Annotated in this window: 38 protein-coding genes, 1 pseudogene and 1 other annotated feature (1 of these 40 cut by a window edge); of the genes and pseudogenes, 5 read left to right on the plus strand and 34 right to left on the minus strand. The window is 40.6% G+C overall.

The window, feature by feature from the left end; all coding sequences use genetic code 11:
- Positions 1–375, minus strand: the 5' portion of a protein-coding gene (locus tag HMPREF2802_RS07560; RefSeq protein ID WP_002471470.1) for a GNAT family N-acetyltransferase. Its footprint begins 132 nt before the window's first position; only the first 375 of its 507 coding nucleotides appear in the window; it begins with the start codon at positions 373–375; its stop codon lies beyond the left edge, outside the window.
- Positions 376–737: 362 nt separating this feature from the next.
- Between HMPREF2802_RS07560 and HMPREF2802_RS07565 the strand changes: the two genes are divergently transcribed.
- On the plus strand, positions 738–1,178 hold the full coding sequence (locus tag HMPREF2802_RS07565; RefSeq protein ID WP_070503387.1) for a hypothetical protein: 441 nt from the start codon (positions 738–740) through the stop codon (positions 1,176–1,178).
- Between the two features lie 74 nt (positions 1,179–1,252).
- Here the strand turns inward: HMPREF2802_RS07565 and HMPREF2802_RS07570 are convergent, their stop codons facing one another.
- Positions 1,253–2,443 carry a glycine C-acetyltransferase gene (locus HMPREF2802_RS07570; protein ID WP_070503388.1) on the minus strand — a complete coding sequence of 397 codons (1,191 nt, stop codon included), beginning with the start codon at positions 2,441–2,443 and terminating at the stop codon, positions 1,253–1,255.
- Between the two features lie 294 nt (positions 2,444–2,737).
- Between HMPREF2802_RS07570 and HMPREF2802_RS07575 the strand changes: the two genes are divergently transcribed.
- Positions 2,738–3,919, plus strand: coding sequence for an amidohydrolase (locus tag HMPREF2802_RS07575; RefSeq protein ID WP_070503390.1), 1,182 nt, complete (start codon positions 2,738–2,740; stop codon positions 3,917–3,919).
- Positions 3,920–4,036: 117 nt separating this feature from the next.
- Here HMPREF2802_RS07575 and HMPREF2802_RS12350 read toward each other — a convergent pair.
- The 7 genes and pseudogenes from HMPREF2802_RS12350 to HMPREF2802_RS07605 all read right to left on the minus strand — a co-directional run.
- Positions 4,037–4,275: pseudogene (locus tag HMPREF2802_RS12350) on the minus strand (MBL fold metallo-hydrolase); the annotation flags it as partial.
- A 159-nt stretch (positions 4,276–4,434) separates the two neighbouring features.
- Positions 4,435–4,539 carry a putative holin-like toxin gene (locus HMPREF2802_RS07580; protein ID WP_070503391.1) on the minus strand — a complete coding sequence of 35 codons (105 nt, stop codon included), beginning with the start codon at positions 4,537–4,539 and terminating at the stop codon, positions 4,435–4,437.
- A 162-nt stretch (positions 4,540–4,701) separates the two neighbouring features.
- Positions 4,702–5,889, minus strand: a complete 1,188-nt coding sequence (gene tuf / locus HMPREF2802_RS07585) for an elongation factor Tu (RefSeq protein WP_002471493.1) — start codon at positions 5,887–5,889, stop codon at positions 4,702–4,704.
- A 264-nt stretch (positions 5,890–6,153) separates the two neighbouring features.
- Complete coding sequence (gene fusA, locus HMPREF2802_RS07590) at positions 6,154–8,241, minus strand: elongation factor G (protein WP_049409036.1); 2,088 nt, start codon at positions 8,239–8,241, stop codon at positions 6,154–6,156.
- Between the two features lie 119 nt (positions 8,242–8,360).
- Entirely contained in the window at positions 8,361–8,831 is a 471-nt protein-coding gene (gene rpsG / locus HMPREF2802_RS07595) for a 30S ribosomal protein S7 (RefSeq protein WP_002471487.1), read from the minus strand.
- Positions 8,832–8,901: 70 nt separating this feature from the next.
- Positions 8,902–9,327 carry a 30S ribosomal protein S12 gene (gene rpsL, locus HMPREF2802_RS07600; RefSeq protein ID WP_002471511.1) on the minus strand — a complete coding sequence of 142 codons (426 nt, stop codon included), beginning with the start codon at positions 9,325–9,327 and terminating at the stop codon, positions 8,902–8,904.
- A gap of 93 nt (positions 9,328–9,420) precedes the next feature.
- Positions 9,421–9,675, minus strand: a complete 255-nt coding sequence (locus HMPREF2802_RS07605; RefSeq protein WP_002471473.1) for a ribosomal L7Ae/L30e/S12e/Gadd45 family protein — start codon at positions 9,673–9,675, stop codon at positions 9,421–9,423.
- 266 nt (positions 9,676–9,941) lie between these two features.
- Here HMPREF2802_RS07605 and HMPREF2802_RS07610 point away from each other — a divergent pair, with 266 nt between their 5' ends.
- Positions 9,942–10,589 (plus strand): HAD family hydrolase, encoded by a 648-nt coding sequence (locus tag HMPREF2802_RS07610; protein WP_070503392.1) that lies wholly within the window; start codon positions 9,942–9,944, stop codon positions 10,587–10,589.
- Between the two features lie 125 nt (positions 10,590–10,714).
- Here HMPREF2802_RS07610 and rpoC read toward each other — a convergent pair whose 3' ends face one another.
- The 23 genes from rpoC to HMPREF2802_RS07720 form a co-directional block, all read right to left on the minus strand.
- Entirely contained in the window at positions 10,715–14,311 is a 3,597-nt protein-coding gene (gene rpoC / locus HMPREF2802_RS07615) for a DNA-directed RNA polymerase subunit beta' (protein ID WP_167693684.1), read from the minus strand.
- A gap of 207 nt (positions 14,312–14,518) precedes the next feature.
- Positions 14,519–18,064 (minus strand): DNA-directed RNA polymerase subunit beta, encoded by a 3,546-nt coding sequence (gene rpoB, locus HMPREF2802_RS07620; RefSeq protein ID WP_070503394.1) that lies wholly within the window; start codon positions 18,062–18,064, stop codon positions 14,519–14,521.
- A 205-nt stretch (positions 18,065–18,269) separates the two neighbouring features.
- Positions 18,270–18,878 (minus strand): class I SAM-dependent methyltransferase, encoded by a 609-nt coding sequence (locus HMPREF2802_RS07625; protein WP_070503396.1) that lies wholly within the window; start codon positions 18,876–18,878, stop codon positions 18,270–18,272.
- 225 nt (positions 18,879–19,103) lie between these two features.
- The gene (gene rplL, locus HMPREF2802_RS07630; RefSeq protein ID WP_002471479.1) at positions 19,104–19,472 is read right to left on the minus strand and encodes a 50S ribosomal protein L7/L12; all 369 of its coding nucleotides are present in this window, start codon (positions 19,470–19,472) and stop codon (positions 19,104–19,106) included.
- Positions 19,473–19,564: 92 nt separating this feature from the next.
- Positions 19,565–20,074, minus strand: a complete 510-nt coding sequence (rplJ, locus tag HMPREF2802_RS07635; RefSeq protein ID WP_002471508.1) for a 50S ribosomal protein L10 — start codon at positions 20,072–20,074, stop codon at positions 19,565–19,567.
- 56 nt (positions 20,075–20,130) lie between these two features.
- Positions 20,131–20,275, minus strand: a sequence feature (ribosomal protein L10 leader region).
- Positions 20,276–20,385: 110 nt separating this feature from the next.
- Complete coding sequence (gene rplA, locus HMPREF2802_RS07640) at positions 20,386–21,081, minus strand: 50S ribosomal protein L1 (RefSeq protein WP_002471498.1); 696 nt, start codon at positions 21,079–21,081, stop codon at positions 20,386–20,388.
- Positions 21,082–21,418: 337 nt separating this feature from the next.
- The gene (gene rplK, locus HMPREF2802_RS07645; RefSeq protein ID WP_002471514.1) at positions 21,419–21,841 is read right to left on the minus strand and encodes a 50S ribosomal protein L11; all 423 of its coding nucleotides are present in this window, start codon (positions 21,839–21,841) and stop codon (positions 21,419–21,421) included.
- 170 nt (positions 21,842–22,011) lie between these two features.
- Positions 22,012–22,560 (minus strand): transcription termination/antitermination protein NusG, encoded by a 549-nt coding sequence (gene nusG, locus HMPREF2802_RS07650; RefSeq protein ID WP_049408642.1) that lies wholly within the window; start codon positions 22,558–22,560, stop codon positions 22,012–22,014.
- A gap of 14 nt (positions 22,561–22,574) precedes the next feature.
- Positions 22,575–22,754, minus strand: a complete 180-nt coding sequence (secE, locus tag HMPREF2802_RS07655) for a preprotein translocase subunit SecE (RefSeq protein ID WP_002471485.1) — start codon at positions 22,752–22,754, stop codon at positions 22,575–22,577.
- A gap of 138 nt (positions 22,755–22,892) precedes the next feature.
- Positions 22,893–23,036: a 50S ribosomal protein L33 gene (rpmG, locus tag HMPREF2802_RS11860; RefSeq protein ID WP_002471506.1), complete on the minus strand. Its 144-nt coding sequence runs from the start codon at positions 23,034–23,036 to the stop codon at positions 22,893–22,895.
- 190 nt (positions 23,037–23,226) lie between these two features.
- Entirely contained in the window at positions 23,227–23,814 is a 588-nt protein-coding gene (locus HMPREF2802_RS07660) for an RNA polymerase sigma factor (RefSeq protein ID WP_070503398.1), read from the minus strand.
- Positions 23,815–23,883: 69 nt separating this feature from the next.
- A complete protein-coding gene (locus HMPREF2802_RS07665) occupies positions 23,884–24,411 on the minus strand; it encodes an NYN domain-containing protein (RefSeq protein ID WP_002471491.1) in 528 nt (175 codons plus the stop codon).
- A complete protein-coding gene (gene rlmB / locus HMPREF2802_RS07670; protein ID WP_049408648.1) occupies positions 24,408–25,157 on the minus strand; it encodes a 23S rRNA (guanosine(2251)-2'-O)-methyltransferase RlmB in 750 nt (249 codons plus the stop codon). The genes HMPREF2802_RS07665 and rlmB overlap by 4 nt, the downstream gene beginning before the upstream one ends.
- A 4-nt stretch (positions 25,158–25,161) precedes the next feature.
- Positions 25,162–25,551 (minus strand): Mini-ribonuclease 3, encoded by a 390-nt coding sequence (locus HMPREF2802_RS07675; protein ID WP_002471515.1) that lies wholly within the window; start codon positions 25,549–25,551, stop codon positions 25,162–25,164.
- Positions 25,551–26,954 carry a cysteine--tRNA ligase gene (gene cysS, locus HMPREF2802_RS07680; RefSeq protein WP_070503400.1) on the minus strand — a complete coding sequence of 468 codons (1,404 nt, stop codon included), beginning with the start codon at positions 26,952–26,954 and terminating at the stop codon, positions 25,551–25,553. The genes HMPREF2802_RS07675 and cysS overlap by 1 nt, the downstream gene beginning before the upstream one ends.
- A complete protein-coding gene (gene cysE / locus HMPREF2802_RS07685; RefSeq protein ID WP_049408674.1) occupies positions 26,938–27,567 on the minus strand; it encodes a serine O-acetyltransferase in 630 nt (209 codons plus the stop codon). The genes cysS and cysE overlap by 17 nt, the downstream gene beginning before the upstream one ends.
- A 541-nt stretch (positions 27,568–28,108) precedes the next feature.
- Complete coding sequence (gltX, locus tag HMPREF2802_RS07690; protein WP_070503402.1) at positions 28,109–29,563, minus strand: glutamate--tRNA ligase; 1,455 nt, start codon at positions 29,561–29,563, stop codon at positions 28,109–28,111.
- A 436-nt stretch (positions 29,564–29,999) separates the two neighbouring features.
- Positions 30,000–31,058: a PIN/TRAM domain-containing protein gene (locus tag HMPREF2802_RS07695; protein ID WP_049409019.1), complete on the minus strand. Its 1,059-nt coding sequence runs from the start codon at positions 31,056–31,058 to the stop codon at positions 30,000–30,002.
- Positions 31,059–31,187: 129 nt separating this feature from the next.
- Positions 31,188–32,558 carry a DNA repair protein RadA gene (gene radA / locus HMPREF2802_RS07700; RefSeq protein ID WP_049408658.1) on the minus strand — a complete coding sequence of 457 codons (1,371 nt, stop codon included), beginning with the start codon at positions 32,556–32,558 and terminating at the stop codon, positions 31,188–31,190.
- A gap of 340 nt (positions 32,559–32,898) precedes the next feature.
- Positions 32,899–35,382 carry an ATP-dependent Clp protease ATP-binding subunit gene (locus HMPREF2802_RS07705; protein ID WP_070503404.1) on the minus strand — a complete coding sequence of 828 codons (2,484 nt, stop codon included), beginning with the start codon at positions 35,380–35,382 and terminating at the stop codon, positions 32,899–32,901.
- Positions 35,383–35,393: 11 nt separating this feature from the next.
- Complete coding sequence (locus HMPREF2802_RS07710; RefSeq protein WP_002471489.1) at positions 35,394–36,404, minus strand: protein arginine kinase; 1,011 nt, start codon at positions 36,402–36,404, stop codon at positions 35,394–35,396.
- Complete coding sequence (locus tag HMPREF2802_RS07715; RefSeq protein ID WP_070503406.1) at positions 36,397–36,945, minus strand: UvrB/UvrC motif-containing protein; 549 nt, start codon at positions 36,943–36,945, stop codon at positions 36,397–36,399. The genes HMPREF2802_RS07710 and HMPREF2802_RS07715 overlap by 8 nt, the downstream gene beginning before the upstream one ends.
- A 16-nt stretch (positions 36,946–36,961) precedes the next feature.
- On the minus strand, positions 36,962–37,423 hold the full coding sequence (locus tag HMPREF2802_RS07720) for a CtsR family transcriptional regulator (protein ID WP_002471510.1): 462 nt from the start codon (positions 37,421–37,423) through the stop codon (positions 36,962–36,964).
- A gap of 160 nt (positions 37,424–37,583) precedes the next feature.
- On the opposite strand from HMPREF2802_RS07720, the gene HMPREF2802_RS07725 reads away from it, so the two are divergent.
- A complete protein-coding gene (locus tag HMPREF2802_RS07725; RefSeq protein WP_070503408.1) occupies positions 37,584–38,798 on the plus strand; it encodes a NupC/NupG family nucleoside CNT transporter in 1,215 nt (404 codons plus the stop codon).
- A 201-nt stretch (positions 38,799–38,999) separates the two neighbouring features.
- Here the strand turns inward: HMPREF2802_RS07725 and pdxT are convergent, their stop codons facing one another.
- Both pdxT and pdxS read right to left on the minus strand, forming a co-directional pair.
- On the minus strand, positions 39,000–39,575 hold the full coding sequence (gene pdxT / locus HMPREF2802_RS07730) for a pyridoxal 5'-phosphate synthase glutaminase subunit PdxT (protein WP_002471516.1): 576 nt from the start codon (positions 39,573–39,575) through the stop codon (positions 39,000–39,002).
- A 1-nt stretch (position 39,576) separates the two neighbouring features.
- Positions 39,577–40,464 (minus strand): pyridoxal 5'-phosphate synthase lyase subunit PdxS, encoded by an 888-nt coding sequence (pdxS, locus tag HMPREF2802_RS07735; RefSeq protein WP_002471502.1) that lies wholly within the window; start codon positions 40,462–40,464, stop codon positions 39,577–39,579.
- A 199-nt stretch (positions 40,465–40,663) separates the two neighbouring features.
- On the opposite strand from pdxS, the gene HMPREF2802_RS07740 reads away from it, so the two are divergent.
- The gene (locus HMPREF2802_RS07740) at positions 40,664–42,046 is read left to right on the plus strand and encodes a MocR-like pyridoxine biosynthesis transcription factor PdxR (RefSeq protein WP_070503410.1); all 1,383 of its coding nucleotides are present in this window, start codon (positions 40,664–40,666) and stop codon (positions 42,044–42,046) included.
- Positions 42,047–42,121: the final 75 nt, after the last annotated feature.

Genomic DNA, 42,121 nt, shown 5'->3' on the forward strand with positions numbered 1-42,121 from the left:
CTCTTTCACATCGATACGTGATAGATAATCTAGCGCTTTCTTCAGGATCTTGCTTCCATAGCCTTGACCACGATAACTGCGACGTACGCCATAGCCAACATGACCGCCCACTTTCTTCAATTTGTGGTTTAAGTCATGACGAATATTTGCCGCACCGATGATCGTTCCTTCAACGATGAGGAAGTATGTTGTATTATCGATACTTTCGTCATGCGACTTATTCGCTTCGAGTGACTTCACAAGGTCTTCGAAGTCATCGTATTTCACGATGTCCGTCACACGTGGGACAACGAGTTCGTCATTATCGATCCACTCTTTAATATATTCACAATAACGTTCTTCATCCGCCATGGTTAATTCTCTAAATTCAGCCATGTTGACACCCCTCTTTCTGCTAAGTCGTTATGAAATTTTTATTTTCATACAGCTCATTAATTCTAACGAACTCATCTTAAGACTTTCTAAGGTAAAATGCAACCCCTTTAAGTTAGTTGATGAGCAAAAAGTATCTCATGGTGATATAAGCAATACTGCGCATCCAAGTATTTTCCATAACCATCGCAAAAAATGACCAAATAAAAATATCGTTATAGGCAAACTATATAATGAATTAATATTGTGAAAAAGGGTATATTTACTAATGAGAACAAATTAATTTGCTATGTAATATACAAGAAAGATAGTCCACCTTACGATTCAACTCCAGAAAAGACAGAAATGAATGGAGGTCGTTTACGATGAATAGCAATAATTCAAAAATCATGTTTGTATTCTTTGGTATATTAGCATGGCTATCAACAATGTTTTTATTTATTCTACCTACTTTAACGCCTTATCAAAAACATATTGAGAGTCAAAATGGTATTTCAGAAGGATGGCTGGTAGTACTTCTAATTATTATCACCTTAGCCTACCTAGCAATTATAGGATTAGACTTAATTAATTCTTTCGCAACACAAGTATTTCAATTCGTCTTACTGGTACTCGTTGTCGTTTGTGCCTTACCGTTTATCACGGCATTTATCATTATTTCATTTATTATCGATATCAGTATTATGGAAATCTTTATTCCTATCCTTCTCGTTATCTTAACGATATTATTACACATTATTTGGGTCGTTATTCCATTTATGCAAAGTAAAGCGTTAAGAGAAGCAAGAGAGAAGATGAAACACTAAATCAAAGTACAACAAATCCCCCGCTCGCTACAGATGGCGAACGGGGGATGATTCATGTCTTTGACATTTGATAATTATTTAATAATACCGATGTCTTTTCCGATTTTTTCATAAGCAGCTAATGCTTTGTCTAACATTTCTTTCGTATGCGCTGCAGTAGGCATGTTACGTACACGTCCTGTACCGTGTGGCACTGTTGGGAAGACGATGGATTTCACGTAGATACCTTCATCTTTAAGACGTTTACTGAATTCTTGTGTATCTTTTTCATCACCAATAATAACTGGTGTAATTGGTGTTTCTGATTCACCAGTGTCGAAACCAAGTTTTTGTAAGCCTTCTTTAAGGTATTTAGCGTTATCCCAAAGTTTATCGTGTAGCTCTGTTGATGCCATAAGTTTTTTAACTGCAGCAGTAACTGCTTTCGTATCTCCAGGTGCAAGTGAAGTTGAGAATAAGAATGGACGAGATTGTGCTTTCAACCAATCGATGAGTTGTTGGCTACCTGCAACATAACCGCCGACAACACCGATCGCTTTAGATAATGTACCGATTTGGAAGTCGATCTTATCTTGTAAGCCGAAATGTTTCACTGTACCAGCGCCGTTGCCCATAACACCTGAACCGTGCGCATCGTCAACGTAAGTGAGTAGACCGTATTCTTCAGCGATTTCAACGATTTCTGGTAACTTCGCAACGTCACCGTCCATGCTGAATACGCCATCAGTGATGTACATCACTTTGTTGTACTCGCCTGATTCAACCGCTTCTTTCGCTTTCTTTCTTAAATCGTCCATATCAGAGTGGTTCACGCGGATAATCTTCGCTTTAGATAAGCGGCAACCATCGATGATTGAAGCGTGGTTTAACTCATCTGATAGAATAGCATCGTTTTTATTCATTACTGCAGAAATTGCAGCCATATTACAGTTGAAACCTGATTGGTATGCGATTGCTGCTTCTGTACCTTTGAATTCAGCAAGTGTTTCTTCAAGTTCGTCGTGGATGTCGAGTGTACCGTTGATTGAACGTACCGCCCCAGCACCAACACCGCGGTTATCAATCGCTTCTTTAGCTGCAGCTTTCAAGTCTTCGTCTGTAGCTAAGCCTAAGTAGTTATTTGAAGATAGGTTGATATATTTCTTACCGTCGATTTGAATTTCAGGACCGTTTGCCCCTTCAATCGTATCAACCTCGTTGTATAAGCCGTTCTCCTTCAAGTAATTGAGATTTTCATCTAAGAAATCGTGTAGTGATTGTACCACTCATAGTCCTCCTTTGTTATGTGTAACAAACCATGAAAGTCAAGGCGCGAGATGATTCAACTCGCTGACCTTTCGTATGTTATACATGATATTAAATCTAACCTCATCTTTATCATACCCTATTTTATATTGAGTGAAAAGCGAATACGGTCATTTCAGAAAGCGCTTTTATCATGATAGCCTCGGTCTATTTTACAGGTAATACTATCACGTTTAAAAGGCGGAGTCAGACCTTACTGCAGAGGCGCAAATCGTGTTATAATGAGGTGAAATTAAGTAAGGAGAAGGATAAACATGACAGATTGGTTCAAACTTGCACGCGACTACGAAGCGACGATGATACAAACGCGACGCTACTTGCATCAATATCCAGAGTTATCATTTGAAGAATATCACACACACGATTATATCTTGAGTAAGCTGCATGATTTGTCATGTGAAGTACAACAGCCTGTGGGTCGCAATGGTATCGTAGCGACGTTCAGAGGGCATGGTGATGGTCCGACGATTGCTTTGCGCGCTGATTTCGATGCGTTACCTATTGAAGAAGCGAGAGAGTCACATTACCAGTCTCGCAACAGCGGTGTGAGTCACGCGTGTGGTCACGATGGTCATACGGCTATTCTGCTCTCGCTAGCTGAGATTCTAGAGGCCCATAGAGACCAACTTAATGGTAATGTCGTGCTTATCTTCCAACATGGCGAAGAACTCATGCCAGGTGGTGCTCAAGAAATGACTGAAGCTGGTTGTCTTGAGGGCATTGACCGTATTTATGGTAATCATTTGTGGTCTGGCTATCCTACAGGTACTATCTATTCTCGCTCTGGTGCGATGATGGCTTCTCCTGATGAGTTTAACATCGCAATTCATGGTCGCGGTGGTCATGGCGCTAAGCCTCACGAAACGATTGACCCTGTCGTTGTGATGGCTGAATTTATTCTCAGTGCACAGAAGATTGTGACCCGTACGATTGACCCTGTAAAACATGCGGTGATTAGTTTCGGCATGGTTCAAGCTGGTTCAGCAGATAATGTGATTCCAGACTCTGCATATTGTCGCGGAACGGTTCGTGTCTTTGATACAGACATTCAAGCGCATATTAAATATAAGATGGAGAAACTATTGCAAGGACTAGCAGTGGCCAATGACATTACGTATGACTTTGAATACATTAGAGGTTATCTTCCCGTTGATAACGACCACGAGTGCTATGAAACGATTAAACACGCAGCACAAGATCTCAACTTGATTTATCATGATAGTGATTTGATGATGATTGGTGAGGACTTCTCTTACTATCAAACGGTGAAACCAGGCGGGTTCTTCTTGACTGGTTGTGGCAACGAGCAGAAAGATACGATGCATCCGCATCACAGTCCTTACTTTGATATTGATGAGGCTGCTTTGAAATATACTTTAAGTACTTTCTTAAAGATTCTTGATCTGGAAAATGTGTTCGAGAATGAGGAAGCGTAGATTTATACATTTATATTAGTGAAGAAGTGAGATATCAAAATCTTAGCGATTTGCGTTATCTCACTCCTTTTTTATTCACTCTATATCTCACTTGAACAGAAAGATTTTTATTCAAACTCAACTATTTGCGCCATCACGTACACGATCTATAATATTTTGAATGTTTTTCTGTTTCTCCTCTTCATCCTTTACAAAATAAACCGGACACTCGCCTTTAATAGAAACCCACGGTACGAGCACATCAAAGTCTAAGTCGCGAATGAGTTGAAGACTGCTCTATTGCTTGAAGGTAGTATGACTGTGCGCAATTTGTCTCCTTCAAAGCAGAGGAAATCACCGGTAAATAGGAAACGATTTGTCATTTTAAAGATAGACTTTATCGAGAAACTGTGCTATCTTTAAATTAAAGAAGGTGCAAGTGCTGTCACACTTACACCCTATAAGCCCGTTTTTAGACGGTGGCATTAAATGATGATAAAACCATTCTAGCCAAAGCTGGAATGGTTTTTTTAATATTATTTCTCTTTAATATTAACTATCGATACTACTAATCCTATGAAGACTAAGATAAACATACCGAAGTCAATCATAAGATGTAATACTTCTTCGATAGGAACCATGGAGGTTCTCCTTTCTAAAGAATAAAGTTAATGCTTTCATAAGCATCACTCTTCTCATAGTTGGAGAGTAAGGCTCGGAACATCATGTTCCGAGCCTTTTTAATTATTTTTAGCCAAAAAAAGAGCCCCCATAAAGGGAGCTCTAAAAAGATATACTCGTTATTATTCTTTGATTTCAGTTACAACGCCTGAACCTACAGTACGTCCACCTTCACGGATAGAGAAACGAGTACCGTCTTCGATAGCGATTGGTGAAATTAATTCAACGTCCATTTCAACGTTGTCACCAGGCATAACCATTTCTGTACCTTCTGGTAAGTTAACTACACCAGTTACGTCAGTAGTACGGAAATAGAATTGCGGACGGTAGTTAGAGAAGAATGGAGTGTGACGTCCACCTTCGTCTTTAGATAATACGTAAACTTCAGCTTTGAATTTAGTGTGTGGTGTGATTGAACCAGGAGCAGCTAATACTTGACCACGTTGAACGTCTTCACGTGCAATACCACGTAATAACGCACCGATGTTGTCACCAGCTTCAGCGTAGTCTAATAACTTACGGAACATTTCTACACCAGTAACAGTTGTTTTTTGTGATTCATCAGCCATACCGATGATTTCAACTTCTTCACCAACTTTGATTTGACCACGTTCAACACGGCCTGTAGCAACAGTACCACGACCAGTGATTGAGAATACGTCCTCAACTGGCATCATGAATGGTTTGTCAGAGTCACGGTCTGGAGTTGGGATGAAGTCGTCAACTGCTTGCATTAATTCTAAGATTTTGTTTTCTTGTTCTTCGTCGCCTTCTAATGCTTTTAATGCAGATCCAGCGATTACTGGTACATCGTCACCAGGGAAGTCGTATTCGCTTAATAAGTCACGAACTTCCATTTCAACTAATTCTAATAATTCTTCGTCGTCTACTTGGTCAACTTTGTTTAAGAATACAACAAGAGCTGGTACACCAACGTTACGTGATAAAAGAATGTGTTCACGAGTTTGTGGCATTGGACCGTCAGCAGCAGATACAACTAAGATACCGCCGTCCATTTGAGCTGCACCAGTGATCATGTTTTTAACATAGTCAGCGTGTCCTGGGCAGTCAACGTGAGCGTAGTGACGTTTGTCAGTTTGGTACTCGATGTGAGCAGTGTTGATTGTGATACCACGTTCTTTTTCTTCTGGAGCGTTGTCAATCATGTCGTAAGATTGAGCTACAGTATCACCATTTTTTGCTAATACAGTTGCGATTGCAGCTGTTAAAGTTGTTTTACCATGGTCAACGTGACCGATAGTTCCGATATTGGCATGTTCTTTTGAGCGATCGAATTTTTCTTTAGCCATTATAGAATCTCTCCTCTTCGATAGAAAATTGTTTGTATTATTTATCTCTCATGACAGTTTCTCACCATCATGAGAATCAGATCCCTAGGAAGAAACTACCATACGATAGTCCTCCTAGTTCACTGTTGTTTCTAACATAGTTTAAACAAACCTATACAGTTCATTTATAATGCATTTTAACCAAAAAATCAATGCATAAAACTTTGCTCTGCCTAACGAATACAATTCGGAATAAATGTGACTTTATTCAGTTGTATTCAGTTATTATTCTGCAGAACCACTGTTTTTCTTGATGATTTCATCAGCGATTGATTTAGGTACTTCTGCATAGTGATCGAAGTACATAGTGTAAGTACCGCGACCTTGAGTGTTAGAACGTAATGAAGTTGCATAACCGAACATTTCAGAAAGTGGTACGAATGCGTTAACAACTTGTGCGTTACCGCGTGGTTCCATACCATCTACACGGCCACGACGAGCTGTAACGTCACCCATGATGTCGCCCATGTATTCTTCTGGCATTTCGATTGTAACTTTCATCATTGGTTCTAAGATTACTGGATCACATTTTTTAGCAGCTTCTTTAAGCGCTAATGACGCAGCGATCTTGAAGGCCATTTCAGATGAGTCGACATCGTGGTATGAACCATCAAATAATTTCGCTTTAACGTCGATTAATGGGTATCCAGCTAAGACACCATTTTCCATAGCATCTTGAAGACCTTGTTCAACTGATGGAATGTATTCACGTGGAACTACACCACCAACGATAGCGTTTTCGAATTCGAAACCTGCACCAGTTTCGTTTGGTGTGAATTCGATTTGAACGTCACCGTATTGACCACGACCACCAGATTGACGCGCGAATTTACCTTGAACTGACGCTTGTGTCTTGAATGTTTCACGGTATGAAACCATTGGTGCACCTACGTTACATTCAACGTTAAATTCTTTCTTCATACGGTCAACTAAGATGTCTAAGTGTAACTCACCCATACCGCCGATGATAACTTGTCCAGTTTCGTCGTCAGTATGCGCACGGAATGTTGGGTCTTCTTCTTGTAATTTAACTAAAGCTTGAGTCATCTTGTCTTGGTCAGCTTTAGATTTAGGTTCAACTGATAAGTGAATAACTGGCTCTGGGAATTCCATTGATTCTAAGATAATGTCATTCTTCTCGCCACATAAAGTGTCACCTGTACCAGTTTCTTTAAGACCTACAGCTGCAGCGATGTCACCTGAGTAAACTGTGTTTAACTCTTCACGGTGGTTCGCATGCATTTGAAGTAAACGACCAACACGTTCACGTTTGTTCTTACTAGAGTTCTTCACGTAAGAACCAGCGTCGAGTGTACCTGAGTACACACGGAAGAATGTTAATTTACCAACGTAAGGGTCACTCATAACTTTGAATGCTAATGCAGCGAATTCTGCATCGTCATCTGCTTTACAAACCACTTCTTCGTCTGGTTCTTCAGCACGGTGACCAACGATTGGTTTAACATCTAATGGTGATGGTAGGTAATCGATAACAGCGTCAAGCATAAGTTGAACACCTTTGTTCTTGAACGCTGAACCACAAAGAACTGGGTAGAATTCTACTTCGTTCGTTGCGTAACGAATTGCTTCTTTCAATTCGTCGATTGAGATTTCTTCGTCACCAAGATATTTCTCCATTAAGTCGTCGCTGACTTCTGCAACAGCTTCGATTAATGTAGTACGAGCTTCTTCAGCTCTTTCTTTATGATCTTCAGGGATGTCGATTTCTTCAACATCTGTACCTAAGTCATTGTTGTATTTGTAGCATTTCATCTTAACTAAGTCGATGATTGCTTCGAAATCGTCTTCTGAACCAATTGGTAATTGAATTGGCGCAGCGTTAGCTTGTAAACGATCATGGATAGTGCTTACTGAGTATTCAAAGTTTGCACCTAATTTGTCCATTTTGTTTACGAACACAATACGAGGAACGCTATAAGTTGTAGCCTGACGCCAAACTGTTTCTGTTTGAGGTTCTACACCTGATTGAGCGTCTAGTACTGTAACCGCACCGTCTAACACACGTAATGAACGTTCAACTTCAACTGTGAAGTCTACGTGTCCTGGTGTGTCGATGATGTTTACACGGTGGTCATTCCATTGAGCAGTAGTGGCAGCTGATGTGATTGTAATACCACGGTCTTGCTCTTGTTCCATCCAGTCCATTTGTGAAGCACCTTCGTGTGTTTCACCAATTTTGTGGATACGGCCAGTATAGTAAAGAATACGTTCAGTCGCAGTTGTCTTACCAGCATCGATGTGGGCCATGATACCGATATTACGAGTCTTTTTTAAACTAAAATCTCTAGCCATGTATTTTTCTCCTTCCAGTATTACTGTGAATAAATACTATCCATATGGCGATGCCCTAAGCACAAGAAGGAATATACTCGTGGTATTCGCAACTGTCGCTCAGGGTCAATTTAACTATCTTACCAACGATAATGAGCAAATGCTTTGTTGGCTTCAGCCATCTTATGAACGTCTTCACGTTTCTTAACAGCGCCACCTGTGTTGTTAGCAGCATCTAAGATTTCGTTAGCTAAACGCTCTTCCATCGTTTTCTCACCACGAAGACGAGCGTAGTTGACTAACCAACGTAAACCTAATGTAGTACGACGCTCAGGGCGAACTTCTACTGGTACTTGGTAGTTAGAGCCACCTACACGGCGAGCTTTAACTTCTAATACAGGCATGATATTGTCGATAGCTTCTTCGAATACTTCCATTGCATCGCGACCAGTACGTTCTTGTACTGTTTCGAATGCAGAGTATAAGATTTTTTGTGCTGTACCGCGTTTACCATCTAACATAATTTTGTTAATTAATTTAGTAACTAATTTAGAATTATGAATTGGATCTGGTAACACGTCTCTTTTTGGTACTGAACCTTTACGAGGCATATTGAGAATCCTCCCTTCCTAGTATAGTCGTAATTTCATTGTTATAATCACGATTTACGCAATCTTAAACTTATTTTTTCTTTTCGTCTTTAGGTTTCTTAGTTCCGTATAATGAACGTCCTTGTCTACGTCCATCAACACCTGAAGTATCAAGTGCACCACGTACGATATGGTAACGCACACCAGGTAAGTCTTTTACACGTCCACCACGTACAAGTACAACACTGTGTTCTTGTAAGTTGTGGCCGATACCAGGGATGTATGCGTTAACTTCGATATTGTTAGATAAACGCACACGTGCATATTTACGTAACGCGGAGTTTGGTTTTTTAGGTGTCATAGTACCAACACGAGTACAAACGCCACGTTTTTGTGGTGAGTTTAAGTCAGTAAATCTTTTCTTTTTACTGTTGAAACCTTTATTCAATGCTGGTGAATCTGATACTTTAGATTTGCTTTTTCTTGGTTTGCGCACCAATTGGTTAATAGTTGGCATTGAATGTGTCCTCCTCTCTTGTTTTATAATCCCACACATCCAGGTGGTTCATTTTTGAGTTAAAGAAAATTTAGTAAGACTCAGCTTACTAATTCACTTCAGTAGCGCCACGACTGTAGCATCTACGTTGATACCTACCTCTGATCCTAAAGCGCGCTTGCTTTCGAAATAGTCAATAGGTATCGCTTTATGATTGATTCTGTTCAACACGTCCGTCAACAAATAAACTTCGACGTCTTTCGCAATAATCAATGATGTAACTTGGTCTTTGTCCAAAGCTTTAAGCGTTTGTTTCAGACCAACAACATAGCGTTGTTTGTTAAAGCGTGCAACTTTTTCATTAGACATTTACATATCCTCCAAAGTTCTGCTTGCATCAACCTTAACAATAATAACATGAGTTAGATGTCCCGTCAATACAATTAGTGAATTATATTGGCATCATTGCTACGTTGTGTCATACTCCATTTATGTTATCAAATACGTTTATGAAATTAAACCACTTATAGCGATTTTTTATAATCAAATTCCTTTCTTTTATCATAAAATGACTGGTCCCAAATACAGGCGTTTGTGTTACACTAATTCAAACAGAAAAAGGAGATTTAATCATCATGTACAAAAACTACATTTTCGACTTCGACGGAACGATCGCTGACTCAAGTCAATGCGGTGTTATCGCTACGCAACATGCTTTTAAAAAACATAACCTCAACATTCCTAGTAAGACGACGATCCAACACTACATGGGTATCCCGATTGAAAAAAGCTTTCCAGAAATGAGCGAACAACAATTAAGTGAAGAAGCACTCTCTCAACTCATCGAAGATTTCAGAGCTGAATATAAAAAGGTTGAAAATAAATATTTGACGCTATTCCCTGGAATTGAAGAAATATTAATCAAGTTGCGCAACCTAGGTGTTCATATGTTTATGGTTTCTAGTAAACACAGTGAAGTGATTGATCGAAACTTAACGATATTAGGTATTAAAGACTATTTCACAGAGGTAGTTGGTTCAGATAAAGTGGATAACTATAAACCTGCTCCCGATGGCGTAAATTATATTGCGCGCGCACATCAGTTGAATAAGATGGAAACAATTTATATCGGCGATGCTATCTTTGATATTCAAATGGCTAAAGCTGCAGATATTGCTTCTTGTGCCGTGACTTGGGGCTCTCACTCCTCTCGTGAATTGATGAGTCAAAATCCAACGTTTATTGTTCATAACGTGAACGATTTACTGACAGAAATTAAATAGCCTTAAAAGTGGTGAAAGCGAAAGGTATGAAGTGCAGGCCTTTCGCTTTACATATGTGTTCGCAAATCGCTCTACAATACAAAAAAGCAGCAACCCATCTACGGGCTGCTGCTTTGTCTTATATCTTATTCAGTGAATTGAACGTCTTCACTTGTCATGTCTGCTTCAGATAAAGTCTTATCGTAATGAACGTCGCTGTAACGTCTCATACCTGTACCAGCTGGAATCAATTTACCGATGATAACGTTCTCTTTCAAGCCGAGTAAGTTATCACGTTTACCTTTGATTGCCGCATCTGTAAGTACACGAGTTGTTTCTTGGAATGAAGCTGCTGATAAGAAGCTTTCAGTTTCAAGAGACGCTTTCGTAATACCGAGAAGTACTGGTTTAGCAGTTGCTGGACGTTTGCGTTCTTGGAATGCTGCACGGTTTGCATCAGTAAAGTTGTGAATGTCGACAAGTGAACCTGGTAGTAAGCCTGTGTCACCTGCTTCGATAATACGAACTTTACGTAACATTTGACGTACCATGACCTCAACGTGTTTGTCGTCGATTTCAACACCTTGCATACGATAAACTTTTTGAACTTCTTTAAGTAAGTAGCTTTCAGTAGCGTTAAGACCTGCTACAGAGAGGTAGTGTTTAGGCTCGATAGAACCTTCTGTTAATACTTCACCACGTGCTACTTCTTGACCTTCTTCAACTTTCAATCTTGAAGTACCTGAAGCGAGGTAGCTTCTTGTTTCGTTTGCACCTTTAATCACGATTTCTTGTTGACGGTCTTTCGCAAGTTTAATTTCTTCAACGACACCTTCGATTTCTGTAATCACAGCTTGACCTTTAGGATTACGTGCTTCGAAGATCTCTTGGATACGAGGTAAACCTTGAGTGATGTCACTACCTGCTACCCCACCAGTGTGGAATGTACGCATTGTAAGCTGTGTACCTGGTTCACCGATGGATTGTGCAGCGATAGTACCGACTGCTTCTCCGACTTCAACTTTTTCACCTGTTGCAAGGTTTTTACCATAACAACGTTCACACACGCCGTGACGTGTATTACAAGTGAATGCTGAGCGGATGTACATTTCAGTAATACCTGCATCAACAATCTTCTTAGCTAAATCAGAAGTGATGAGTTCGTCAGGATGAACTAAGATTTCGTCCGTTTCTGGGTGACGAACTGTTTCTTTAGAGTAACGTCCTTCGATACGTTCTACGAATGGTTCAATCATTTCAGTACCTTCTTTGATATCTGAAACAAGGAGACCACGGTCAGTACCACAATCTTCTTCGCGCACGATAACGTCTTGAGCAACGTCAACGAGACGACGAGTGAGGTAACCTGAGTCGGCAGTCTTAAGCGCTGTATCGGCAAGACCTTTACGCGCCCCGTGTGTAGAAATGAAGTATTCTAATACGGTTAAACCTTCACGGAATGATGATGTGATAGGTAATTCGATGATCTTACCAGATGGTGCTGCCATCAGACCACGCATACCTGCAAGCTGAGTGAAGTTAGATGCGTTACCACGGGCACCAGAGTCACTCATCATGAAGATAGGGTTAGTCTTTTCAAGTGATTGCATTAATTCGCCTTGGATCTTATCTTTGGCATTTGTCCAAATTTCAACTACGGCGTTGTAACGTTCATCTTCTGTGATTAAACCACGGTTATATTGTTTAGTCACACGTTCAACTAACGCTTCACTTTCGTCTAAGATCTCTTGTTTGTCAGGAAGAACCACGATGTCAGATACACCGACAGTAATACCTGCTTTAGAAGAGAATTTGAAACCGAGGTCTTTCATTCGGTCAAGCATCATAGATGTATCAGTGATGCTGAAACGATTGAAGACTTCAGCGATGATATTACCTAAGAAGCTCTTGTTGAATGGTTCAACGAGTTCTTTGTCATCGAAGTATTCTTTCAATCCGCCTTCGCCAAGTTGAGCTGGATCTACGAAGTATTTATCTGGTGTACGTACTTCGAGGTTCTCTTGACTTGGTTCGTTAATGTAAGCGAATGAATCTGGAATGATTTCGTTAAAGATAATCTTACCTACTGTTGTAGTTAAGATCTTTCTATTCTGTTCTTCAGTGAATGTTGGGTTGTTAAATGAGCTAGCGTGTACACCGATACGTGAATGGAGATGTACATAACCGTTAGCATATGCTTTAAGCACTTCGTTAGCGTCATTAAAGATTTGACCTGTATTCACTGCTTCTTTACGTTCTAACGTAATGTAATAGTTACCTAATACCATGTCTTGAGATGGTGTAACAACTGGTTTACCATCTTTAGGGTTTAGGATGTTCTGAGCAGCAAGCATGAGCATACGTGCTTCGGCTTGTGCTTCTTTAGATAATGGAACGTGAACCGCCATTTGGTCACCGTCGAAGTCAGCGTTATAAGCTGTAGTTGCGAGTGGGTGAAGACGGATCGCACGACCTTCAACTAATGTAGGTTCGAAAGCTTGGATACCTAATCTGTGTAATGTTGGCGCACGGTTTAAGAGTACTGGGTGTTCTTTGATAACATCTTCAAGTACATCCCATACTTCATCATCCATGCGTTCAATTTTACTTTTAGCATTTTTAATATTTGTTGCGATTTCGCGTTGAACAAGCTCTTTCATCACGAATGGTTTGAAGAGTTCAAGCGCCATTTCTTTCGGTAGACCACATTGATACATCTTAAGGCTTGGTCCTACTGCGATAACAGAACGACCTGAGTAGTCTACACGTTTACCGAGTAAGTTCTGACGGAAACGTCCTTGCTTACCTTTAAGCATATGAGAAAGTGATTTCAACGGACGGTTACCTGGACCAGTTACTGGACGGCCACGACGACCATTATCGATGAGCGCGTCGACAGCTTCTTGTAACATACGTTTCTCGTTCTGAACGATGATGCCAGGTGCGCCTAAATCTAATAGACGTTTCAAACGGTTGTTACGGTTGATGACACGACGATATAAATCGTTCAAGTCACTTGTCGCGAAACGACCACCATCTAATTGAACCATTGGACGAATTTCAGGTGGAATAATTGGAAGCACATCTAAAATCATCCATGCAGGATTATTACCTGAGTTTCTAAATGATTCAACGACTTCGAGACGTTTAATCGCACGAGTTAAACGTTGACCTGTAGCTGATTCTAACTCGTCACGTAACGCTTTAAGTTCACCGTCTAAATCAATTTCGTCAAGTAAATCTTGGATACCTTCAGCACCCATTTTCGCTACGAATTGACCTGGATATTTATCGTAGTATTCTCTGTACTCTGCCTCAGAGAGTAATGATTTCTTCTCTAAACCAGTTGGACCTGGATCTACTACAACGTATGAAGCAAAGTAGATTACTTCTTCAAGTGCGCGTGGAGACATATCTAATAATAGACCCATGCGACTTGGAATACCTTTGAAGTACCAAATATGTGATACAGGCGCTGCAAGTTCGATGTGACCCATTCTTTCACGACGAACTTTAGATTTCGTTACTTCTACACCACAGCGGTCACATACCATACCTTTGTAGCGTACACGTTTGTACTTACCACAACTACATTCCCAGTCTTTCGTAGGTCCAAAGATTCGCTCACAGAATAGACCGTCTTTCTCTGGTTTTAAAGTACGATAGTTAATTGTTTCTGGCTTTTTAACTTCACCGAAAGACCAAGAACGAATCTTTTCAGGTGAAGCAAGTCCTATTTTCATGTAATGGAAATTATTTACATCAATCAAGGAGCCTACCTCCTTCAATATAGATTAGCTGTGCAAATTGATTGATTCCTCATTTATCTCGGAGCATTCATTTCTAACCTAAGGCGTTAGAGCAGCAAGTGATGGCGTTACATCAGGCTTGCCACCTCTAACGTAAATGGGTTAGTTAATGAAGCTTGCTTTAACTTATTAAAGTGACAATTAATCAGGCTTTTGAGATTCTGGAGCAGATTTTTGTTGTAAATCGACTTTGCGTTCAGCAACTTCTTCATCTTCGTTGTCATGCATGTCGATTTCGTTATTCTGTTCATCCATAATCTTAACATCAAGACCTAAACTTTGTAATTCTTTCATCAATACGCGGAATGATTCAGGAACGCTTGGTTTAGTGATGTTCTCACCTTTTACAATAGACTCGTACGTCTTAACACGGCCTACTGTGTCATCTGATTTGTAAGTTAAGATTTCTTGAAGTGTATAAGCAGCACCGTATGCTTCAAGTGCCCATACCTCCATCTCACCAAAGCGTTGACCACCGAATTGAGCTTTACCACCGAGTGGTTGTTGCGTAACGAGTGAGTAAGGTCCAGTAGAACGAGCATGGAGTTTGTCGTCTACCATGTGAGCAAGTTTAAGCATGTACATAACACCGACAGAGATACGGTTGTCGAACGGTTCACCTGTACGACCGTCGTAAAGCACTGTCTTACCGTCACGTGCCATACCTGCTTCTTCGATTGTTGACCATACGTCATCGTCGTTCGCACCATCAAATACTGGTGAAGCAACGTGAATACCTAAGTTCTTAGCAGCCATACCTAAGTGTAGCTCTAATACTTGTCCGATATTCATACGTGATGGTACACCGAGTGGGTTTAACATGATGTCAATAGGACGACCATCAGGTAAGTAAGGCATATCTTCTTCAGGAACAATCTTAGAAATAACACCTTTGTTACCGTGACGACCACACATCTTGTCACCTACGTGAATCTTACGTTTCTGAACGATATAAACACGTACGAGTTGGTTAACACCTGGAGATAATGTGTCATCTCCTTCTTCACGGTTAAAGACTTTAACATCTAACACGATACCGCCTGCACCGTGTGGTACACGTAATGAAGTATCACGAACTTCACGTGCTTTCTCACCAAAGATAGCGTGTAATAAGCGCTCTTCGGCAGTAAGTTCAGTCACACCTTTAGGCGTTACTTTACCTACTAAGATATCTCCGTCTTTAACTTCAGCACCAACATAAACGATACCGCGTTCGTCGAGATTCTTAAGTGCATTCTCTGAAACGTTCGGAATGTCACGAGTGATCTCTTCAGGTCCGAGTTTCGTATCGCGTGCTTCAGATTCATATTCTTCAATGTGGATAGAAGTGTAAACGTCATCTTTAACTAAACGTTCACTCATGATTACGGCATCCTCATAGTTATAACCATCCCAAGTCATGAAACCTACAACAACGTTACGTCCAAGTGCCATCTCACCGAGTTCCATAGATGGACCATCAGCTAAGATTTCACCTTTGTCTACGATATCTCCAGTAGAGATAATTGGACGTTGGTTATAGCAAGTACCTGAGTTTGAACGTTTGAATTTCGCTAATGGATAACGGTCTACTTCGCCTTCGTACTCTTGACCGTCTTCTTCGATTAAACGACGAACGAGTACTTGATTAGATTCAACATGTTCTACGCGACCTCTATGTCTTGCGATAATCGCAGCACCAGAGTCACGTGCAGCAACGTGTTCCATACCTGTACCAACAAATGGTGATTCAGGATTCATCAATGGTACCGCTTGACGTTGCATGTTCGCACCCATTAACGCACGGTTAGAGTCGTCGTTCTCTAAGAATGGGATACATGCTGTAGCTGCTGAAACAACTTGTTTAGGAGATACGTCCATGTAGTCCATTTTTTCTTTCGCCATAACAGTGTTGTTACCGCGGAAACGACAAACAACTTCATCGTCTAAGAAGCGACCTTCTTCGTCAGTACGAGAGTTCGCTTGAGCCACTACATAGCTATCTTCTTCATCAGCAGTAAGATAGTCGATTTGATCAGTAATCGCATTCTTTTCAATATCTACTTTACGGTATGGTGTTTCAATGAAACCAAACTCATTCACACGCGCATAGCTAGATAATGAGTTGATTAAACCGATGTTTGGTCCCTCTGGTGTCTCGATTGGACACATACGACCATAGTGAGAATAGTGCACGTCACGTACTTCCATTTGAGCACGTTCACGAGTTAAACCACCAGGTCCTAAAGCAGAAAGACGACGTTTATGTGTCAACTCAGCTAATGGGTTAGCTTGGTCCATGAATTGTGATAATTGAGAGCTACCAAAGAATTCTTTGATAGATGCAATCACTGGACGGATGTTGATGAGTTGTTGTGGAGTGATTGAATCTGTATCTTGAATTGACATTCTTTCACGTACAACACGTTCCATTCTTGATAAACCGATACGGAATTGGTTCTGTAGTAATTCACCTACTGAACGTAGACGACGGTTACCTAAGTGGTCGATATCGTCAGTGAAACCAATACCATTTAATAAGTTGAAGAAGTATGACATAGAAGAAATGAGGTCAGCTGGCGTAATGCATTTCACTTCTGAGTCAGGGAACGCATTACCGATTAATGTCGTTGTACGACCTTCTTCATCATTAGGTACGTAGACTTTAATAGATTGAATTTCTACTGGTTCATCTACGATACTATCTTCTAAATCGTAAACCTCACTGTTCGCATTAGATTCTAATACGTCCATAATTTCTTCTAATTTACGACGATCTACGACAGTGCCTTCTTCTGCTACGATTTCGCCAGATTCAGTGTCTACGATAGGTTCTGCTAATTTTTGATTAAATAAGCGATGTTTTAAGTGTAATTTCTTGTTAGCTTTATAACGTCCTACGCTTGCTAAGTCATAACGTTTCGGATCGAAGAAACGTGAGTAAAGAAGACTCTTAGCATTTTCAACTGTAGGTGGTTCACCTGGGCGTAAACGTTCATAAATTTCGAGTAGCGCTTGGTCTGTGTTCTCAGTACCATCTTTCTCTAAAGTGTTACGTAAGTATTCACTATCGCCAAGTAAATCGATAATTTCTTGGTCTGATGAGAATCCAATAGCACGTAATAGTACTGTCAATGGAAGCTTTCTCGTTCTGTCGATACGCACGTATACGACATCTTTCGCGTCTGTTTCGTACTCTAACCAAGCACCACGGTTAGGAATGATCGTCGCATCGTAGTTTGTGCGTCCGTTCTTATCAATCTTCTCATTAAAGTAAACGGATGGTGAACGAACAAGTTGAGATACGATAACACGTTCAGCACCATTGATAATAAACGTACCTGTATCTGTCATTAATGGGAAATCACCCATGAAGACTTCTTGTTCTTTCACTTCGCCTGTTTCTTTGATAATCAAGCGCACTTTAACACGAAGAGGTGCGGCATATGTTGCATCACGGTTCTTAGATTCTTCTAAATTGTATTTAGGTTCTCCAAGACGATAACCTACGAATTCGAGAGATAGATTACCTGTAAAGTCTTCGATTGGTGAAATGTCGCGGAACATTTCAAGTAACCCTTCTTGTAAGAACCAATCATAAGATTTCGTTTGGATTTCGATTAAGTTAGGTAGTTCGAGTACCTCTGATATTCTTGCGTAGTTTCTACGTTTACGATGTCTTCCATATTGGACAAATTGACCTGCCAAACAGATTCACCCCTCAAAAATTGTGTGTCCACGTTCAATATCTTTGCTAACATGATTAGACAAAAAGAAAACGGTAGCATTTCTGATGACACCATTTTCTGTTGAACCTATTAGCAATTTACTTTGTTATTTTATACGTAAAAGTACACACTTATTGAACATAAATTTTAACATTCTATAACTATATCAGAATAAGGCGTCTAAATCAACCTTTTGAGCTCTTTAATATATAATAACCCTTGCTTTTGTCAAGTACTTCGACGTTTCCAAATACAGCTTCCATCTTCTTCTTAGCGGATGCCATTCCTTGTTTCTTCTGAATCACGACAAATAACGCTCCATCAGTCACTAGCGTACGAAACGCATCTTCGATAATGCCATGTACAACCGTCTTACCTGCACGGATAGGCGGATTCGTAACGACATAGTCTTGGCTCTCATCAGCAATATCAGCAAGCCCATCACTATAATGCACCGTTACGTTGTCAAGTTGGTTAGCCTGTGCATTCTTCTTCGTGAGTTCAAGCGCACGCTGATTAACATCGACGAGCGTAACTGAATCGTGTGGCGCGACTAGCGCAAACATCAACCCGATAGGTCCATAGCCACAACCCACATCCACAATACGCTTCGTCGGACCAGGTGTATGATCTTTCAGAAACGTACGAACGAGCAAATCAGATCCGAAATCAACCTTCCCTTTCGAGAAGACACCGGAATCCGTCGCTAGTTTCAGATTGTAGTGTTTGTAAGTATAGGTAAAATGGGTAATGTCGCTCTTCACATCAGGACGTTCATCATAATAATGGCTCATGGTTGCACCTCTTTTAGTACTTTCTCAAGTGTTTACTAATAATACAAAACCCCGTTATCTCAATAACGGGGTTTTCATTTCTCAAAGTGTCAGACTAGAAATATTCTTGTTTCAGATTGAGTAGAACTACTCAGCTTGCAAGCATTTCTTGCCTGCACTCTGCGAATTCTGTTAAGTCGTATTTAAAATCTCTTAGGAGATTTCGAAGACGTATGGGCAGCAGAATTATTTTAATTCTACTGAAGCACCTACTTCTTCTAATTGTTCTTTAAGTTTTTCAGCTTCTTCTTTAGGTAAAGCTTCTTTGATTACTTTAGGAGCGCCGTCTACTAATTCTTTAGCGTCTTTTAATCCTAAGCCAGTTGCTTCTTTAACAGCTTTAACAACTTTGATCTTAGAAGAACCAGCAGAAGTTAATTCAACATCAAATTCTGTTTTTTCTTCTGCAGCGTCGCCGCCACCTGCTGCACCGCCAGCTGCTACTGGAGCTGCTGCAGTTACACCAAATTCTTCTTCAATTGCTTTAACTAAATCGTTTAATTCTAATACTGACATTTCTTTAATTGCTTCAATGATTTGTTCTTGATTAGCCATTATTTTATTCCTCCATTTTTAAAAGTTTTTCACGAAAAGATATATGTCTCTTCGTCTTAGATTAAATTGTAACGTTTATGCTTGAAACGCTATTATTCAGCGCTTTCTCCTTCTTCTTCGCGAGATTCACCCACAGCTTTAACTGCATAAGCGAAGTTGCGTACTGGTGCTTGTAATACTGAAAGAAGCATAGATACAAGACCGTCGTGAGATGGTAAAGAACCAACAGTTTTAACTTCATCTGCTGAGATTAAGCTTCCATCCATGATACCTGTCTTAATTTCGATAGCGTCGTGTTCTTTAGCGAAACCTGCGATAACTTTCGCTGGTGCAACAACATCTTCAGTTGATGTAGCTACAGCAGTTGGTCCTACTAAGAACTCGTCTAAACCATCGATACCAGCTTGTTCTGCTGCACGGCGTAACATAGTGTTTTTGTAAACTTTGTACTCAACACCTGCTTCACGTAATTGTTTACGTAATTCAGTTACTTCCGCAACAGTTAATCCACGGTAGTTAATGAAGACAGTTGAAACTGAGTTTTCCAATTGTTCAGCAATCTCAGTTACATGTTGTTTTTTAGCTTCAATAATTGCAGACATTCAGACACCTCCATTTTTAAAAGTTTTGGTGCTTTTTTATCTTGAGTTATGTAGTGAACTCAATAAAAAAAGCACTTTCTACCCACGGCAAAAAGTGCTTGAAACTTTCATTAATCACGTTCAAGTCAATTTTAGCCTCGGTAGGATAAATTTTAAGTTATTTCTAACTCCTACTGTCTTAGGTAAAATAATCACACTAACCAATATAACGGTTAGCACATAGTTTGTCAATAACTATTTTCATAAAAAGTATTTAGCGTAAAAACAACAGGCTAAGCACGGAAGCACTCGCCTGTTGTGAGAATTTATAATTATAGTTTGAAGCTTGAAGTATCAACTTTGATACCAGGACCCATAGTTGTTGTAACGTTTACTGATTTGAAGTAAGTACCTTTAGAAGAAGATGGTTTCGCTTTAGTTAACACATCTTGTAAAGTTCTAAAGTTCTCTACTAATTTATCAGTATCGAATGATGCTTTACCGATTGAAGCATGTACGATACCAGCTTTTTCAGCACGGTATTCAACTTTACCTGCTTTGATTTCTTCTACAGCTTTTTTAACATCCATAGTTACTGTGCCTGTTTTAGGGTTTGGCATTAAGCCTTTAGGTCCTAATACACGACCTAGTTTACCAACTTCGCCCATCATGTCAGGTGTAGCAACAACTACGTCAAAGTCGAACCAACCTTGTTGGATCTTGCTTACGTATTCAGATTCACCTACGAAATCTGCACCTGCTTCTTCAGCTTCTGTTGCTTTGTCACCTTTCGCGAATACTAATACACGTTGAGATTTACCAGTTCCGTTTGGAAGCACAACAGCGCCACGGATTTGTTGGTCGTTCTTACGTGTATCAATACCTAAACGGAACGCTACTTCTACTGACGCATCGAAGTTAGCAATGTTCGTTTCTTTAGCTAATTCAATCGCTTCTTCAACACTGTAGTGCTTTTGGCGATCTACTTTTTCAGCTACTTCTTGATACTTTTTACTTTTTTTAGCCATTTCGTTTTCCTCCTTTAGTGGTTTTAGCGGAATTTCCTCCCACATTTGAGAATGAACAATCAATCTATCATACGTTGATTGTCACATTCTAGTTAGGATGACGTGTTTCTCCTTGTTGTTCACTCGAAGAACAACTTTCGCATATAGGTCATGCCTAACGGATGATGTTCAGTGTTTCTTCCTAAACATCTGAGAGCAGACGACAAGCTATATTCTTATACGCTAACCTACATGATTGTAGTAAGTTAGTGTCTGTCGCTATACCTTTGAACTCAGGATAGTGTTCTTCTGATAGCTGCCATCTGCTTCTATCTTCATATCAATTTCATTTCAATAATTATTCTACTACGATACCCATACTACGGGCAGTACCTTCAACGATACGCATAGCTGCTTCTTCACTAGCTGCGTTTAAGTCTTGCATTTTAGTGTTAGCAATTTCGCGTACTTGATCTTTAGTTACTGTAGCAACTTTGTTTTTGTTAGGTTCGCCTGAACCTTTTTCAATTCCAGCTGCTTTTTTAAGTAGTACTGGCGCAGGTGGTGTCTTAGTTACGAATGTGAATGAACGGTCTTCATACACTGTAATTTCTACCGGAATAATTAATCCTGCGTCCTCTTGCGTACGTGCGTTGAATTCCTTACAGAATCCCATGATGTTCACACCTGCTTGACCTAATGCTGGACCAACTGGTGGTGCTGGGTTTGCTTTACCTGCAGGAATTTGTAATTTAACTACTTTTTCTACTTTTTTAGCCACGATGTGCACCTCCTTGATATCGTGATGTGGTCATAGGACTGAGTTTTGCCCTCCCACTCTATACATTTCGTGACGAAATGTAGCGCTCTAAAAGCGCGACCACAGTATTATAACATCAACACTAAATAAAAATCAATAGTCATTTAGTGTTGATGTGTTCTCTTTAAATATTATAACTTTTCAATTTGATCAAATTCGACTTCAACTGGCGTCTCTCTTCCGAACATGTCTACAAGCACAGTCAGTTTAAACTTGTCCGCTTCAACTTCTTCAACTTCACCTAATTGGTTCGCAAATGGACCTGAAGTGATGCGAACTTGTTCGCCGACTTCAACTTCAACATCGATAGTCTTCTCGTTCATGCCCATTTGTTTCAAGATGAAACGCGCTTCTTCTGGTAACAACGGGTTAGGCTTAGAACCTGCACCAGCAGAACCGACGAAGCCAGTTACACCAGGCGTGTTTCTCACAACATACCATGAACGATCTGTCATGATAAGTTCAACGAGCACATAACCCGGGAATGTCTTCTTCGTTTGTGTCTTCGCTTTACCGTCTTTGATTTGTGTTTCCTCTTCTTCAGGTATGACAACTCTAAATATTTGTTCTGTCATATTCATCGATTCAACACGTTTTTCTAAATTTTTCTTTACTTTATTCTCATAACCAGAATAAGTATGTACTGCATACCAACGCTTTGCGCCAACTTCTTCAGACATGTCGTCACTCCTAACTATTTAATTAACTCTATTACTTGTTTAATTCCAATATCTAATACAAAGAAGAACACTAAGAAGAATACTACTGTTGAAACAACGATGACAGTGTATTTAAACAATTCTTCTTTCGTTGGCCAACTCGTTTTTTCCATTTCAGACTTAACGCCTTGGAAGAAATTCTCTTTTTTAGCCATAACGAAACCTCCATATCCACTATATTATCGCGTAGTTACATTGACTCACATCTCGGAGATTACTTCCGCATCTTTAGAATCTCCATCACTCATGTTCTATAACGTCTCTTTATCTTTCGTATACAACACGCTTTAACATCACTTTGATTCTTTGTGAAGTGTATGTGCATTGCATCGAGGACAGAATTTCTTTAACTCCAAACGCGTCTGTCGATCGCTTGTCTTGTGCACATTGTAGTTTCTTGAACCACATACTTCACAACTGAGTGGAACTTTATTCAATAATCTCACCTTGCTCATTATAATACCAGTATACTATACCTAAGAAATATTGAAATTGTCAAACTTCATCCATCTTGTAGAGAAGGTTTGTAAAACTTCCTAAATCCTATTATAAAAGCTTAATATCACTACTTTTACCAGCCTTAAACATCTGCCCTAAGCAGCACAAGCTTTCCGCAAAACTAGACTTTCAAACTTTATCTCTCGTGGTTATAAGCGCCTCTCTCAACTTGACCTTAGCGCGATGAATCGCGTTGTAAATCGCTTTAGGATCTTTATTGAGTAACGTCGCTATTTCTTTAATCTCAAAACCTTGAATTATGAAATAAATCACAGCGCGTTCAATGCGACTCAAAGTTTCGATGTGTTGGGCAAGCACTACTCGCTCTGATTCGGCCGTAATCAATGTCACAACCGGATCTTGAGTCGTCACTTCTTGATATTCCGTGCGGCGATCGTTAATTAAACTCTCTTGTCTAATTTCACATTTAAGGGCGTAGCGTAGATAATCGTTCTTTACCGACTTGACGACTTTCCTCACATAGTGATCGAGAGGCTGCCGATCTTTAAATTCAAAGTGCGGAATCACTCTCAATAACTTGAGCATCGTTTCTTGGTACAAATCCTCTTTGTCCACTTGAGGCATGCGATAACATCGCAGTTGCGCATGGACGATTTCATGAAGACGTGGGTAATAGAATTCAAATTGTTGTCGTTCTTTCAATGTTAATGGTGTATCAATTGTGGAAGTCTTAAGGGGAATCTTTCTTGGGGTCATAGCCTCTGTCCTTTCGTTGAAGTAAAGCTATGATAGTCGATTCCCTTTTAAAAAATCAATCCCACAAAATCAGTCATTTCCACGGTGTCCACGTCTGATTTTCTCAAATTCTTCAAGAATTTCATTCGAGAGGTGAATTCGCGTACGTGGCTTCTCTTCACTATAGCCTTTGAGCGATTTAGACACCTCTATCTCGTTCTCTTTCAGATTGCGCCACATCTCTCTCGAGGATATACGGTAGGCACCTGCGCCAAATATCGCATGTTGCTCACTCATATCACTCGTCACTACTGTAATATGGCGCGTATGTTTATCGTACAAGTCATACACATAACGTTCAATGAAGCTATCAGCCGTTTCTTTCTCTTTAGTAAACACGGTCTTCACGCCATGATAGATGTGCTCATTCTCCACACCTGCTTGCTCGTAAGCATCGAACACACAGACAATCTCATCCGCCACGACTGCATTGTAATTCGCAATGGCAATCAACAATTGTTCACGCGCTTCCTCAAGATTCTCCTTTGCTAAGCGACTCAACTCTTTCGAATAACCGATCATGTTGTAGCCGTCGATGATGAGGTAGCGGTCTTTCATGAGTCTGCTCCGATATCGTGACGTTTACGATAGACCTCGTACATCATTAAGCTTGCTGCTACTGACGCATTCAAGCTGTTCACATGGCCTACCATCGGAATCTTGATATAGAAGTCGCACTTGTCCTTCACTAATCGGCTCATCCCTTGTCCTTCACTGCCAATCACTATCGCAAGCGACATGTTGGCGTCCATTTGTCGATAATCTGTAGCATTATCCGCTTCAGTACCAACCACCCAATAGCCTTGATCTTTCAACACTTCAATCGTTTGGGCCAAGTTTGTCACACGTATAACGGGCACGTGTTGAATGGCTCCTGTAGAGGCTTTAGCTACGGTTTGAGTCAACGAGACAGAGCGACGTTTCGGGATGATGATTCCATCGACTCCACTCGCATCCGCTGTTCTCAATATGGATCCTAAGTTATGTGGATCTTCCAAGCCATCGAGTATCAGCACAGTGGACAAATCGTCCTGCGAGGCTTGTTGCGCTAAGAAATCATCAAGCGCTGTATACTCGTACGGTGCCATAATGGCAGCGACGCCTTGATGAGGTGCATCTGCAAGTTGGTCTAATTTAGATTTAGGAACTTGCTGTACTACTAATTTATGAGATTTTGCTTTTTTTAAAATGTCATTTAATTGTTGTTTCTTTGCACTATCTTGTACCAATATTTTATTTATCGCATGGCCTGAAGTGATTGCTTCTTTAACGGCATGACGACCTACAATGACTATCTCTTCCACCTCGTCACTTCCTTTCATTAACGATGTCTATAATGTGGTCAAGTAATGATGAGAGTCGTGTTTCTTCTTGCTCTAAATAGAGGTAGCCGAGCACTGCTTCCAACCCGGAGCTCTTACGGTAGGTTTGAATATCTGTATTCTTAGCTTTCGTATGACTTTTAGCATTACGGCCTCTACGCATAATATCTTGCTCTTCTTCAGTTAGATAGTCCTCTTCCATTAAGTAATCTAACGTTTGCGCTTGGCTCTTAGCTGAAACATAGCGCTTCGCTACTTGGTGTAAACGATGTGGCTTACTTTGTAATTTCAGTACGATATACGTTCGCACATGCTGGTCGAGTACAGCATCCCCGAGATACGCAAGTGTCAGTGGATTGAGTAGCTTAGTCTTCATTATTTACCTCGTTTGTAGCGTACGCCTTGAGGTGTGTCTTCAAGAATAATATTCTGTGCTTTCAATTCATCGCGAATCTCGTCTGCGCGTGCAAAGTTCTTAGCTTTACGTGCTTCTTCACGTTCTTCAATCAACGCTTCGATATCTGCATCAAGCAATGCTTCTGACTCTTTACCTTTTAACGGTACGCCTAACACATCACTAAATATTTCGTTAACCTCCATGAGACGTGCAATCACACGTGTAGACGTCGTTTGTTCAAGTAGATATTTATTCGCTAATTTCGCCAAGTCATACCAAGCTGTGATCGCGTTGGCAGTGTTAAAGTCGTCGTCCATTACTGTTTCGAAATTGTTTAAAATGGCATCGATTTCAGTTAAGTAATGTTCTTGATCTTCCACATTCGTCGTCAATTCTGCACGTTCTTCAAGTGCTTGGTAACTGTTGCGAATACGCTCTAAACCTTTACGCGCCGCATCTACAAGCTCTAAATCATAGTTGATAGGACTACGGTAATGCACGCTAATCATGAAGAAACGAAGCACATCTGGATCAATCTCTTTGATGATGTCATGTACGAGTACGAAGTTGCCTAAAGACTTACTCATCTTCTCGTTGTTGATATTGATGAAACCATTATGCATCCAATAATTAGCGAATGGTGCATGGTTATGCGCTTCAGATTGAGCGATTTCGTTCTCATGGTGAGGGAATTGTAAATCTGTTCCACCTGCGTGAATGTCGATTGTAGCGCCTAGTTCATGATACGCCATTACAGAACATTCAATATGCCAGCCTGGGCGACCTTTGCCGAATGGACTATCCCAACTGATTTCACCTGGTTTCGCTTCTTTCCATAAAGTGAAGTCTAAGGCGTCTTCTTTCGCTTCGCCTGACTCGATACGCGCACCGACCTTCAAGTCATCGATAGATTGATGGCTTAACTTACCATAATCTTTAAATTGACGTGTTCTAAAGTACACATCTCCATCGCTTTCGTAAGCATAGCCTTCATCGACGAGTTGTTGGATAAATTTAATGATATCGTCCATGTGATTCATGACACGTGGGTTAGAAGTTGCTTTTTTAACATTTAAAGCACCGATATCTTCGTAAAACGCATCGATGAAACGATCTGCAATTACCGGAACAGGTTCGTTGAGTTCGTGTGAACGTTTAATCAATTTATCGTCTACGTCTGTAAAGTTTGAAACGTACTCCACTTCGTAGCCACGATATTCAAAATAACGGCGCACCACGTCATAGTTAATTGCCGGACGTGCATTGCCGATATGAATGTAGTTGTAAACGGTCGGACCACATACGTACATCTTCACTTTCCCTGGTTCAATCGGTTTGAATGTCTCTTTCTGGCGTGTCAGCGTATTATATAATGTAATCATCTTGTATCTCTCCATTTTTAGTTTTCTCGAGTTGCTTTTCTAACTGCTTAAGTTGTTCGTAGATAGGGTCAGGCAAGTTGCGATGATCAAATGTCTTACCGATACGACGGCCATCTTGTTTAACTACATGACCCGGAATACCTACTACTGTAGAGTAACTTGGTACAGGGCGAAGTACGACAGAATTCGCACCAATATTCACATTGGAATCGACTTTAATATTACCTAATACTTTAGCCCCTGCAGCAATAAGTACGTTGTCACCGATGTCAGGGTGACGTTTCCCCTTCTCTTTACCAGTACCACCGAGCGTAACACCTTGATAAATAGTCACGTTGTCACCGATACGGCAAGTTTCACCAATGATCACACCCATACCATGGTCGATAAACAAGCGTCGACCTATTTGAGCGCCTGGATGGATTTCAATTCCTGTAAAGAAGCGTGAAATCTGTGAAATTAAGCGCGCTGTGACATACTTCTCTTTTTTGTAAAACCAATGCGCAACCAGATGACTCCACACTGCATGAAGTCCCGGATAAGACATCACTACTTCAAAAGTTGTTCGTGCAGCCGGGTCTTGTTCGAAAACCATTTTCACGTCGTCTCTCATTCTCTTTATAACTTTAAACACGTTAAATTCCTCCCCTTGTAAGAAAAGCACCCCTAACAAATATGTTAGAGGTGCTATGCACGGTTCCACTCTTTTTAAATGTGAGCTATGACGAGTCTGGATATAACTAAAAGATATTTCGAGCGTGACTTTCGACTATCTCAAATGCCAAGTTCTATTAATGTTCCAGGCTCACTCACAATTTCTCTCTTCAATGGTATTTAGTTTCATTCACAGAGGTGCATTCCGTCAAGTTCGAGTGATATGCTCACAGCAACCGCATACTCTCTGGACACTCGTATCATACTGCTTAACTTGCGTACTTAGCCTCTGCACGTTAAACGCTCAATGATGCTGATATCTTGTTTAAATCATCTAGCAAATTCGATGAGCATACTTACATACTCTTATCTCTATAAACATTTGCTAGCTTTAGTACAATCATAGGTAATTTAGCACTTAATTTCAAGAAGAATAATCGGTCTTCTTGAAGCTTTTTTAGCCACCTATGCGAGCTACCTCACTCTTAAAGCATTATAACTTATAAATAAGCTTTTAAGCGTTTCAATACTTTGTCTTTACCTAGTACTTCCATCGTATTTGGTAATTCTGGTCCATGCATTTGGCCAGTTACCGCAACACGAATTGGCATAAAGAGTTGTTTCCCTTTGATGCCTGTTTCTTTCTGAACAGCTTTGATTGATTTCTTAATGTCAGTCGCTTCAAACGGTTCAAGTTCTTCTAATTTACCATATAAATGACTCATCAATTCAGGAACTTGTTCACCATTGACTACTTCTTGTTCTTCTTCACCCAACTCTTGCTCGTCACGGAAGAACATTTCAGAAAGTGGCACAATTTCGCCTGCGTAACTCATTTCTTTTTGGTAAAGCGCTACGAGTTTGCGACCCCAATCAAGATCTTCTTCTGATGGTTGTTCTGGTAGTAAGTTCGCTTTGATAAGGTGAGGCAATGCCAATTCAAAGACTGTTTCAGTGTCTTTCTGTTTCATATATTGGTTGTTCACCCATGCTAATTTCTGTTTATCGAAGAATGCAGGTGATTTAGATAAGCGTTTTTCATCAAAGATTTTAATAAACTCATCTTTAGAGAAAATTTCTTCTTCACCTTCAGGAGACCAACCTAATAATGTGATGAAGTTGAATAATGCTTCAGGTAAGTAACCTAAATCACGATATTGCTCGATAAATTGCAAGATTTGGCCGTCACGTTTACTTAACTTCTTACGTTCTTCGTTAACGATAAGTGACATGTGACCGAAGCGTGGTGGTTCCCAACCGAAAGTATCATAAATCATCAATTGTTTAGGTGTGTTAGAAATGTGGTCGTCACCGCGAATGACATCTGAAATTTCCATGTAGTGATCATCAATAGCTACCGCAAAGTTGTACGTTGGTACGCCATCTTTCTTCACGATAACCCAGTCACCGATATTATTAGAATCAAATTCGATGTCGCCTTTAACCATATCTGTAAATTTGAAAGTACGGTCTTTTGGCACACGGAAACGGATAGAAGGTTGACGTCCTTCCGCTTCAAACTGTTGTCTTTGCTCTTCAGTTAAATGTGCATGCTGACCACCGTAACGAGGCATTTCGCCACGTGCGATTTGCGCTTGACGCTCTTCTTCTAACTCTTCTTCAGTCATGTAACATTTATATGCTTTATCTTCATCTAACAATTGTTGGATGAGTGGATTGTAGATTTCGGCACGTTCAGATTGACGATAAGGACCATGGCCTTTGTCTTTATCTACAGATTCGTCCCAATCGATACCTAACCATTTTAAATTGTCGAATTGAGATGATTCACCATCTTCTAAATTACGTTTGCTGTCCGTATCTTCAATACGAATCACGAAATCACCATCATAGTGGCGGGCAAACAAATAGTTGAATAATGCAGTTCTCGCATTACCGATATGCAAGTAACCTGTTGGACTTGGTGCGTATCTTACTCTTACGCGATTACTCATTCCATTCACTCCTGTAAAAGATTTTTAAACCATGTAATTAAGCTGGGACAACATTAAACGATACTCATTTTTCAATAGCGATGTTTTAAACATCATATACTAATCTAATTTAACGTCCCAAATGCTTTCTAACTAAGATTCACAATTTCTATTTCCATAATACATTGTCGTTGATTATTGATTTGAGAAAGCATACGTCTAATTTGTGGACAAAGTAGACATTCGATAATTATTGTAGCACTTAATATACTGTAATGATAACCCCTAGGCTCAGATATTTCTTTTCAAACCTCTAACGCAACGCGTCAACGCCTATAACTTGTTGTTCCTCACTCCCGCACATGTAATTTCACGCGTCCACCAACTCTTGATATACGCAAATAGTTAAGGTTTCATGTGAAACAACGTCCACACGAAACCTCTTCAACACTATTATTTAGTTAATCATTTTCGCAAAGATAATTCGGCCAGATGATGTCTGCAGTAGACTGATGACTTCTAAATCCACATGCGAGCCCACATATTTCTTCGCATGATCCACGACCACCATTGTGCCATCTTCAAGATAACCTACTGCTTGGCCCGCTTCTTTCCCCATTTTAGTCAATAGAAGGTTGAAACGGTCGCCTTGATGCACAGTCGGCTTGATGGCCTCAGATAAGTCATTAACGTTTAAGACCTGCACATCGTGGACATGGCACACTTTGTTAAGGTTAAAATCAGTCGTGATCACCTGTGCATGATAATGCTTCGCTAATTTAATGAGCATCGTATCGATTTCACTATGCGAACGGGTCGGATGGATGATTTGAGTTGGATAATCCGTATCATATAACGCATTAAGTATATCCAGACCCCGCTTGCCTTTCTCTCGTTTCACACTGTCATTCGCATCTGCAATGATTTGTAACTCGTTCACTACACCTTGAGGAACGAGAATTTCGCCGTCGATAAAACCACATTTAATAATATCTAAGATACGGCCATCAATAATCGCACTCGTATCGATAATCTTTGGCACCGCGTGTCGTGCATTCATGGATACGGAACGTGCCATACTTTCTGGAAGAAAGACGAGCATTTCATCCCTTTTACGTAAACCAAACTGAAAGCCTAAATAGCTGAGCAAGATGGTAATGATGACGGGAACGAAGTGATTGAGCAGGGAGTTACCTATAATTTCAAAGATGAAAGAGACCATTACCGAGATGAGCAAGCCGATGATTAAACCTACAGCTGCAAAGATAATCTCAATCGCGTTATGACGCATAATCATATGTTCACAACGCTTCAACGCACGTGATACTGCTCGGATAAACCAGCCAAAGATGACAAAGAATAATAGAATGCCGAGCAAACCATCGATATACTTGTTAAGTAGTATGCTGGTGTCACCTAGGCCTAAATCAACGATAATGGTCGGCAACAAATAGACGCCGACACTTGCGCCTAGCACGATATAGCATAAGATGACGACAAATCGGATAGCATTCAACGTAACTTCTCCCTTCTAAACTCATAGGTAACCATGTCTACCTCAATCATTTCAGTAACTGAATCTCTTTAAATATATAACAACTCATGGGTGCATCACAACTCTATTATGATACTTGGATATACACGTTTAACCTCTGCCTAAAGCAAAGCTCAAGGCTTCGTGCACGTTCTTCACACCGATAACTTGAATCGATTCAGGGAAGGTCCATCCTCCAATATTAGATTCTGGTATAATAATACGTTTGAAACCAAGTTTAGCCGCTTCCTGCACACGTTGCTCGATACGTGATACACGTCTAACTTCTCCGGTTAAACCAACCTCTCCAACGAAACAGTCTAATCCATCTACAGCCTGGTCTTTAAAACTTGAAGCTGTGGAAATAATCACGCCTAAATCGACGGCTGGCTCTGTCAGTCTAACTCCGCCTGCCACTTTAATATAAGCATCTTGTTGTTGCAGGAGATAGTTCTCTTTCTTCTCAAGCACAGCCATGAGCAAGCTCAAACGATTATGATCGATGCCCGTAGCCATACGTCTTGGGTTGTTAAAAGTCGTTGGTGTCACGAGTGCTTGTACTTCGATTAACAACGGTCTCGTACCTTCCATAGTGGAGACAATAGTTGAACCTGGCACGTTGGTTGAGCGTTCTTCGAGAAACATTTCTGAAGGGTTCTTGACCCCTTTCAGACCACTTTGTTTCATCTCAAAGATTCCCATTTCGTTCGTTGAGCCGAAACGGTTCTTCACTGCACGTAAGATACGGTAAGCATGGTGTTCGTCACCTTCAAAGTAAAGTACTGTATCCACCATGTGCTCAAGTAAACGTGGTCCTGCAATTTGACCTTCTTTCGTCACGTGACCGACGATGAATGTAGCAATGTTATTCTGTTTCGCGATATTCATTAAGCTCTGCGTACTTTCGCGAACTTGAGAAACGGAACCTGGCGCTGAACTGATGTCTGGATGGAAGACAGTTTGAATAGAGTCAACGACGAGTAAATCAGGTTTCAATTTAACTACGGTATCGTGAATAATTTCTAAATCTGTTTCAGCAAAGACGTTCAAGTTGCTGGAATCTTCATCGAGACGATCTGCACGAATCTTCGTTTGGTTGAGTGATTCCTCACCTGTGATATAAAGTACGCTGTAAGACTGCGATAACGCAGCACAAATTTGAAGTAAGAGCGTCGATTTACCTATACCTGGATCCCCGCCAATAAGCACGAGTGATCCCGTTACGATTCCGCCACCGAGTACACGATTGAACTCTTCTGATTTACTTTTAATTCTAGGCGTCGTTTCATGATGCACTTCGTTTAATTTCTGCACCTTGGAATGAGATTCACGACGTCGCACACCATGTTTCGGACTTGACTCTTTGCGTTCAACGACCTCTTCCATTTGGTTCCAAGCACCGCAACTTGGGCATTTACCCATCCATTTAGCTGATTGGTAACCACATGCCATACATTCAAAGACTACTTTCTTCTTCGCCACGGTCACACCTCCATCAAATAGTAACAAATCTATTCTAACCCCATCACCCCACAAAGACAAATAGAGCGCGATAGCATGAGTAAAGTTCATTGAGGTGAGGATTTCGTAGTCTTATCCCTCACATAGATGCCTAGCATGATGATGATCAACAGCCCATAAGTCACTGAGTCTGCAGGCAGCTACTGCAAAGCGATATTCTGAGAAATACTTTTCCGCTATTGAAAAACGGCAACTTCTACTTGGCTCGTAGAAATTGCCGTCACTGATTTAAACAGGATGTTTATCTCATAATTCTAGTTATGTCATGGTACTCCTTTACTTCGCAGGAAAAATCTCATTTCTATGATTCTGTTGTTTCTTTATCATCATCTTCTGCTGTGTTATCTTGTTCATCTTCTTGACGTTCTTCAATATTATATTGGAACTCATTACCATCGTGGTCGATGATGACATCTTTACCTTCGAGTTGATTACCTGCAAGGATAAGTTCACTTAAGTTATCTTCAACCGTCTTCTGAATTGCACGGATTAACGGTCTAGCACCGTACTCAGGATCATATCCTTCTTCAGCAATCTTCGCTTTTGCTGCATCTGTTACTTTAATAACAATGTCTTGTTCAGCGAGACGATCCGTAAGTTTGTTAACCATCATCGTTACAATTTCTTTCAATTCGTCTTGAGAAAGTTTGTGGAAGACGATAATGTCATCGACACGGTTTAAGAATTCTGGGCGGAAAGCATTTTTAAGCTCTTTCATCATCGTCTTGCGGATTGTTTCGTAATCATTATTTTCAGAAGCTCCGCCGAATCCTGCAAAGCGTTGATCTTGAAGTTCTTGTGCACCAACGTTAGATGTCATGATAATCACTGTGTTACGGAAGTCGACTGTACGGCCTTTCGTATCTGTTAAGTGACCGTCATCAAGAACTTGTAATAAGATATTGAAGACATCTGGGTGTGCTTTTTCAACCTCGTCAAAGAGAATAACTGAGTAAGGTTTACGTCTTACTTTCTCAGTTAACTGACCACCGTCATCGTGACCTACATAGCCTGGAGGCGCTCCGACTAAACGACTCACAGCATGTTTCTCCATAAACTCACTCATGTCAACGCGAATCATCGCATCTTCTTCACCAAACATAGATTCAGCTAATGCGCGAGCGAGCTCCGTCTTACCTACACCTGTAGGACCTAAGAAGATAAAGCTGCCGATTGGGCGTTTAGGATCTTTCAAGCCAGCACGTGCACGGCGCACAGCTTTACTGATAGAGTCCACTGCTTCTTTCTGACCGATGACACGCTTGTGTAACGTATCTTCAAGGTTGAGTAAGCGTTCAGATTCAGTTTCATTAATCTTAGTTAATGGAATGCCTGTCCAACCAGCGATCACTTCAGCAATGTCTTCTTCAGAAAGTGCTGTGTTATCGCCATTTTGGGCATTTTTCCATTTGTTATTAGCTTCTTCGTATTGTTTTTCTAATTTTGTTTGTTTGTCACGAAGGTTCGCTGCATTTTCGAATTCTTGTGCGTGAACAGCAGCATCTTTTTCATTTTTTACTTGTTCAATTTTTTGTTCGATTTCTTTTAAATCTGGTGGTGTGGTATGACTTTTAAGTCTTACTTTAGAGCTTGCTTCGTCGATTAAGTCGATGGCTTTGTCTGGTAAGAAACGATCTGAAACGTAGCGATTGCTGAGTTTCACTGCCGCTTCTAACGCTTCGTCAGAAATGTTGATGCGGTGATGTGCTTCATAGCGGTCGCGTAAGCCTTTTAAGATTTCTACCGTATCGTCTACAGTTGGTTCATCGACTTGGATTGGTTGGAAACGACGTTCAAGTGCTGCGTCTTTTTCAATATTTTTACGATATTCGTCTAACGTTGTCGCACCGATACATTGTAGTTCACCACGTGCGAGGGCTGGTTTTAAAATGTTAGACGCATCGATAGCACCTTCAGCGCCACCTGCACCTACGAGCGTGTGTAACTCGTCGATGAAGAGAATGACGTTACCTGCATGGTGAATCTCTTCCATGACTTTCTTCAAGCGCTCTTCGAATTCACCGCGATATTTCGTACCCGCTACGACTGTACCCATGTCGAGTGACATGACGCGTTTATTCTTCAACGTTTCAGGCACTTCGCTATTGACGATAGCTTGAGCTAAACCTTCTGCAATCGCAGTCTTACCTACACCAGGTTCACCGATGAGCACTGGATTATTCTTAGTACGGCGACTCAACACTTCAATAACACGTGTAATTTCTTGGTTACGACCGATAACTGGGTCGAGTGTGCCATCTTTCGCAATGACAGTTAAGTCACGCGCTAAGCTGTCGAGCGTAGGTGTGTTATTTGATTTATTTGCTTGTGTATTCTTATTACCTGTGTCAGGACTGCCAAGCGCTTTAACCACTTGGGCACGCGCTTTCGTAATATTAAGGTCTAAGTTAGCAAAGACACGTGCGGCTACACCTTCGTTCTCACGGATTAAACCGAGGAGAATGTGTTCTGTACCGACGAAGTTGTGGTGTAATTTACGTGCTTCGTCCATGGATAATTCGATGACCTTCTTCGCTCTAGGTGTGTAATGCAAGGCACCCATTTGTTCTTGGCCATGTCCAATTAACTTCTCCACTTCTTCAATCACTTTATCTTCAGTAATACCGAATGACTCGAGCACTTTAGCTGCAATACCTTCAGGCTCTCTCATGAGTCCTAATAGCAAGTGCTCAGTTCCGATATTAGAATGGTTTAAGCGAATCGCTTCTTCTTGAGCATGTGCGAGTACACGCTGCGCACGTTCTGTCAATCTACCAAATAGCATAGCTTGACCTCCTATTGTAAATATTTTCTCAATCTATCTGCACGCATTTCATTAATTGATTTCTCATCGTTCTCATCAATTAAGAAAGGCGATTGTATTTCTGTCATTAACGTATTGAAATTGAACTCTGGCATATCAATGTAGCCCAAATCAATACCTAATTTCACTTCACTCAATCGATAGGAGGCTTCCTCCATCGAAATCAATCTACTATATTGGAGAATACCTAACGAGCGATACACACGGTCTTTCGTCTCAACGTGATTGTGTCGATCGAGGCGTTCTCGTATTTGTAATTCTTCGTTAATAATTTGTTGAACCACTTCTGTAAGACTTTCGATGATGTCCTCTTCTGTTCTACCTAATGTGAGCTGATTTGAAACTTGGTAAATGTGTCCGAAGACTTGAGAGCCTTCACCGTAGATACCGCGAATCGTAAAACCAAAGCGGTTAATCGTTTGAGCAATACGATTCATACGTTTCATTATAGACAAGCCCGGTAAGTGTAGCATCACACTTGCTCGCATGCCTGTGCCTATATTGGTTGGACACGTTGTTAAATAACCAAGTTGTTCATCGTAACTAATATCTAGAGCTTCATCAAGTTGATCATCCACTTTGGACGCTTGTTCAAACAGTTCATTCAATTTTAAATCAGCGCCCATGGCTTGGATGCGAATGTGGTCTTCTTCGTTCAACATAATACTTAACGATTCGTCTTCATTCAACATCACACCTGAAGCAGGTCGCTTAATCAAGTCAGGACTGATTAAATGCTTTGCTACAAGCTGATGTTTACTCTGTTGATCCATCGTATCTAAACGCTTGAGCTCTAAATCAGGCAAAGCGTCTTGTACTTCGTTAATCACTCGATGTCCTTCATGTTCAGATGGAAACATCAGGGGATGGACGTAATTCTCTAAATTTCGAGCTAGGCGAATTCTTGAGGACATGACCACAGGACTTAAGTCATCGTTATCCATCCAGTCATTGGAATATGGACGGTGTTCTGCGTCACTCATGCTCATCCACCTCCCGACCTTCTTTCAATGCTTTAATTTCATCTCTGACTACTGCTGCTTGTTCAAAAGCTTGTTCCTCAACGAGTTGGTTGAGATAGGACGTCTTCTCTTCAATTTGTTTTTTCAGTGCAAGCTTTTTATATGAGGAATGAGGTGTCTTACCGATATGCTCAAATTGACCGCCTTGAACTCGGCGTACGATATCGATGATGTCCTCTTTAAACGTCGCATAGCACTCAGGACACCCAAGTTTGCCTACATGCGCAATGTCATTTAAAGTCATGTGACAACCCGGACAGTGTTTTTCTTCTTTCTGCGTCAGCTCTTCAAAGTTTATACCGTGCTTTGCTGCTAAATGTTGTAGAATTTGTTTAACTACAAAAGCACCTTCGATGTCATCTTGATGTACTTGTTGTGATTCCGTCCATGGATTACCACCTTGTGCGCAAGTAACGCAAACCCATCTTTCTTCTGTACCATTATGCCCTTTTACTGCGACTTTGACTTCAGCCTCGTTTAAATGGCAATTCTCACAGAGCACTGTTTAACACCTCACTTTAGTAGTAATTGATGACAGGCAATAGCCGTTTGAGTATATTCGCACGAACGATATCGCGAGACATCACGTCCATTTGCAGTGTTTCTCTATCTACTATGGCGTGTATCATCTTAGATTCTCGTTCAGTAATATGACCTTTTTCCAACAAGCCATCTATAATGTAATACGCTTGTTGTTGTGAAATAGATGGACCTATCAACGTGAGTAAGTGGTTGATATAACCTGTGGCATCTTTCGTTTCTACTTTAGTGATGCGGATGTAACCGCCACCACCACGTTTACTTTCTATTTCATAACCATGTTCGTTAGTAAATCTTGTCTTGATTACATAGTTGAGTTGCGAAGGTACACAATCAAAACGCTGTGCTATCGTTGCACGTTGAATTTCAACAACGTCTTCATTGGTGTCTTCAAATAAGCGCTTAATGTATTGTTCTATGATGTCGGACATATTGTGCATGATTATCACCTCTTTTTGACCTTCTTTGACTATATTATATGACCAACTTTGACCTTTTTCAACCAATATGATTTAAATTTTTCTTGAATATGGATGTTGAATCGGAGCGTTTTATTGTATGATAGAGTATGAAAAATTTTAAAAGGGATGAATAATTACGATGCATATCATTATCGGCATTATAGGGATCTTAGTCTTCTTAGCACTCGCTTACATATTTAGCTCAGACCGCCGTAATATTCGGTGGCGTTATGTAGGGTTGCTCATACTCTTGCAACTCATCTTTGCTTTTATCTTGTTAAAAACAAAAGTCGGTATCGCAGTTATCGGTGGTATTTCGGATGGCTTTAACTACCTGTTGAAGCAAGCAGCTGAAGGTGTCAACTTCGTCTTCGGTGGTTTCAAATACGTGAATCCAGACAATCCACCATTCTTCTTTAACGTATTGTTACCGATTGTCTTCATTTCTGCGCTTATTGGTATTTTGCAGTACACACGCATTCTACCTATCGTGATTAAATACTTAGGTTTAGCGATTTCATTTATCAGCGGTATGGGCCGTTTAGAATCATATAACGCAGTAGCTGCAGCGATTCTCGGTCAATCTGAGGTCTTTATTTCTTTAAAACGCGAACTGGCGTACATCAATAAGCAACGCCTCTACACATTGACCGCTTCTGCAATGTCTACCGTCTCAGCTTCGATCATTGGTGCGTATTTCTCACTGATCGAGCCACGCTACGTCGTAACAGCTGTGGTACTTAACCTATTCGGCGGATTTATCATTGCGTCAATCATTAATCCTTACCGTATTGATGAAAAAGATGACAAACTGATTATTGAAGAAAGTGAAGTAAAGAAACAGTCATTCTTCGAGGTATTAGGGGAATATATTCTCGATGGATTTAAAGTTGCAGTCATCGTTGGAGCAATGTTGATCGGTTATATCGCAATCATCGCGCTACTTAACGGAATCGTTAGTGCCGTCTTTACTTTCCTTTCAGGTGGTCATATTTCTTGGGACTTCCAAACACTCATCGGTTTCGTCTTCGCCCCATTTGCTTTCCTTACAGGGGTACCTTGGCACGATGCAGTTCATGCGGGCTCAGTAATGGCAACGAAACTTCTATCCAACGAGTTCGTAGCGATGGAGCACTTAGGTAAAGTGAAAGGTATTTCAGAGCACGCACGCGGTATCGTCTCCGTCTTCTTAGTATCCTTTGCGAACTTTAGCTCAATCGGTATCATTTCAGGAGCGATTAAATCATTAAATAGTGAGAAAGGTGACATGGTTGCTCGTTTCGGATTGAAACTTCTCTTCGGTGCCACACTCGTTTCCTTTATTTCAGCGACAATTGCTGGCTTCTTTATTTAATATCTGAATGTCGAAGCAGAGAATCTCTCAGGGTTCTCTGCTTTTTTTAGTTAGCTAGAGGTGGATAAAATGCGGGTGGAAGGAGGGGGGTAGTGTGCCATGCGTCATGTCAGAGATCCTCCATTTGCTATTCCACCTTAAAAGAAGCAAACCAAACAAAAAAAGCCGACACACAAGGTGTCGACTCCATTCATTATTTAATTAGGCTGTTGTTTGTTGATGTTTCGCTACAATTTCCTCGATGAAATATGCTGTTACGCGGTAATCATCAGTAAGCTCTGGATGGAATGAAACGCCGAGGTATTGGTCTTGTTGTACGGCAACAATTTTACCTTCTACCTCGCAAAGCACTTCTGCATCGCCGTAAACATCGGCAATGTGTGGTGCACGAATAAACACGCCTTCTACGTCATCTGCCACACCTTTAATCGTCAGTTCTGATTCAAAGCTATCCACTTGGCGACCAAATGAATTACGCTCCACAGACACATCTAGCTTACTTAAATAGCCCTCTTCACCTACGATATCTTTCGCTAACACGATGAGACCTGCGCAAGTTCCGAAGATCGGCATGTCTGATTCAGCTAGAGCTTGATCGAAGCCGTAAAGCGTCATGAGGCGACGTAACGTAGTCGATTCGCCACCAGGCAAGATGAGCCCATCAATCTCATCCAGCTGTTCTACTCTCTTGATAGCAAGCCCTTCGTGACCACTGAGTTCGATGTGACGAAGATGCTCACGAACAGCCCCTTGTAATGCGAGTACGCCAATCTTCATCTTACCAACCACGCTCTTGCATACGTTCTTCAAGAGACAATTGGTTAATGTCCATACCTTTCATGGCAGTACCTAACTCTTGAGCTAATTTACCGATTAATTCGTAATCTTGATAATGCGTAGTCGCTTGGACAATCGCTTTAGCAAATTTCTCTGGATCTTCAGATTTAAAGATACCTGAACCTACGAATACACCATCTGCACCTAATTCCATCATTAACGCAGCGTCTTGAGGTGTAGCTACACCGCCTGCCGCAAAGTTAACTACAGGTAAACGACCGTTGTCTTTGATTGATTTCAACACTTCATATGGCGCACCAAGGTTCTTCGCTTCAGTCATGATTTCGTCGTCATTCATCACTGTTAAACGACTTACTTCAGAGTTCACTTGACGCATGTGACGTACTGCTTCAACGATGTTACCTGTACCTGGTTCACCTTTCGTACGTAACATCGCAGCGCCTTCACCAATACGACGTGCTGCTTCGCCTAAGTTACGGCAACCACATACAAATGGTACTGTGAATTGATCTTTTAATAGGTGGAACTCTTCATCTGCAGGTGTTAACACTTCAGATTCATCGATATAGTCCACGCCCATTGATTCTAAGACGCGCGCTTCTGTGATGTGACCGATACGTGATTTCGCCATTACCGGAATAGATACAGCATTCATTACCTCTTCGATAATTTTAGGATTTGCCATACGTGCTACGCCACCAGCTGCACGAATATCAGATGGTACACGTTCAAGTGCCATGACTGCTACTGCACCTGCTTCTTCAGCGATCTTAGCTTGTTCTGCGTTTACGACGTCCATGATAACGCCGCCCTTTTGCATTTCCGCCATTCCACGTTTTACACGTTCTGAGCCTGTTACTTTAGACATAATATCAAATACCCCTTTACTTTATGATAGTTGTCAGTAAGCGCACGTTTATGCAATTCTTTCGCTTAAACGCTTAGCTGACTGGGCTTCAGTGCATCTCGGCACCTTAGCCAGATTATTTCTTGATTATGTTTATTGTAAAAGATAAACTGATAGTGTAAAAGACACAGTTTCAGATAAAATTAGGAGGTCAGATTGAATGTCAGCGTCACCCTTGTACATCAAACTTTACGAAGATTTAAAGCAACAAATCATTGAAGGACAATATCAATCCGGCGATAAGTTTCCTTCTAAACGCGCATTGCAGCACCATTTATCCGTCAGTAACACTACCATTGAGCATGCATATCAATTCCTACTTGATGAAGGCTATATTTATTCGAAACCCCGTTCTGGCTTCTATGTGTCAGATATTGAGTCGTTACCTGCGATTCCGAGTGATGACTTTCCTTTTAATATGAATGAAGATGAGTTTGATAGTGGCGCGATGAACGACCGTTCTACTCAATATCAATATGAGTTCAATTTATCGGAAATAGATGTCGAATACTTTCCATTACAACAATTTCGTAAAGCAGCACGTGATGTCTTTGATGAATCACATCTGTCACTTTTACATCACGGACATCCTCAAGGTGAAGGGATTTTACGTCAACAAATCGCTCATTATATTTTTAACAGTAGAGGAGTGACAAGCCATCCGAACCAAATCATCATTGGTTCCTCGACAGAACAGCTTATCAATTTGTTGACTGATATACTTGATGATTCTCAATTTATTATTGAGCAGCCTAGTTATCCGCCTATTAAACAAGTGTTGGATAAGAAATCGATTCCTTATATTCAGAACGAAGTGACGTCAACTGGAATGCGCATGGACAACTTATATGACGTTCCAAATAACATTGTTTATGTAACTCCTTCACATCAGTTTCCAACCGGCTATGTGATGAATTTGAAAAAACGCACTCGTCTCATTCAATGGGCTCAGCAACAAAGCGACCGTTATATTATTGAAGACGATTATGATTCTGAATTTCGTTATTTTGGGAAACCCATTTCTGCCCTTCAAAGTTTAGATACGAAAGATAAGGTCATATACCTTAGTACATTCTCTAAATCACTGTTTCCAAGTTGCCGTATTGCCTATATGACCTTGCCTAAAATTTTGCTAGAGCGTTATCATGCGCTTCTTCATAAAGGACGTAATACAGTCCCAGTCCATCTTCAACATATCGTTGCACAATTCATGCAAGGAGGTAGTTTTGAACGCCATCTCAACAAGATGAGAAAGGTATACCAAGATAAACTTACCTTTATTTTAGAACAAATTCAGAAGTACGATGACCAGTTGATAGTAGATGGCACGTTAACAGGAATGCACTTTACCCTTACAGTTGATAATGGCCTAACTTTAGAAGAATGTATGTCACGGGCAGAGACACAGAATTTACGCATTATCCCTTTTAATTGGTACGATGATACGGAAACAAAGCCTAAATTTATTATCGGTTATGGCGGTATTCCCTTTGATCAGTTAGAAGCACATACGAATGCTTTGATAGAGGCATTAGTAGTTTGAAAAAGAGTTGTGAGGATAGGTTTTATATACGAAAAAAAGAGACCTTTTTCAGGTCTCTTTTAATGATTGCCTGGC

The sequence above is a fragment of the Staphylococcus sp. HMSC071G07 genome, assembly GCF_001811435.1.
GTDB classification, from domain to species: domain Bacteria; phylum Bacillota; class Bacilli; order Staphylococcales; family Staphylococcaceae; genus Staphylococcus; species Staphylococcus pettenkoferi.

Bases quoted from the DNA above. Each gene is read 5' to 3' on its own strand.
- HMPREF2802_RS07565 (WP_070503387.1), top strand. From the start codon at position 738: ATGAATAGCAATAATTCAAAAATCATGTTTGTATTCTTTGGTATATTA.
- HMPREF2802_RS07575 (WP_070503390.1), top strand. From the start codon at position 2,738: ATGACAGATTGGTTCAAACTTGCACGCGACTACGAAGCGACGATGATA.
- HMPREF2802_RS07580 (WP_070503391.1), bottom strand. From the start codon at position 4,539: ATGGTTCCTATCGAAGAAGTATTACATCTTATGATTGACTTCGGTATG.
- tuf (WP_002471493.1), bottom strand. From the start codon at position 5,889: ATGGCTAAAGAAAAATTCGATCGCTCAAAAGAACATGCCAATATCGGA.
- fusA (WP_049409036.1), bottom strand. From the start codon at position 8,241: ATGGCTAGAGATTTTAGTTTAAAAAAGACTCGTAATATCGGTATCATG.
- rpsG (WP_002471487.1), bottom strand. From the start codon at position 8,831: ATGCCTCGTAAAGGTTCAGTACCAAAAAGAGACGTGTTACCAGATCCA.
- rpsL (WP_002471511.1), bottom strand. From the start codon at position 9,327: ATGCCAACTATTAACCAATTGGTGCGCAAACCAAGAAAAAGCAAATCT.
- HMPREF2802_RS07605 (WP_002471473.1), bottom strand. From the start codon at position 9,675: ATGTCTAATGAAAAAGTTGCACGCTTTAACAAACAACGCTATGTTGTT.
- HMPREF2802_RS07610 (WP_070503392.1), top strand. From the start codon at position 9,942: ATGTACAAAAACTACATTTTCGACTTCGACGGAACGATCGCTGACTCA.
- rpoC (WP_167693684.1), bottom strand. From the start codon at position 14,311: ATGAAAATAGGACTTGCTTCACCTGAAAAGATTCGTTCTTGGTCTTTC.
- HMPREF2802_RS07625 (WP_070503396.1), bottom strand. From the start codon at position 18,878: ATGAGCCATTATTATGATGAACGTCCTGATGTGAAGAGCGACATTACC.
- rplL (WP_002471479.1), bottom strand. From the start codon at position 19,472: ATGGCTAATCAAGAACAAATCATTGAAGCAATTAAAGAAATGTCAGTA.
- rplJ (WP_002471508.1), bottom strand. From the start codon at position 20,074: ATGTCTGCAATTATTGAAGCTAAAAAACAACATGTAACTGAGATTGCT.
- rplA (WP_002471498.1), bottom strand. From the start codon at position 21,081: ATGGCTAAAAAAAGTAAAAAGTATCAAGAAGTAGCTGAAAAAGTAGAT.
- nusG (WP_049408642.1), bottom strand. From the start codon at position 22,560: ATGTCTGAAGAAGTTGGCGCAAAGCGTTGGTATGCAGTACATACTTAT.
- secE (WP_002471485.1), bottom strand. From the start codon at position 22,754: ATGGCTAAAAAAGAGAATTTCTTCCAAGGCGTTAAGTCTGAAATGGAA.
- HMPREF2802_RS07660 (WP_070503398.1), bottom strand. From the start codon at position 23,814: ATGACCCCAAGAAAGATTCCCCTTAAGACTTCCACAATTGATACACCA.
- HMPREF2802_RS07665 (WP_002471491.1), bottom strand. From the start codon at position 24,411: ATGAAAGACCGCTACCTCATCATCGACGGCTACAACATGATCGGTTAT.
- HMPREF2802_RS07675 (WP_002471515.1), bottom strand. From the start codon at position 25,551: ATGAAGACTAAGCTACTCAATCCACTGACACTTGCGTATCTCGGGGAT.
- cysS (WP_070503400.1), bottom strand. From the start codon at position 26,954: ATGATTACATTATATAATACGCTGACACGCCAGAAAGAGACATTCAAA.
- cysE (WP_049408674.1), bottom strand. From the start codon at position 27,567: ATGAGAGACGACGTGAAAATGGTTTTCGAACAAGACCCGGCTGCACGA.
- gltX (WP_070503402.1), bottom strand. From the start codon at position 29,563: ATGAGTAATCGCGTAAGAGTAAGATACGCACCAAGTCCAACAGGTTAC.
- HMPREF2802_RS07705 (WP_070503404.1), bottom strand. From the start codon at position 35,382: ATGCTATTTGGTAGATTGACAGAACGTGCGCAGCGTGTACTCGCACAT.
- HMPREF2802_RS07710 (WP_002471489.1), bottom strand. From the start codon at position 36,404: ATGAGTGACGCAGAACACCGTCCATATTCCAATGACTGGATGGATAAC.
- HMPREF2802_RS07720 (WP_002471510.1), bottom strand. From the start codon at position 37,423: ATGCACAATATGTCCGACATCATAGAACAATACATTAAGCGCTTATTT.
- HMPREF2802_RS07725 (WP_070503408.1), top strand. From the start codon at position 37,584: ATGCATATCATTATCGGCATTATAGGGATCTTAGTCTTCTTAGCACTC.
- pdxT (WP_002471516.1), bottom strand. From the start codon at position 39,575: ATGAAGATTGGCGTACTCGCATTACAAGGGGCTGTTCGTGAGCATCTT.
- pdxS (WP_002471502.1), bottom strand. From the start codon at position 40,464: ATGTCTAAAGTAACAGGCTCAGAACGTGTAAAACGTGGAATGGCGGAA.
- HMPREF2802_RS07740 (WP_070503410.1), top strand. From the start codon at position 40,664: ATGTCAGCGTCACCCTTGTACATCAAACTTTACGAAGATTTAAAGCAA.